A 57,671-nucleotide genomic window follows, 5' to 3' on the forward strand; every position below is an offset into this window, starting at 1 on the left:
TGATTTGATCATCGATGGTCCGCTGCAATATGACGCAGCCGTGATGCCAAACGTGGCACGTTCTAAAGCCCCGAACAGCCCAGTCGCAGGTAAAGCGACGGTGTTTGTGTTCCCAGATTTGAACACAGGTAACACCACTTATAAGGCAGTTCAGCGAAGTGCGGATCTGATCAGTATCGGCCCAATGCTGCAAGGTATGCGTAAGCCAGTGAACGACTTGTCACGTGGCGCGTTGGTGGATGACATTGTCTATACCATCGCCCTGACAGCCATTCAGGCAACGCAAAACTAAACTCTTGAAAAAGGCGCCGCTCGGCGCCTTTTCTTTTATCTGTGCAGTGTCGTTAAAACAGGCACTTTTTGAGCACTCTTGATTTAACCTTAAATTCAAGCTGTTAGCGATTCTAGTGTAAGTATTCAACAAAGTTTTCCACAGTTTTTGTGGATAACCTGCTAACTTATCAAAAGCTGAGCTATCTCAATCTTTGCTACCGCGTTCAACTTGCGTCATCCCAATAAAAACCAGATACTTTAGAGCATCATTCTTAACGCTCCCGATTATGAAACAATTTTTTATCCTGATACTCATGGCCTGCTCACTGCTTGTGGGCTGCGATAAAGTCGAAGATGGTGTATTAAAGCCCGAAGATGTTGCTATGGGATTTATGCGCGCAATCTATGTAGACCGTGACGTTCAGAAAGCAATGCCGTTTGTTAATCCTCAACTGCAGAAAGTGATGAAAAGCTATTACATCGCAGCCTCAGTACAACGCTACATGCTCGGCTTGTCGATGGACAACGTGTCGCTGTCCGTTGAAGATATCGACATTGACTTCTTTCGAAAATTTGCCAACGAAACCACGGTCGTGATCAAGATTGTGGGGCAAAAAGGTGGTCGCGATTGGGCAGATGACCGCACCTTTAGATTAAAGAAAACCACCACAGGCTGGATTATCACTGAAATTATGTCAGAGACCGGCAAAATCAACGTAGGCGCATACTAGCGCTCGAGTTAAAGGCATTTCATGAAGCAACTCCTCGATTTTTTACCGCTGATTATCTTTTTTGCTGTCTATAAGCTGTTCGATATCTACATCGCCACCGGCGTGCTCGTGGCCGCCACCACGCTGCAACTGCTGCTCACCTACATTATTTACCGTAAAGTTGAAAAGATGCTGCTGTTTACTTTTGCCATGGTAGTGGTATTCGGCACGCTGACACTGGTGTTCCATAACGATGCCTTTATCAAATGGAAAGTGACCATCATCAACTGGCTGTTTGCGGCTGCATTGGCCATCAGCCACTTTATGAATAAGCCACTGATCAAAGTCATGCTCGGTAAAGAGATCAGTGTGAAAGATGAAATTTGGACCCGAGTCACGTGGTTTTGGGTCAGTTTTTTTATGATTTGCAGTCTAGCTAATCTGTATATTGCATTTCAAATGAGTCAAGAAGCTTGGGTTAACTTTAAAGTTTTCGGGCTCACCGGCGCGACACTGATATGCACCATCTTCACGGTGTTTTATTTGTTTAAACATATTCCAGAAGAACAACGGAAGGAACTTAAATAATGTGGTACATGATTTCGTCTCAAGATATTGAAAACTCATTAGAACAACGTATGTCCGTTCGCCCTGCTCACCTTGCACGCTTGCAAGTGTTAGCCGATGAAGGCCGTTTGAAGCTTGCTGGTCCGCATCCTGCGATTGATAGCGAAAACCCAGGTGAAGCAGGTTTCACCGGTTCATTGGTGGTCGCTGAGTTCGATTCGTTGCAAGCCGCGCAAGCATGGGCTGATGCCGATCCATATGTCGCTGCGGGTGTTTACGCATCCGTTGTAGTTAAACCATTCAAATACGTACTGCCTTAATGAAGATTGTTTCTTTTAATATCAATGGGCTACGCGCTAGATTGCATCAACTGCAAGCGTTAATCGATAGTCACGCTCCTGACGTTATTGGCCTGCAAGAAACCAAAGTGCACGATGAGGCATTTCCACTCGCTGAAGTGGAAGCCATGGGATATCAAGTCCATTACCATGGGGGCAAAGCCCACTACGGGGTGGCCTTGCTGTCAAAACTGCCGATCATTGACGTGCAAAAAGGTTTCCCAACCGATGCTGAAGATGCACAACGCCGTTTGATTGTGGGCAAGTTTCAACAAGCCAATGGCCGAACACTGACCGTGATTAATGGCTATTTTCCGCAAGGCGAAAATATTGAGCATGAAGTGAAATATCCCGCCAAACGTAAGTTTTATGCGGATTTGATGCAGTATTTGGCGAGCGATTTTTCAGTAGATGATGATATTGCCATCATAGGGGATATCAACATCTCCCCTATCGATTTGGATATCGGTATTGGCGATGTTAACGCAAAACGTTGGTTAAAAACCGGCAAATGTAGTTTCCAACCGGAAGAACGCCAATGGCTTGCGACACTGCTGAATTGGGGCTTAGTTGATACCTTTAGAGCGCTGCATCCATCGCGTGAGCAACGCTATTCATGGTTTGATTATCGCAGCAAAGGCTTTGAAGATAACCGTGGTCTACGGATTGATGTGATTCTGGCAACACCATCGCTGGCAAGTCGATTAATCGAAGCAGACGTCGATTATGAGCTACGGGCGATGGAAAAGCCGTCTGATCACGCACCGATCTGGAGTCGTTTTAACGACTAACTTGCAGCTCAAGATAGAAAAAGCCCAGTCACTCGAAAATGACTGGGCTTTTTTGTTTCTAACGCCGCTTAGTTAGAACAGCTTTGCACTACTGCAGGATTAGTCACTACAATCATCGGCGCACCCGCAGACGCACTCGCCGCAAAAGTGGCTACCTGTGCTTGCATCTCTGCCGTGGCCTGCGCTGCCATGCCATCCGTCACGCCAGCAACTTCAGACGGGCTAACAATCGAGCTGTGATGGCCTTTAGTGAAGCGCACTACACCACTGCCGCTTGCCATGCTATCAACACAACTTAGACCCAAAGCACTGATCAACGGCTCAGTACCTGACAGTGGGAAGCCAGATACACTGTTCGGCAAGGTTTGGTCACCTAAGTTACCAGCACCATCACCCACCACTTCAATCAACTGTACCGGTAAGCCAGATTCTGCCAGCTTAGCCGCTTGGTTGATAGGGTCGCCCGCTTCAATCGACGTTTGAATTGCAAAGGCAAAGGTTGGAATAAACTGCTGATAAACTGCTTGCACCAATGCATTGTATTCAGCAGAGCCTACTGCATATCCTGCAGTGTTTGCTTGAGTCACCAACGCTTGGAAGGTTTCCGACGCTGTCACATTGCTAAACAGCACTGGACTAAAGGCTGCAGAACCTGCAAATGCGCCCGCTAAGCCTCCCGCTGGCACCACTAACGACACCCCTTGCAAGGCAAAGGCATTCGGTAAGCTATTGCCGCTGCTTGGGTCAACCAAACCGGTGCTGGCATATGTGGCAAAATCAGTGCCCACAATGCCACCTAAGCTCATCCCTTGCGCTGTCACTTTGCTGGCATCTAACAGCGGTGATGCTGTATCGGCAGCAAGCAGGTTAAGTGATTGGCGCAGCGCTAACTCATCAGCGGTTGCTTGACGGAAATTGTCACGCACACTCAGCGGACTACCAATGTTGACGAAGACCAACGGCGAGCCGTTAGTAAAGGCTGTTGGCGTACCGATGACAGGGCCGAAAGAGACATCTGTTGCTGAAACTTCATAAACGCCATCAGCATTAGCATCAAACGAGCGCGCACCGTGCAATGGCATATCAATCGCCACAACGGCTTGCCCAGCGGCAGCATAAGCGCCAGCATAAGCCAGTGCCATCTCTTTACCTCCACCAAGGCCATGCATGGCTATAGTGGTTGGCCAGCCATTGGTGGGGGCGGTAAAGCTACGCCCTTGCATCGCATTAAATGCCGCAAGTTTAGTGGCATTCGGAATGCTCATCATCACCGGCACCACTTCATAGCCTTGCACCGCTGGCAATGGATTGAAGTGCGTTAAATGACGAGTGCTATCCACTGGCGCACCGTTATTCAGTTGCCATTGATAACCGGCCATCAATGCTGGATTAGCAAGCGCTGCAGCAGGATCAATACCGTGATTTTGCGCTTGCAGCGTATAACCTTCCATACTCAGTTGGCCGGTTTGCAATGCTTGCAATACTGCAACAGGGCTATCACCGGCGGCTTTCCAGAACCCATTGATACCACTGGCACAGCCAGCAGATGAGCAACTGCCGTAGATAGGTAACCGCAGTGCACCCACATAAAGATCTGCTAGGTCAGCTAATACATAGGCGGTACCGCTGGCCGCAGTTAATCCTGCTGCTTGTGCGACGGTCATCCCCGTTGCGGTCGGCTGCTGCACCCAAACAGGCTGGTACGCTTCATCGGACAACATCGCCAATTTCACCGCTTCGTACACGTCACCAATCGCTTGAGTGGTGAATAAACCTGAATAGGTGACAGAATCCAGATCCACGCCATGTGCACTCGCCATGCCGTGTTCATAACTGTTGATTAAGGTTTGGATCCACAGGGTTGACGCACTACCGATAGGAGAAGTGGTCACATCTTGGCGATAAACACTGTAGCTTTCAGATGGCATCACTGGCTGACCAGCGCTATCCATAATCAATGAGGTGGTAGCATAAACATAAGAGGTATTCGGTTTTAATGGCTTCAACGGCACAATAGCGATACTGCTGCCCGACGCCATAGAGATGAAATCCACCCCCCACGTGAGTTCAGCGCCCACTGAGCACGCACTGCCGTTATCCAGCGCTTGGCAATCACTGTCACTGGAGAGTGGGCCACCCACAACGGCTTCAAACAGGCGAACGGCGCCCGGCTGATAGACAGAAGATGCCAGCAAGGTACGTGGCGTGCCGTCATCGCTGGCAAGCGAAACGTCAATGCTTATTGGTTGGGTTGTTGACCAACCATCCAGCGCACCAATAGCGATACTTGGATTGGTATAATCACCAGAGGCTTCGCCCGGCATCACCAAGGTGCCATCAAAGGTGCCATTGCGCAGTAACGCGTTTGGCACAGGCACTTCTGAAGCGGTCGGATTAAAGACCAAGTGTGAATAACTGGTTACCTGAGAATTGTCGCTGCTTTCCTTGTGATCGTCACTGCCGCCACAGCCGGTAATTGCGATTACTGACGCAGCGATAACGCTCAAATAGAGTCTTTTCATGTTGTACCCTTTGGCTCGTTGTAATAGTGTTGTTCCCGCGAAATTTTGCCTCAGTACCCCAATACCAAGACATTCGTTGGGTAGGAACCGTCATTTGTTCATGTTCAAAGTTAATCCATGAACTGTGATTTAGCTACTGTACAATAACAAATGAATATCAATTAGAATATCGAAATTTATACAAGTGTTTGAAACGTATTCAACACTCACATTTACTTATTGATAAATATTGATTTAGTGGGTGTAAGGAATGGAACACCATGTTGGAATATCACGCTAAAAAAGATCTGCTGCAAGACAAGATTATCCTAGTCACCGGTGCCGGCGATGGTATCGGTAAACAAGCAGCGCTGAGTTATGCGGCCCACGGCGCAAGCGTCATTTTATTAGGACGCACACAACAAAAGCTGGTTGACGTGTATGACGAAATCATCGCCAATGGTGGCCCAACGCCGGCAATAGGATGTCTTAATCTGCAAACGGCAACCGCTGGACAGTATCATGAACTCGCCACACGATTAACCGCCGAATTCGGTCAGTTAGATGGTCTATTACACAATGCCAGCTTACTTGGCTCATTGGGACCGTTGGAGCAACTGCCCATTGATACCTTAGAAACCGTGCTTAAAGTGAATGTCATTGCCCAAGCCGCACTGACACAACCGCTCATGCCGCTGCTGCGCAAAGCACCACACGCATCGATAATCTTCACCTCCAGTAGCGTTGGCCGTAAAGGCAGAGCCTTTTGGGGCGCATATGCAATCTCAAAGTTCGCCACTGAAGGGATGATGCAAACCCTCGCCGATGAATTAGACGGCAGCACCCTGCGCTGCAATAGCATTAATCCGGGCGCAACCCGTACTAAAATGCGTGCAAGTGCCTATCCAGCGGAAGATCCTCTCACTTTGAAAACAGCGGCAGACCTCATGCCGCTATATCTGTATTTAATGGGCGATGATAGCCTTCACGAAAATGGACAAGCCTTTAACGCGCAGTAAACAGCCATCAAGCAGCGTCCATCGATAAACTAGGAATTTTTATGCAACATTATCCAATTGGTACCCCAGGTGTAGCTTGGGGTGAGCAAGAAAAACAACAATGGCGTGCGAGCCAAACGGTTAAACGTAGCTATCAAACGCAAGTCGTCGATAAAATCGCTGCGCTCAGTGATAGCTTCGAATTAGTCCGCTATGGCGCGTTAAGTTATGATGTTGCCCGTTACCCACTGCTGGCATTGAAATCACCGAACTGGCAAGCCGATAAACCGACTGTTTTGATTACCGGTGGCGTGCATGGTTATGAAACCAGTGGTGTCCAAGGTGCATTACTCTTCGCCAGTACCATTGCCCAAGACTACTTCGAGCAATTTAACTTATTGATTGCACCTTGCGTCAGTCCGTGGGGCTATGAAGTGATTAATCGCTGGAACCCATTGGCGCTCGATCCTAACCGTAACTTTGTGGCGAACTCGCCAGCCGAAGAATCAGCAGCGCTGATGAAATTGGTCGCCGCACAAAACCTGCCATTTTTAGCGCATGTTGATCTTCACGAAACCACCGACACCGATGAAACTGAGTTTCGCCCAGCACTAGCGGCACGGGATGGCAAACAGATAGCACCGGGAGAAATTCCTGATGGCTTTTACAATGTCGATGACAGTGTCAGCCCACAACCTGAATTTCATAAAGCCATTATTAATGCGGTTGCCAAGGTCACCCATATCGCACCAGCGGACAAAGATGGCAACATCATCGGTTCACCCGTGGTGCAACCCGGCGTTATCGAATATCCACTGAAAGAATTAGGCTTGTGCGCATCCATCACCGGCGCTGCCTATACCTGCACGACCGAAGTCTACCCTGACAGCCCCAAAGCGACTGACGAGATCTGCAACCAAGCCCAAGTGGCCGCCGTCAAAGGCGCATTGGATTACCTGTTAGCCCATGCGGTTTGATTGTTCAGTTTAAAAATATAAGCGTTTAAACAGCAAGGCCGTACTGAAAACTCAGCACGGCCTTGTTATTTTTACGAATTAAATGAATTCGTTAGCTACGAGTACGGGTTGGCGCTTTACGGCCATTACTCGCAGTACCAGGCGTTTTATGCTTGCGCACAGCGCGACGAACTTTGGCACTGCGCACTTTCGCACGTGCCACACTGTGTTTGTCCATTCCTAGCAAGGAACGTTCTTCAGCATCCAACCCTGCAATGTGACGTAAGTAGTTCACCTGATCTAACGGTAACTCCATCCAGCCACCACGCGGCAAGGTTTTTGGCAATTCAATCATGCCGTAACGCACGCGGATCAATCGGCTAACTTGCACCTCAACCGCTTCCCACAGACGGCGTACTTCACGGTTACGACCTTCACACAGCACCACGTGCCACCACTGGTTGATGCCCTCACCGCCAGCAGATTTAATTGCGTCAAACTGTGCAGGACCATCTTCCAATGTAACACCCGTACGCAACTGCTGAACTTTTGCATCCGTTACTTCACCAAAGGTACGAACTGCGTATTCACGCTCGACTTCTCTGGATGGGTGCATTAATCGGTTCGCCAATTCACCATCAGAGGTAAACAGCAACAAACCGGAGGTGTTGATATCCAGACGACCAACCGCTACCCAGCGGCTATCTTTGGTGCGTGGTAAACGGTCAAATACCGTTGGACGCCCTTCAGGGTCTTTACGAGAGCAGATCTCGCCTTCTGGTTTGTGATAAGCCAGCACGCGACAAATAACGTCCTCGGCTGACTTGAGCGATACCGGACGACCATCGATACGCACTTTGGCGTCAGCTTCGATGCGATCACCTAAGGTCGCAATCTCACCTTCGACACTCACCCGGCCTGCAGCAATCCATGCCTCCATCTCACGACGGGAGCCATGGCCTGCGCGGGCCAAGACTTTCTGCAATTTTTCACTCATGTAGAATTCACTTATAAATAGAAAATAATTTCAATGGGTTACTGCTTCCATCAACGATGATTGGCACGATGTGAAGCCAAACAGCAGTAAGGCAGCCGACTATTGTACATGACTAACGTCACAGCGCACACAAATTCGCACCGTTGTAGCGGATTATCTTTATTTGAAGTGGTTGGCTGGCTGCATTTACCTGTATTTAGCGAGAGTTAATGTTCGATACTCACATCAGGTTCAGGCACAGATTTCAAGCCAGAAAAGACCGCCTGCAACGACTCAGCGTCTGTCAGTGGCGGTAAGTCACGCAACGCATCTAAGCCGAAATACGACAAAAATTCACTGGTTGTGGCATACAATTCCGGACGGCCCGGCACCTCTTTATGACCAATCGCTTTGATCCAGCCACGATCCGCAAGGTTTTTAATGATTTGACTACTAACGGCCACACCACGCACCGCTTCAATTTCACCACGCGTTACAGGTTGCTGATAGGCGATAACCGCTAAGGTTTCTAAGGTAGCGCGGCTGTAGCGCGGTGCCTGCTCTTGCCACAAACTTTGCAGTGGCACACTCAAACTGTCACGGGTTTGAAAACGATAACCACCGGCCACTTTCACCAATTGCACGCCGCGTTCTTGATATTCAATGGTTAATTCATCAATCACGGCCTTAATCCGTTCACGAGACACACTGTAATCGGCCAATACTGTCTCGCGCAGCGCACTGATGGTCACGGCTTTGCTCTGTACAAAAATGGCTGCTTCAATAAGCTGTTTCAATTGCAGATCGTTAATCTGAGCCACCGAGAAAACTCCTTAGTATGCCTTGAGATAGATGGGCGCAAATGGTTCGGTCTGAACCAACTCGACCAATAACTCTTTGACCAGCTCCATCAGCGCCAAAAAGCTAACCACTACCCCCGCGCGCCCCTCTTCAACATCGAACAAAGATTCAAATGGAGTAAATTGTTCACTCGAAAGCTTCATCAAAATTTGACTCATGCGTTCGCGGGTAGATAGCTGCTCTTTTCTTACTTGATGGTCACCACACGCCTCAACCCGTTTTAACACGTCACCAAAGGCACGCGCCAATTCAAATAAGCTCACCGCTGGCGGGATCTGTTTCGGCCGAATATCTGGCGCAGGGGTAGCAGTAGCACGGAAAATGTCACGTTCTAATCGCGGCAAATCATCAAGATTGACGGCCGCATCTTTAATGGTTTCGTAGGCTTTTAACTGACGGATCAACACTGCCCGAGGATCTTCTTCCTCATCCAGCTCAATCTCGGGTTTTGGCAGTAACAAACGGGATTTGATTTCGGCAAGGGTCGCGGCCATCACCAGATAGTCAGCCGCCAGTTCCACTTTTGCCCCCTGCAACATCTCAATATATTCCAAATATTGCGATGTAATTTGCTGCAGCGGTAAGTCGACCACATCAAGTTTTTGCTTACGGATCAGATACAACAGCAGGTCAAGCGGCCCTTCAAAGGCTTCAAGGAATACCGCCAAGGCTTCGGGTGGAATAAAGAGATCGGTGGGAAACTCTCGCAACACTTCGCCCTGCACTACGGCTAGGGGCAAACTTTGTTGTACGCCTTCCATCGCTACTGTTTCTCCACCAATAAATTGAGATAAATGCGCCAGTTTACGTAATGACTAACGTTCGCCGAGTGATCAGATAAACGGGGTAACGTCACCTGTACCTTCACGCAAAATGGTCATCTCACCTTCTGACATATCAATCACTGTGGTTGGCTTTTCACCTAAATAACCACCATGCAGAATTGCATCCACTTGATGCTCTAATACATCACGAATATGTTCCGGATCTGACTCAGTAAAATCGTTACCCGGCAAGATTAAACTGGTCGACATCAAGGGTTCACCCAAGGCTTCCAACAGCGCTAGAGCGATGACGTTATCGGGAACACGAATCCCGATGGTGCGCTTTTTCTCATTTTGTAAGCGGCGGGGTACATCTTTGGTCGCTTTAAAAATGAAGGTGTAAGCACCGGGCGTATTATTTTTCAACACTCGAAACGCTTGGTTATCCACCCGCGCATAGTTCGATAGTTCTGACAAATCGCGACACATTAACGAGTATTCGTGGTTTTCACCTAATTGACGAATACGGGCAATGCGCGTCATGGCGTCTTTATCACCCATCATGCAACCCAGCGCGTAGCCTGAGTCGGTAGGATAAACAATCACCCCACCGCTTTTGAGAATATTGACCGCTTGGTTAATCAATCGCGCTTGCGGATTGACTTCATGTACATAGAAAAACTGACTCATAAACTAACCTTCCATTGCTCAGATTGCCACACCCACTGCAATCCGTTTGGCCGATGCAGATTTCTGCCTAACTCCAGCCACCTACCTGGGAAATGAAAATCGCTGCCGACAGAGGCAAACAGCTCACGTTGATTGGCCAACGCCGCCAACTGAACCAAATCATCTGTCGATTGCTGCCCAAGTACCACCTCCATTGCGGTGCCACCTGCGGCTTTAAAATCATTCACTAATCGTTTTAGCCACTTACCACTGAGTTGGTAGCCACTGGGATGCGCTAACACCGCAATCCCACCCGCTGCGTGGATCAGGCTGATTGCCGCCGCCATATCCCCCCAGTTATTTGGCACATAACCGGTTTTGCCGCGCGCTAAATACTTTTTAAACACTTTGGCCATATCAGCCACTATGCCCTGCTCCACCATGTAGCGTGCATAGTGTCCGCGGCTAATCGCCGCATCGCCGGCAAGCGCTTTGGCCCCCTCATATGCGCCCGCAATACCCGCCTTTTCTAGCCGTAAGCCAATTTCTTGCGCGCGTTCTTCACGCAAACGGCGCTGATTATCCATAAATGCCAGTAGCGCAGGCTGATGCCGATCAACCCCCAAGCCGACAATATGGATGTCGTATGCATGCCAACGTGTTGAAATCTCCACACCATCAATCAAAGTTAATGGTGTTGCATGCGCGGCATTAAACGCATGGGCTTCTGCCAAACCTGCAACCGTATCGTGATCGGTAATCGCCAGCAGGTTTACCCCCATATCAATGGCACGAGCAACCAATTGTGAAGGCGTGAGCTGACCGTCGGAAGCAGTCGAGTGGCAGTGGAGATCTATTGAAGTGTGTTCTGTGATCATGACCCTATTGTACTGGCTTTTGTTGTAGAAAAGCGATGAATCTGTAATAGACCTAAGATTAATTTCCAAAAATTAAACAATTAGCCGTTGACTTTGCAGGCAGAGTGCGGTTTTCTATTAGTCACTAACACAAGGAAACATGATTTATGCAACTCAACATCGCTTCATTACACACTGTTTGGTGGTGGCACTCCCCTTAACGCGGGTGGTGTGAAGCGCTGTATATATAAATCAGCCGAATTCAACGAGAAGCCCGCATCATGCGGGCTTCTTTGTTTTGGCAGTGAAAGTATCCGCAGGCAGGCAAAAGCAAATTAGTATCAACAGGATAGTGAAATGAAAATCTCCCCAATAGCGAGAGTTAAGTACCAGCGACAACCGATGGTCTATCACGACGATCCACTCAAGTTGTACCAGCTACTTACCGAAAATAGCCCTAATACCATGCTGCTTGAGTCTGCCGAAATTGACAGTAAAAACAGCCTTAAAAGTATCATTCTCAGCCACGCGGCATTGTCGGTTTCCTGCCTTGGACAAACCATCACCTTCACCGCCATGAGTAAAAATGGCACCTCGTTGCTGGGCGGCATTGCCGATTACTTCCAACCGATTGCCAAAGTGATTCGCCAGCTACGCGAAATCACCGTGACCTTCAAACATCCCAACAATATGTTAGATGAAGATTCGCGGCTCAAAGCGCTATCGCCGTTAGAAGGCTTACGCTTATTGCAAAACGGGATTCAGATGGACGGTCAACCCTGCTTTGACGGCCTGTTTCTCGGTGGTGTCTTAGGTTATGACCTAATCGCTGCGGTAGAGCCGCTACCTAAAGTACAAGATGCGGAAAATAACTGCCCAGACTACTTGTTCTATCTCGCTGAGACCTTAGTGGTGGTCGATCACCAGAAGAAAACTGCTGAAGTCATTACCCATGCCTTTACTCAAAATGTAGAAGTGATAGATACCCTAAGTAAGCGCCGCGCTGAGATTATTAAACGCTGCAAAACATTGCCAAAAACATCGGGGTTAATTGGGGTGCATCAGGAGCCAGAAGCCAGCGTCAGTGATGCTGAATATGCTGCCCAAGTAGAAACCTTAAAAGAGCACATTCGCGCAGGTGATATTTTCCAAGTGGTGCCATCGCGCTGCTTTAAAATGCCCTGCCCAAATCCTATTGGCGCCTATCGTGCGCTGCGCATGACCAACCCAAGCCCTTATATGTTTTACATGCGAACAGACGATTTCACCCTGTTTGGTGCCTCGCCTGAGAGCGCAATCAAGTATGAAGCCTCTACCAATCAAGTCGAGATGTACCCCATTGCAGGCACCCGCAAGCGTGGCCGTGATAATGATGGCAACATTGATGCTGATCTGGACGGACGCATTGAGCTAGAACTGCGTTTGGATAAAAAAGAGTTGTCTGAACACATCATGCTGGTCGACCTCGCCCGCAACGACATCGCTCGCATTTGTGAAAGCGGCACGCGCAAAGTGGCCGAATTGCTTAAAGTAGATCGCTACTCGCATGTAATGCACTTGGTAAGCCGAGTCACTGGGCAATTACGCAAAGATTTAGACACCCTACACGCCTACCAAGCTTGTATGAACATGGGCACTTTAGTTGGCGCCCCTAAAGTCCGCGCAGCGCAGCTCATTCGTGAAGTCGAGCAAAAGCGCCGTGGTAGCTACGGTGGTGCCGTGGGATATATCAACGGTTTGGGCGATATGGACACTTGTATTGTGATTCGCTCAGCCTTTGTTAGCGATGGCCAAGCTTACATTCAAGCTGGTGCTGGTGTGGTGTACGATTCAGAGCCATTGTTGGAAGCACAAGAGACGCGCCAGAAAGCGCAAGCCGTAATTAGCGCAATCAAAATGGGGGGCGGCAAATGAAAATCTATCTATTAGATAACTTTGACTCTTTTACGTATAACTTGGTCGATCAGTTCCGCAGCCTCGGCTTTGAAGTGGTGGTTTACCGGCACAATATCAACGCGCAATATCTGGCAGATCTGATGTTAAACGAGCCTAGTAAGACCGCATTAGTATTGTCACCTGGCCCAGGTGAGCCGAAAGATGCCGGTTCCATGATGGAATTGATTGCTAAAGTCGCGGGCAAACTGCCAATTTTAGGCATTTGCCTCGGACACCAAGCGTTAGTCGAACACTACGGCGGTAAAGTGGGTCGTGCAGGGCAAATCGTCCATGGCAAATCCAGCCCTGTAGAGCACAACGGTCAAGGCGTATTTTCTGGCTTGCCATCGCCGCTGCCGGTAGCGCGTTATCACTCGTTAGTGGCTACCAAAGTGCCTGAGTGCCTAGATGTGATTGCCAATTTTGAAGGGATGGCCATGGCGATTGAACATCGTCAAGATCGCGCCGTAGGATTCCAGTTTCACCCAGAGTCAATTTTGACCACCATGGGCAGCAAGCTACTGGTGCAAACACTGCAATATTTAACGCTACAGCAAGGAGGTAAAGCACGTGTCTGATATCCAACCTCTACTCGAGCAGCTGTATCGTGGTGAATCACTCAGTCGTGAACAAAGCCAAAGCCTATTTCAGCCACTCGTGGCCGGTGAGCTCAGTGAAATCACCATCAGCGCCCTGCTCACCGCACTGAAAATAAAAGGTGAGGCCATCGAAGAGATCAGTGGTGCAGCTGATGCTCTGCTGGCGGCGGCAAAGCCATTTCCGGCCTCAGGCGTTGGCGTAATCGATATTGTTGGCACCGGCGGTGATGGCTTTAATACCATTAATATTTCAACCACCTCTTGCTTTGTTGCTGCAGCTGCTGGCGCCAAAGTTGCCAAACATGGCAATCGCGGGGTATCGAGTAAATCAGGCGCATCGGATCTATTATCGGCGCTGGGCATTAATCTAACCATGGCACCAGAGACCGCGGCGAAATGTTTAGAATCACTCAACATCAGTTTTCTGTTTGCGCCGCATTATCATGGTGGCGTACGCCACGCTGTGCCTGTCAGACAAGCATTGAAAACTCGTACTATTTTTAACGTGTTGGGCCCGTTGATTAATCCATCACGCCCGGAGTTCATGCTGCTCGGTGTTTATAGCCCTGAGTTGGTGACACCGATTGCCGGGGTGCTCAAAGCCCTTGGGGTTAAACGGGCGATTGTGGCGCATGGCAGCGGCTTAGATGAAATTGCCGTGCACGGCGAATCGCTGATTGCCGAGTTGAAGGACGGCGAAATCCGCCAATATTCGCTGCAGCCAGAAGATTTTGGTGTTGAACGCGCAGATATTGACGCCCTCGTTGGCGGCACACCGGAAGATAACGCCGCCATCACCAAACAGATTCTGGCGGGCAGCGCCACTGAAGCACAAACCAATGCGGTCGCAGTAAATGCTGGAACTGCGTTGTACGTGGCAGGCGTGGCTGAAACCATTCCAGCAGGCGTGGCACTGGCCAAAGAGGTCATGGCCTCAGGTAAAGCGCTCGCATTAGTAGATCAGTTGGCGCAAGCGTCAAACCAAGGATAAGCGTCAATGAGTAACGTATTAACCAAAATTGTCGAAACCAAAGCAGCTCACATTGAAAGTTTAAAGGCACGTTTTCCTGAAGAAAGCCTGCACCCAAAAATCTCTACCCGCAGTCTGTATGACGCCCTGAACGGCGATAAAGCGGGCTTTATTTTGGAATGTAAAAAAGCCAGTCCATCGAAAGGCCTTATTCGCGAAGATTTCGATCCCGTGGCCATTGCCGCTGTATATAGCCATTATGCCAGCGCTGTATCAGTGCTGACTGACGAAGAGTTCTTCCAAGGCGATATGGCATTCATCCCAATGGTACGCACTAAGGTCGATCAACCGATTTTATGCAAAGACTTTTTCGTCTCACCGTATCAAATCAAATTGGCCGCCCACCAAGGCGCAGATGCTATTTTGCTGATGTTGTCAGTGCTTGATGATGCCCAGTATCAACTGCTCGCCGCCGAAGCCGCTAAATACCAGTTAGACACCTTAACCGAAGTGTCCAACGAAGAAGAACTTGCTCGCGCCATTGCCTTGAAAGCGCCCATTGTCGGCATCAACAACCGTAACCTGCGCGATTTAAGCACTGACATCGCCACCACGGAACGGCTTGCGCCGCAATTGCCTCAAGGCATGCTAGTGATCAGCGAATCCGGTATCTACACTCACCAAGATGTGCGCCGCTTAAGCCCGCTAGTAAACGGTTTCTTGGTCGGCAGTTCGTTGATGAGCGAAGATGACTTAGATTTAGCCTGTCGCAAATTGCTGTTCGGTCATAACAAAGTCTGTGGCTTAACCCGCGCCGAAGATCTGGCTACCGCGGCGGATGCAGGTGCGATATACGGCGGGCTGATTTTCGCTGAAAAATCACCACGCAAAGTCAGCATCGAGCAAGCGAAAGCACTGGCTAACGCGAATAGCCGGCACCCACGTAAACTGCAACTGGTGGGCGTATTTGTTAACGAACAAGCTGACGTCATTGCCGAGTTAGCCGCCAGTCTAGATCTCGCTGCCGTACAACTGCACGGCAATGAAACCGAACACGATATTACCGCGGTTAAGCAAGCGCTGAGCAAAGCCCGCTGCTTTAACACCCAAGTGTGGAAAGCAATTGCCGTAGCGACTGATAGTAGCGATTCGACGCCGAAAGCCATTCCAGCCAATGCGGACCGCGTGTTGTACGACAGCAAAAATGCGGCAGGTTTTGGTGGCACTGGTGCCAGTTTTGATTGGTCACAAGCCTTGCCAAATAAAGCTCAAGCGCTGCTGGCCGGCGGCCTATCTGCCGCCAATGCACAAGATGCCGCCAATGCTGGATTTTACGGTTTAGACTTTAATTCCGGCGTAGAGAGTGCCCCCGGGATCAAAGACGCGCAACAGATTATCGCCGCGCTGACTGCGGTCAGAGCGTAAAAAATTAGGCCGACTATAGTGGCCGCAAAGGAAGTAACCATGAGTAAAATGCAACTTGATCCGTTTTTTGGCGAATTTGGTGGCGCCTATGCACCGCAAATTTTGATGCCTGCGTTAAAGCAACTGGAAGCGGCGTTTATCGAAGCACGCCAAGATCCTGAATTCATCAAAGAGTTTAGCGATCTTTTGAGCAACTACGCTGGCCGTCCAACACCGTTAACGCTGACCCGCAATCTGTCACCGAATCCTAAGGTAAAAATCTACCTCAAACGCGAAGACTTGCTGCATGGCGGCGCCCACAAAACCAACCAAGTGATTGGTCAGGCATTGTTGGCACAACGTATGGGCAAAACCGAGATCATCGCCGAAACCGGCGCCGGTCAGCACGGTGTAGCCACCGCATTGGTATGTGCGCTGCTGGGTTTGAAATGTCGCATCTACATGGGCGCCAAAGACGTTGAACGTCAAAGCCCAAACGTGTTCCGTATGCGCTTGATGGGCGCAGAAGTCATCCCCGTCACCTCAGGTTCATCCACGCTGAAAGACGCTTGTAACGAAGCAATGCGCGATTGGTCAGGCAGCTACGAACGGGCGCACTACCTGCTCGGCACCGCCGCGGGCCCACACCCGTTCCCGACGATTGTGCGTGAATTCCAAAAGATGATTGGTGAAGAAGCCAAACAACAAGTGCTGGAAAAAGAAGGCCGTCTGCCGGATGCGGTAATCGCTTGTGTCGGCGGCGGCTCTAACGCCATCGGGATGTTTGCTGATTTCATCAAAGAGGAAAGCGTCAAGCTCATTGGGGTCGAACCTGCGGGTAAAGGCATTGAAACTGGTCACCACGGTGCACCGCTGCGCCACGGCAAACTCGGGATTTATCTCGGTATGCGTGCCCCATTGATGCAAGATCCAGATGGCCAGATCGAAGAGTCTTACTCGATTTCTGCTGGGTTGGACTTCCCATCGGTTGGGCCGCAACACGCTTATTTACACAGCATCGGCCGCGCCCAATATGAATCTGCAACTGACGATGAAGCGTTAGCCGCGTTTGAAAAACTGGCGCATTGCGAAGGGATTATTCCTGCATTGGAATCCTCTCATGCCCTCGCCTATGCACTGAAATATGCCGCTGAATGCACCGAAGACACCATTTTGGTGGTCAACCTTTCTGGTCGTGGCGACAAAGATATTTTCACTGTGTCTGATATTTTGCAGCAGCGTCAACAGGAGGCCAAATGAGCCGTTATCAGCAGTGTTTTGCCCGTTTAGCTGAACAAAAACGTGGCGCATTTGTTCCTTTCGTCACTATTGGCGATCCAGATTTAGAGCAATCGCTAGCAATTATCGAAACCTTGATTGCTAACGGTGCTGATTGCTTAGAGCTGGGGTTTCCGTTCTCTGATCCTTTAGCCGACGGCCCAGTGATTCAAGGCGCTAACTTGCGTTCGTTGCACGCAGGCACTACCCCAAGCAAATGCTTTGAAATTATCGAAACCATTCGAGCCAAATACCCAGACACACCAATTGGCTTGCTGCTGTACGCCAACTTAGTATTTGCTAACGGCATCGATAACTTCTACCAACGTGCTAAAGCCGCGGGCGTGGATTCAGTCTTAGTGGCCGATGTGCCAGTAGAGATGTCAGCACCATTTGTTGCCGCCGCTAAAGCCGCTGGCATTGCGCCAATTTTTATCGCACCGCCTAATGCCGATCACGACACACTGGAGCAAGTGGCCAAAACCGCTGAAGGATACACTTATCTGCTGTCCCGCGCAGGTGTCACCGGCGCCGACAATGCTGCAGGAATGCCAGTTGACGAAGTGCTGAAAACCTTGAAAGAGTTTGATGCGCCACCGCCGCTGCTGGGTTTTGGTATCGCCAAACCTGAGCAAGTTAAAGCCGCGATTGATGCGGGTGCTGCCGGCGCGATTTCAGGCTCTGCGGTAGTGAAAATCATCGAAGCGAACTTGGATGACAAGCCAGCGATGCTGGAACAATTAGCCAGTTTTGTACGTGATATGAAAGCCGCCAGCTAAAATCTAACCATTCAGCATTGCCATTAAACCCAGTACACTCAACAAAACGTACTGGGTTTTTATTTGGCACACTTTCATTGATTTTGACTCACTTGGGTAACCTAAAGCACGGAGGCGCGATGCAAGGTAAACACTGGCAAGTGATTAAAATTACCGCTTTGGCACTGCTACTGATAGCCCTAATGGTCTACGGTTTTCTTGCCAATGAAGCACGCAAAGAGGTGCGTTTTCTCTGTGGTAATTTCAGCACAGGCGTCAGTCACACCAGCGTGATACGCCAACTCAATACCGCCAATTTTGCGGACTATCGCGAAACAGCCAGTGAGCAAGGCTCGCGCATCATGTTTTCTAGCCCAATCAATTTCCGCTATTTCCGCTGTTATATCGAATTAGATCAATATGGTGATGTCACTCACGCCGATTACGAATAAACACCCAAAGGTTACGAGTAAGAAATAGCCAAATCATCACCGTTCTGGTTAACTAAGAGAATGATGAATAAAGGATTATCTGCAGTACGAATATGCAGTTGTTAAAAGGAGTTAGCCGATGTTTTGGCAGATATGGTTTTGGTTGTTAGTTGCACTTTTCGTGTTGCCCTTCCCCTTTAAAATCTATGAATATGCTACCGGCAAAGACGACAGCCCGCTCGAAGTCAAAGTTGAAGAGATGGCGAACCTGCTGTTCAGTGCGATAGGCCTCATCGGCTACTACGGCTATATTCAACAACAGTCATATCTGTCACCGACGTTTTGGGAAGTTTGGTTAGTGGTTGGTATCCTCTGGAGCCTGCTGTCGCTATTCTGGTCACCCAAATTAGCGTATGGCACTCAAATTCATGGTGCCCGCCGCATGAGATGGTTAATGGCTATCAGTACTCTCATCGTGTTACCTCTGTATATTGCGGTGTATCGCTATGCCTTCTAACCCGCAGTATGGTTATACTGAGTAGGACTTGATAACCGGATGAAAAGTCAAAGACTGTCAACTTTCGATAAGTCAACCCATTGATTTTATCGCTGTTGCTGAATAAGCAGTTGTAGCATGAGGGAGAATATCTATGACGGACGTTATTCAAACGGCCAGAGCCACCATTCAACGCGGCGCAGCTCACGCCGATGGTCAGTTAACCCTGACCGCAACCGAGCTTTGTTTTGCGCCATACAATCAACAATTCGGCTTAGGCCCCTACCGCATTGCACGCAACACTATCGACAGAATTGAAGCATCCAGCGCCAAAGCGGCTGGTATTCTGCCAATTTCTACGGATGCGATAAGAATTCGCCTACAAGATGGCCAAGTGTACGAGCTGATTCTGGCAAATACAGCGCAATGGATTAATGCGCTGCGCCATTAATCCCGCGTTTTCCTCCAGTCTATGAGGTACTAAATGACCAAGCTTGCCGATGAGATGCAATCGACAGAACTCGCCCCGTGGCGAAAAAAGGGGCTAGTAGTGCTCCTGCTATTGCTGAGTATTACGCCCTTCTATCTTACCTACTCAGCACTTACCCCAGAGGCTAACTTGGGTTGGTGGGAACTGCGCCATTTTGTTGCCATGGCAGGCATGCAAGCCGGAGCGCAATTCGCTTTAGCTTGGTTTATATGGCGCAATTCAGTGCCTAACTACGTCATGTTTGCCATTCTATTGATGGCGATGTCTTTTCAAGCCAGTTATGGCATTTGCGTTGTGCTATTGGCCAACGGCTAGCACGTGCAACATCAATACATGCAACATCAGCAGCTGCAGATCCGCCGTTATCATCCAGCTGATGCAGCAGAAATTGCTCAGCTGTTTTACGCAGCGGTTCATGCCATTTCTTCCGCGGTCTACAACGAACAACAAAAACAAGCGTGGGCGCCCGCCATAATGGAGGCTCGCTGGGCATCTAGGCTAAGTTCAGCAACAACGCTCGTTGCCGTAATTGAATCGCAGATTGGCGGATTTATGACCCTGCAAGCCAATGGCTATATCGAATTCAGTTTTACACGCCCGGATATGCAAGGTCGGGGCATCGCCACCGCGCTTTTTATCGAATTACAACAACGCGCACATCGACAAGGGATCGAGCGGCTCAGCGTTGCAGCATCACATGTCGCAAAGCCGTTTTTTGAACGACAAGGATTTCGCTGTACTGGTGAAAATAAGTTGCTGCGTAACGGCGTTCTCCTCTGTAACACGTCGATGGAGAAAATAATGAATATCGATGAAGCGACGTAAAGGTTGAGCCGCCACCCACTGCAGCGGCATATAAAAGCTAACGAGGCTTAGCCAAGCAGTTAGTGACTGGCAAAAACGGTAAACGATAACAACTGCTTAGAGAGAAACTCCCGGGTGTCGGCATCCACCAATTGCAACTCTTCAACCTTAGTGTGAACTTGGCCAATCATCGCTTCCGGCTTGTTTAGTACTTTGGCGTCAAAAAACACCAAAATTTGTCGCAGATGATACTGCATACGCGCGCCACCAAAATTACCGGGCGAACCACTGACAATCATCACCGGCTTCCCTGCAATCGGCTGTGGATTGCAACGTGACAGCCAATCGAGCGCATTTTTTAAAACGCCCGGCACTGAGTAGTTATATTCCGGCGAGACAATGATTAAACCATCAGCCGCTGCAATCGCATTTGCCATCGTGGTGACCGCTTCGGGCATGCCTTGCTCTTGAATATCGGCGTTATACAGCGGAAATTCGCCGATTGAACCGAGCTGAGACACTTGTACGTTAGCAGGGGCTAACTCAGGTAAGGCGCGGGTAATTGCCGCATGATAAGACCCTTGACGCAAACTGCCGGTTAACACCACAAACTGCTGCTTTTGTTGACTCATGATAACTCCCTATCTTAAATCCCTATCGTTAGTTCCTGGTCTTTAGTTTGCTAAAGACGCAAACGAGATAAATAGCACTCTCACACCACTATCCCGCGCAACCAGCTATTCAGCAAGCGGTTTATTGGGCGCTGGCGGTTGTGGAATTGGAGGCTCGAATGAAACTGGCACCGGCGCTTCCAGGTAGAGCGAACGCGTTGGATAAGCAAACACAATATTGTGCTCTGCAAACTGCCTTACCAGCGCTAAATTAATCTGCTGCTGAGCATCCATATAAACGTTGTAGTCGGCACTTTTTACGTAATACACCACTTCAAAATCGAGCGATGAATTACCAAATTTAAAGAAGTGCGCTCGGTCAAACTGGGTGGTTTCCAGACCGTCGATAATACTGCGCACTATTTCTGGGATCTGCGCCAGTTGATCGGCGGAGGTTTGGTAGAGCACCCCGAAGGAAAACACGACCCGCCGCTGCTCCATGCGCTTGTAATTTCGCACTCTGGCGGACAACAAATCACTGTTTGAAAACACAATCTGCTCGCCGCCTAAACTGCTAATACGGGTAGTTTTCAGGCCGATATTGGCAACCACGCCCATGTAATCGCCCACCACGATAAAGTCGCCAATTTCAAACGGCTTATCGATGATGATGGATAAACTGGCAAACAGATCGCCCAAAATATTCTGCACTGCCAACGCAACCGCGACACCGCCGACACCGAGTCCTGCCACCAATGCGGTCACATCAATCCCGATATTATCGAGGGTTAATAGCAGGATAATCGCCCAAATCACCAACCGACTTAAAAACGACACAGCAGCCAGACTGGTCGCGGCGGCAGCGTTAGTTTCTAACGCATGCTGGCGTGAATGTTGAATCACTTTAGCGGCGGCAGCAGAAAACCAAATCCCCAATTGCAGAAAAAACGCGATAGTCGCGAACACGTACAATCCTTTTGCAGCCCCTTTAGGAAGCTCCAACCAGTTCGCCGCAAACAGGGTTAAAGGAAAAAAGAGAATAACAATGTAGGTTTGTTGCAGCGCCGCGTTGATGGCATCAACAAAAGTCAGCTTAAGCCGTCGAGCGATTGCATCGAGCCGATTGAGTACCAACCACTTCAGCAACACAGTAACCACCATGCCCACCAGCAGAATGCCGATAGCCACTATCCACTCAGACAATTCATTACCGAGAATGGGAAATCCTAATTGGTTGGCAACGTTATCGATATATTCGGTATCCATAAGCCCTCGCTCCTATCCTTAGCCAATCTCAGTGATTTATGCTGGCATAGATCGACGGCAAAGATCAAAAAAGCACCTGTTAGCTGTTAAATGTGATTTACAAATGATTAACATGTGAGGATAACGGCAGATGCAAATTCATGATGCAAACTGCCATGCGCCTATCTGAGTTTCACGCAGCAACTTTCAGGGCAATTTTTTAGAGATAGTGACTTAAGTTGGCCACCGAAAAACGAGCAGTTAACGGAGCGATTGTGCAACTAATCATCAGCTAACACTAAACCGCACTCCCGTTAAACTTCACTTCAGATTCAATTAATTAGTAACTGAGATACTTGCTCTCGGTTAGTTACCAGCCTCTGTTTTATTTTCTTTTTCACAGTCGCTTCTTAGAGCCTGCTTGCAGGCTCTTTTTTTATGCCTAAAACCACCTACATCAGTGCAATCGACTATGCTTAAATGATTACCGCCAAGGAGGTGATCATGGAGAAATTATCTGAGTTGCCACCGGAAATATTACTCGGCATCGTCAATGAAAAACTGCGTTTGTTATGTGGTGATCGTAACGAGTTATTCTACGAACTGGACATTACACCACAGCTGTTAGAACGTAAATTGGCGCAGTTTGGTTATGAATACGACATGATAACCAACCAATATAAACGCCATTAATCGGCAAATTAGCGCGCCCTATTTGCACCCAAAGTACTGCGCCAGCTTAATTTGATTGAGCACGACTTTTACGACCTGTAGTTTTACTTGTCGACGCCTTGGTTGTTCCTGTTTTAGTACTTCCAGTTTTGGTTGCACTGGTTCGTGCCGTTCTCGCTTTTGCTGCTCCCGCCTTGGATGCCATTCCCGCTTTACTGCGATAACTTTTCTTTCTGAATGCCGGTTTTTGCGCTTTCACGCCCGCCAACGCTGTGGGTAATTGCTGACAAGCCTCTGATACCAATTGGGTAATAGATTGCAGTAACGGCTGCATAAACGCCTGATAGTTGAGTTCTTTCTGACAGATGGCATCTAGTCGGCTTTCCCATTGCGCCGTCATATCCGGTAAGGTCGCCGACAGCGGCAAACTGTGGATCAGACCTTTACCAGCATCAGTCGCCAAAATCGCTTTGCCTTGCCGTTGTAGAAAGCCCCGCTTAAACAGCAATTCGATAATGCCTGCGCGCGTTGCTTCTGTGCCCAACCCATCAGTATCTTTGAGAATTTTACGGATCTCTTTATCTGTCACGTAACGGCTGATACCGGTCATTGCGGCAAGCAGGGTTGCATCGGTAAAGTGCTTTGGCGGTTGCGTTGTTTTTTCAACCACTTCTCCGCGTAAACAGCGCAGCAGTTGCCCAACGGTTAGCTTAGGTAATAAGCCGCAAGCCTCATCATCATCTTGCTCATTGTCCTGCTCTTTGGTGCGGAATAACTGCTTCCAACCGGCTTGCTGCTCGCGTTTGCTACTGGCTTTAAAGTGGCCACCCGCAATGTCGATAGTGACCCGCGTGTCCCAATAAAGATATGAAGGGTAAAACTGCGCCAAATATTGCCGTGCCGCTTGCAAATACACTTGCCGCTCGCGGTTTGAAAGTACCGCTAAATTGGCGACCTTTTCGGTAGGAATAATCGCATGGTGGGCGTCAACTTTACTGTCATCCCAAGCTTTGGATTTGAGGCTTGGATTCGGTGCTTCAGCGCCCGCAAGCAACTCCACGGCACCTTGGCTAATCGCAGCTAACACCTTGGGGGCATCGCTAAATTGCGCCAGCGGCAGATGACGGCTATCAGAACGCGGATACGTCAGCAATTTGTGTCGTTCATAAAGCGATTGGGCGGTATCAAGCACCTCTTTGGCACTCATCCCAAAGCGTTTATTGCAGTCAATCTGCAGCGCTGACAAGTTGTAAGGCAATGGCGCAGCTTGCCGTTTTTGCTGCTCATCGACACTCAGCACTTTGGCTGGCTGGTTGCTGATACGGCGGGCAACATTTTCCGCCAAGCCCTTGGCCAGCACCCGGCCTTCATCATCTTGCCATTGCTGACACGCCTCACTGGGTTGCCACTTCGCGCTAAATAGGGTTTCCGCATCGCTGGCGTTATCCGCTAGGTGCGCCAACACCTCATAAAAAGGTTTTGCTTGAAACGCGGCGATCTCTTCATCGCGACGCACCACCAGTCCTAACACCGGCGTTTGCACCCGGCCAACCGACAACACCCCTTGATAACCCACTTTGCGGCCCTGCAGCGTAAAGGCGCGCGTCATGTTCATGCCATACAGCCAATCTGCTCGGCTGCGGGCTAAAGCAGAGGTGGACAGAGGAATAAATTCACGATTACTGCGCAGTTGACTTAATGCCTTTTTAACCGCGCTAGGGTTTAAGTCATTGATTAATAATCGTTGTGCATTAGCCAACTTGGCAGAACTGACCTTAAGATAAGACAGCACCTCATCCACCAGCAGTTGCCCTTCTCGGTCAGGATCGCCCGCATGAACCAACTGTTGCGCTTGCCCGAGCAGCTTTTTTAGTACCGATAATTGGCTACGGGTATTCGCCTTGGGTTTTAGTTGCCACTGTTCGGGCACAATCGGCAGATGCTCAAGCTTCCACGATTTATAGGCCGCATCGTAAGCGTCAGGCTCCGCTTGCTCAAGCAGATGCCCAACACACCATGAGACACAGTCACCATTGGCGGCCTCTAAATAACCATCATGCTTTTTCAACGGTTTAGGCAACACATCGGCAATGGCGCGCCCGAGACTCGGCTTTTCGGCGATATATAGAATCATGGTGACAAATACTGTATGAAATTACAGTAACGTTAGCGAATCGCGCGCAAAAGTTCAAACATTCTGTCGATGATCGACTTGGACAAGCCCCATCTCGCCGAAAAATAACCCAGTCGAAATGTAAATTGTCACGCTTCCAGCAAACCACGCTGCAATTTGTCATGCCGTTGTGGCTATACTGCTGCCAGCCTCAAATTTCGCATTTGCTGTTTTAGCAAATCAACAAGGACTCGAAAATAAAGGTGAAAGCTATGCCATATAAACTAAAAAAATCTCTCATTACTGCAGCATTACTCTCTGCAGGATTGGCATCAACCGCGTATGCAGCAGTACCCGCGCTAACCGTCGAAAACGGTCAGATACTCAGTGGTGGTGAACAGAAAAGTTTTGCGGGTAACAGTTTCTTTTGGAGTAACAGCGGCTGGGGCCAAGAGAAGATGTACAACGCCGATGTGGTGGCGTGGCTCAAAAACGATTGGCAAACCAGCATAGTGCGAGTTGCACTTGGCGCCGATGAAGGCGGCTCTTATCTCGATGATCCGGCGGGTAACCTCGCCAGAATTACCACAGTGGTCGATGCTGCTATCGCCAACGATCTTTATGTGATTATCGACTTTCACTCCCACCATGCCGAAGACAAAAAGGCCGCCGCGATTAAATTTTTTACGGAGATGGCACAGCGTTACGGCAGTTATAACAACGTTATTTACGAAATCTATAACGAGCCGTTGCCCACCAGTTGGTCGAATGTAATCAAGCCTTACGCAGTTGACGTGATTAATGCCATTCGCAGCATAGATCCCGATAACCTGATTGTGGTCGGCACGCCAACATGGTCGCAAGATGTTGATGTGGCCTCTCAAGATCCAATTAATGCCACCAACATCGCCTATGCATTCCACTTCTACGCTGGCACGCACGGGCAATCACTGCGCAACAAGGCACTGACTGCAATGAACAATGGTATTGCCTTGATGGTTACCGAATGGGGTGCAGTCAATGCAGACGGCAACGGTAACGTGGCCGAAGCCAGTGTGAATGAGTGGATGAACTTTCTTGCCAGCAACAACCTGACTCATTTGAACTGGGCTGTCAGCGATAAAAATGAAGGTGCTTCAATCATCAAACCCGGCGTCAATCCGCGTGGCAACTGGCGCGATGAAGATTTAACGGCATCCGGCACGCTGGTGAAACAGATCATCGCCAACTGGGGAACGGCTATTGATAGCACTGATGACGGTGAAGACTCACCAACGCCGACACCATCTGAGCCAACCACTCCGCCAACGGGCGAGCCGCAACCAGCAACTGACGTCACAGCCAACTGTGAGCATGTTATCACCAATCGTTGGAGTGGCGGTTTTCAGGGGGCGATTCGCATCAGCAACAACAGCGACAATCCGCTCAATGGCTGGCAAGTACATTGGAACTACAGCGATGGCACGGTTATCAGCCAAAGTTGGGGAGCAAATCTCAGCGGTAATTACAGCGCCAGCAACGTGGATTGGAACGGCACGATCGCACCACATACCACGGTTGAGATGGGCTTTATCGCCAATGGCGAAGGCAACGCCAGCGCAGTAACCGGCGATGTTTGTCAGTTGGCGGCAGCGGGCAACAATAATGCCGACGATACCGGTTCTGATGGTACCGAACCGGGCGATGCTGGCACTGGCGATGATTCTTCCGACAACGGTAACGGCAATAGCGGGGGCACAGGCGGCGCCGATAATAACGGCGGTGGTAATGAAGCCGAACCAACTGAGCCAGAACCAACTGAGCCAGAAGTGACTGAGCCCGAAATTACCGCGCCAGAAGCACCGCAAAACCCGAGTGGAGTAGCCAGCTGCCAATACCAAGTGACCAATCGTTGGCAAGGTGGCTTTCAAGCGGCGGTGAAAATCACCAACCTGTCTGCTAGTCCGATTAACGGCTGGCAAGTGAGTTGGCATTACGACAATGGATCAACAGTTACCAACCTGTGGAATGCGGCCTTGTCCGATAACTATTCCGCCAGCAACTTAGGTTGGAATGCCACCATTGCTCCGAATCAAACGGTCGAATTTGGCTTTACTGGCACAGGTTCAGGTGACACCGAAAGCCTTAGCGGAGAAATCTGCCAATAAGCGGTGGTTAGACATTCTTATGCTGAACACAAGAAAGGCGCCAAATGGCGCCTTTCTTATTTCACCGGCAGAGAGTTAACGCTCTAAGATTTAACCCACTAAGAACTCAATCTAAAGAGATTAGCAATAGAACCGGCTGTTTTCAGCGGCCATCTTTTCCAATAACGCCGCAGGTGCAAAACGGTCACCATAGCGTTGCTGATAACTCTTAAGTATTGCCACTAACTTCGCGACACCAATACGGTCGATATAACGGAACGGCCCACCCAAGAACGGCGGAAAACCGATGCCGAAAATCGCGCCAATATCGCCATCGCGGGCGTTGGCGATAATGCCCTCTTCCAAGCAGCGAACCGCTTCGTTGAGCATCTGCACCACACAACGTTCTGACAAATTCACGTTCTCGGCACTAGTGCCTGGAGTAATCCCCAACACTTTATAGACAGAGCCATCCACCTGCTTTTTATTGCCTTGGCGTTTGATGTGGTCAATGAGTTTCGTCTTACGATAACTGTAGAATCCTTTACCGTTTTTACGGCCTTTGCGTTCATCAGCCAGTAAGCGTTCAAAGGCGGCAGGGGCTTGGAAACGCTCACCGAGTTCACTTTCGAGGATAGGGCCAATTTTCGCGCCAACATCAATGCCAACTTCATCGAGCAGCGTTATCGGCCCGACGGGGAAGCCAAACTTCACCAAAGCACTGTCCAACTGCTCAATGGCATGGCCTTCCAGCAGCAATTGCGCCGCTTCATTCATATACAAGGCCAAAATACGGTTAACGTAAAAGCCGGCACCGTCTTTCACCACAATCGGGGTTTTACCCTGCTTGCGCGCAAAAGCCACCGTAGTAGCAATGGTTTCCGCCGAGGTTTGTTCATGGGCAATTACTTCAACCAGCGGCATTTTCTCAACCGGTGAGAAATAATGCAGACCAATCACATTTTCTGGGCGACTCGCCACTGCCGCAATTTGGCCAATCGGTAATGATGAAGTATTCGAGGCAAACACCGTTTGTTCACTGCATTCGCGCTCAATGTCTTGCACCATCTGATGCTTGAGTTTGAGATCTTCATATACGGCTTCCACTACGATGTCGGCATCTTTCACCCCCAAGTAATCCACCGTGGTGCTCATTAATGACATCTGTTTATCGCGTTGTTGCGCGCTGATATGACGCCGTTGCACGCCTTTACTGAGCAACTTATAGGCATAAGACAAAGCATTCGATAAGCCTTGCTGGCTAATGTCTTTGACTCGAACAGGGATTTTGGCTTTCGATACTGTCACAGACGCGATACCGCCGCCCATCAAACCGCCACCGAGCACAACGGCTTTGTTCACAGTTTTTGGCTGAGCATCCGCAGCCCCGGTTTCCTTTTTCATCTCTGTGGTGGCGAAGAAGATCGATCTGAGCGCTGCGGATTCTGGCGTCATTACCAGCTCACCAAAATAGCGTGCTTCAGTGGCTAAACCTGCAGCCATGCCTTCATCTGCGCCAATGCGAATTGCTTCAATGATTCGTAAGGGGGCCGGATAGTTACCTTTGGTTTTATGCTCTACCTGCTTGCGTGCTTGGTCGAACAGAATATTGCGACCAAAGTGGCTGGTTTCTAGGGCGATTTCCATTGCTGAGCGCTTGCGTTTCTGGCGACTTTTCCCCGATTGAACCAATTTAATTGCTGCTTCGAGCAAAATCGTATTGGGCACCACATCATCGACCAACCCCAGTTTCAGCGCTTGTTTGGCGCGTAACTGTTTGCCGGTCAGCATCATATCCAGCGCTTTTGCGATGCCTACTAACCGTGGCAACCGCTGAGTACCGCCGCTGCCGGGCAATAAGCCAAGTTGCACTTCAGGCAAGCCCAGCACTGTTTTCGCATCATCACTACACACCCGCTTATGGCAGGCCAGTGCCAGCTCTAAACCGCCCCCCAAACAGGCGCCGTGAATCGCCGCAACCACCGGCATAGCAAGGTTTTCAAGTTCGGCAAATAGCTTGTGCCCAGCTAACGACAAGGCACTGGCTTTGTCGCTGGTATCGCAAGCGTCCAACATGGAGATATCAGCGCCCGCGACAAATGAATCCTTTTTGCCGGAGATCAGCACCAGCCCTTTGATGCTGCTGTCACTGCGGATCTGCTGCAGCAGTTCGCTCATTTCCGGCACAAATTCCGCTTTCAGAGTATTCATGCTGTCACCCACCACATCCATGGTCAGCAACGCGATTCCGTCTTCACGACGACTGAGTGAAAAGGTGTTCGTTGAGGTCGTCATCTTATTCCACCTCCAAAATCATCGCAGTACCTAAGCCACCGGCGGCACATGCTGTAGTCAGTGCGGTGCCACCGCCACGACGTTTAAGTTCGTTACACACTTGGGTGATGAGTCGAGTACCGGTGGCGGCAAATGGATGGCCGTAAGCCAACGAGCCACCCAGTACGTTAAATTTATCCATATCGATTTCACCAATAGCGCGTGCTTGCCCGAGTTGTTCTGCAGCAAATTTTTTCGAACCGAACATCTTAATATTGGCCAAAGTCTGCGCCGCAAAGGCTTCATGCATCTCGATTAAATCTAAATCTTCCAGCTGCATCCCCGCACGTTTGAGCGCCAACGGCGTCGCGTACGAAGGGCCCATCAACATGTCTTGCCAGACGTCAATTGCGGTAAAGGCGTAACTCTTAATGTAACCAATCGGCTCATAGCCCAGCGCTTTTGCCTTACCTTCACTCATCAACAACACAGCCGAGGCGCCGTCGGTAAGCGGTGTACTGGTAGCTGCGGTCACTGTGCCATGCTTTCGATCAAACACTGGCTTAAGTTTGGCGTAGGATTCCAGCGACGAGTTATCGCGAATATTGTTGTCGCGTTCAATAAACCCTTTATAAGGCGGCACATGGGCAACCATCACCTCTTGCGCCAGCTTGCCTTCATTCCAACTTTGGTTGGCCAGCGTATGAGAGCGATGCGCAAGTGCATCTTGATCGGCACGGCTGATGCCATGGGTTTTAGCCATCTGCTCCGCGGTTTGCCCCATCGATAGCCCCGTCGAGTATTCCGCCACCGCTGGCGGTACTGGCAAAAGATCTTTCGGGCGAATACTGGCAATGATTTTCAAGCGCTGGCTAAGACTGCGGGCTTTGCTTAAATCTAACAGCGCAATCGCTAATTTTTTACTGACGCCAACTGGCAACAAAGAGGAGGAATCCGCGCCACCGGCAATACCGATATCAATATTGCCGCACAAAATGGACTCGGCCACATTCACCGTTGATTGGAAACTGGTGGCACAAGCTCGGGTCACACTGTAGGCATCGGTGCTAACGTGCATGCCAGTGCCCAGCACAATTTCACGGGCAATATTAGGTGCGGCTGGCATCTGCACCACTTGGCCATAGACCAGCTGTTCAACCAATTTGGCATCAATTTCAGTGCGTTGCAGCAACTCAGCGACTACCATTTTGCCTAAATCAAGCGCAGACATGCCATGAAACGCAGTAGCTTGACGCGCAAACGGCGTTCTCAACCCTGCGACAATGGCAATACGTTCACCACGAGCATTCGTTAGCTGTTGTTTGTCACTCATTTGTCGTCCTTTTGCACAGAAGATCTGTCCCAGCCGTGTAGGCGATAGGCAGGTTAATCTTTCGGTTTTTGCCTTGTTCTGCCATAGCACAACAACAGGTCTGACCATCAAAATGTGATCTGATTCTAGCTTTTTATTCTTTGGTTTTAAACAGTCGTTTAGATTTTTTCATGCGCAATTATTGGCCGACTAAGCTAACCCAATGAAATTAAAAATGAGTTAAGCTGTCGAACACTACAATAACGCCACTAAAGTCGCATCCTACGCTGGCAAAACAAACCTGAAAAAAGTTTAACTTTTAATTTAGGGTGATTTGTACTTCAATCGGCGTAAGCCAAGGCTTAGTCACCTGATTTCGAGCATGATCGCTCACCTCAAGTAAGAGAAAAATGGATATGCCACTCAACAATTTTCATGCGTTAAGAAGCTACCTCGATAAAATTATTTTGGGGCAACCCACACTGACCGAAAACCTGTTGATTGCTCTGATTGCCGATGGTCACTTACTGGTTGAAGGCCCGCCGGGACTGGCAAAAACCCGCGCAGTGAAAGCGCTGTGTGATGGTGTTGAAGGTGATTTTCACCGTATCCAATTTACCCCGGATTTGCTGCCCGCAGATTTGACTGGGACTGACATCTACCGCGCCCAAACTGGCACTTTTGAATTTGAAGCTGGCCCAATATTTCATAACTTGATTCTGGCTGACGAAATCAACCGCGCCCCGGCCAAAGTGCAATCGGCTTTACTTGAGGCGATGGCAGAAGGCCAAGTGACGGTGGGCAAGCATTCTTATAAATTGCCCAAGCTGTTTTTGGTGATGGCAACCCAAAACCCGTTGGAAAACGAAGGGACTTATCCGCTGCCAGAAGCGCAGCTCGACCGTTTTCTAATGCATCTGAACTTGGATTATCCATCGGCCGAAACCGAGTTAGAAATCATGCGCCTGTCGCGCAATGAGGCCAAAACTCAGCAGATTGAGCGCATTACACCGATCCCACAAGAGCAAGTGTTTGCGGCGCGAAAACAGGCATTAGAGATCTATTTAGCTGAACCGCTGGAGCGCTACATCGTCGACATTATCACCGCCACCCGTCAGCCACAGCGCTTTAGCGACCAGTTGGCCAAATGGTTGGAATACGGCGTAAGCCCACGGGCAACCCAATCAATTGAACGTTGTGCCCGCGCCCGCGCTTGGTTAAAACAGCGAGATTTTGTCTCACCAGAAGATATTCAAGCCGTGGTGCCTAACGTGCTACGCCACCGTTTGCTGCTGAGCTATCAAGCGCAAGCGGAAGGCGTCAGCCGTGATGAAGTGATCAACCACATTTTGAGTCAGGTAGCGGTTCCCTAATGCAAGCATCCATCAATGAACTCTTGCCGCCGTTTGCTGATGGTGTTCATCTGACCGAGGCGGAGTTACTGGCGTGCCGCAATTTGGCGCGCGCCCTGCCCGACCGCAAAGCCCGTGCCCGCGCCGCCATGTCTGGGCATCGCAGCAGCCTGATTAAAGGCCGCGGCATGGAATTCGCCGAAGTACGTCACTATCAGCAAGGCGATGATATTCGTACCATCGACTGGCGTGTCACCGCTCGAACTGGTAAAGCCCATACCAAGCTGTTTGTGGAAGAACGAGAACGGCCAGTGCTGCTGTTGGTCGACTTAAAACACAGCTTGTACTTCGGTTCGACTTTGCTGTTGCAAGCGGTGCAAGCCGCCCATCTAGCCGCAACACTTGGTTGGAATGCAATCCAACAAGGTGACCGGTTGGGCGCGCTAATTGTGTCAGACAATCAGCAACGTGAGCTTAAGCCTCGGGCGCGCGACCAAGGCATCTTGGCACTGATTTCAGCCTTGAATCAGGTGCATAGCACGCAGCTGCAGCAAACCGCCTCGTTATCACCAAGCGAATTGATGGCGCACAGCTGTCGGCAACTGGCGCGGATTGTAAAGCCCGGTTCGATGGTGTGGATCATCACTGATGGCCTAGGCTTTAGCGATGATTGTTTGCAAGCACTGACCAGTATCAAACGTCATAGCGAAATTGCGGCATTTGTGGTGTCTGATCCGCTGCGTAGTGGCACGCTGACCTTACCTAAGCGTTTTGCCCTGCCGGTAAAAGATAACGGCCAAACCCTGTTGTTAGATCGCCACAGCTATGAGGCGTGGTTGTCGCGGCAGCAGCAAGAGATGCTGCAATTTGAACAAATGATGCAATCACTGAAAGCCAATGTTCGTCGTATCGACGCTGGTATCAACCTTAATCAACAACTGAATTTGTTACGATGAGTGTGAATTCTCCCGCCACCAATCCGGCGTTAGCCAGTATGCAGGATATTCAGCTACCCGCCGATATCGGTTGGTGGCCGTTAGCGCCTGGCGTTTGGCTAGTATTAATCGCCCTAGTGTTCTTGTTGCTCTGGGCCTGCTTTTGGCTAGTCAAAACCCTACGTCAACGTAAGCAACAAGCGGCAGCGGCTAAAGACGCTCTGTCGCTACTCGGCGAACTCGACCAAGATGATCCACAGTTAGCCGTGACCATTAGCGCACTGCTGAAACGTACCGCCATCAGCTATGGTCAACGCCAACAAGTGGCCGGTTTGGTCGGTGACGACTGGTATCGCTATTTAGATCAGGTATTGCCCGAGTCAGACCGCGGTCAGTTTGCGGGGTTACTCGATGGCCGTTATCGTCGCTCAGGCAGTGAGATTGATGCTCAGCAATTGTGCAACCTCACTCGCCGTTGGTTACAACAGGCACCGCACTATTTTAACGCACAGCCGAAAAACACCCACTCGACCAAGGAGGCCGCATGTTAAGTCTCGCTTGGCCTTGGCTGCTTATTTTATTGCCGTTGCCGTTTATCATTCGCCGTCAACCCAAACCGGTCAGTGGCGGCGAGCTCAATTTACCCGGCGTGGCCGGTTATGCCGCCAGCCTTGATGCTGAAGGTGCCAGTAAACGGCCTTGGTTGCTGTGGTGTCTCTGGTGTTTAGTGGTCGTTGCTGTGGCACGGCCACAATGGCTTGGCGACCCGATAGAACTGCCCACCAAAGGCCGCGATCTTATGGTGGCGGTCGATCTCTCCGGCAGTATGCAACTGGAAGATATGGTGCTCGATGGTCAAACCGTGAATCGATTTGAGGTGATTCAAAAAGTTGTGAGCGAGTTTATTGAACGCCGCGCGGGCGATCGTATCGGTTTAATTCTGTTTGCCGATGCCGCTTATTTGCAGGCACCGCTCACCCAAGACCGTCGATCAGTGGCGCAATATCTTAAAGAAGCTGAAATCGGCTTAGTGGGTAAGCAAACCGCGATTGGCGATGCCATTGCTCTCGCCACCAAACGCTTTGATCAGATAGATAAAAGCAATCGGGTGCTGATTCTGCTCACCGATGGTTCCAACAACACGGGCACTATTATGCCCGACCAAGCCACAGATATTGCGGCCAAGCGTGGTGTAACCATTTACACCATAGGTCTTGGTGCCGATGTGATGGAACGCCGTACCCTCTTTGGCATTGAACGGGTCAATCCTTCTGCTGACTTAGATGAAGCGCAGCTAAAACGGATTGCCGATTCCACCCATGGCCGCTATTTCCGTGCACGCAATCCGCAAGACTTGGATGCCATCTATCAAGAGATTGATAAGCTCGAGCCCATCAGTCGAGACGCCTTGAGCTATCGGCCACAGTCCGAGCTATTTTACTGGCCGTTAGGATTGGCGCTGCTGCTATTGATGCTGCAAGCCCTCTTTAATCAGTTACCTGCCAATCGTCGTTATGGGAGGAACGCATGAGTTTGCATTTTATTCGTCCCGAATGGTTTCTTGCGCTCATTCCACTGGGGTTGTGGCTGTTGTGGTTCGCCAAACGAAACCCTGCGCAATCCAACTGGAACCGTTACATCGCACCACATCTGGCCGCGACCTTAATTAACACCGGTGACAGAGAGAAAAAGTCACAGTTGCCTTGGTTGGCGCTCAGTTTGGCCATTGCCGTAGTGGCGCTCAGCGGCCCCGCGCTCTACCAAAAGCCGGTGCCGGTTTTTGCCAGCAGCGAAGGCCGCGTGCTGCTGATGGATATGTCGCTGTCGATGTACGCTACCGACATTACCCCAAACCGCTTAACCCAAAGTCGCTTTCGCGCCACCGATCTGCTCAATGGCTTAAAAGAAGGTGAAACGGGCTTAATTGCCTACGCAGGCGATGCGTTTGTGATCAGTCCGCTGACGCGCGATCACAACACCCTATTAAATCTTTTGCCAACGCTCAGCCCGGAAATCATGCCGGTGCTCGGCTCTAATTTGCCCAATGCGATTGAGAAAGCCAAAGATCTGCTAACCCAAGGCGGCCATATCAAAGGCGATATTGTGCTCATCACCGATGGCGTGAATGTTGAGCAGCTCAACGCAGTAAAACAAGCGTTGGCAGACAGTCATTATCGGCTTGATATTCTGGCTATCGGCAGTGCCCAAGGTGCGCCGATTAAGCTGTCTAGCGGCCAGTTAATGCGTGATAACAAGCAAGATCTCGTGGTGCCAACCACTGACTTTAACCAACTCTATGAGTTAGCCCTTAGCAGCGGTGGCAAACTGTTCCCATACGCCAATGACGGTAGCGATTTAACCAAACTGCGCGATTGGCTCAATGCCGAAGACAATGTTACCGGCGCAGCCGCCACCCAACTGGCGGGCGACACTTGGTATGATTTAGGCCCCTATATCGCACTGCTGCTGTTAGTTCCTGTGTTATTGGCGTTTCGGGTTGGCCTGCCATTATTGGCGCTAGTGCTCCTGCCGATGAGTTTAGCGATAACGCCACAGCCAGCCGTCGCCAGTACGTGGGATAATCTGTGGCAAACGGCAGATCAACAAGGGATGCAAGCCTTTAAGCAAGGCGACTTTAACAACGCCGCCGCGCAATTTGAAACCCCAGCGTGGCAAGGTGCGGCGAAGTATAAAGCAGGCGATTACCAAGGCGCACTTAAAGCATTCGAGCAAGACAATTCTGCCGCAGGTTATTACAACCAAGGTAATGCGCTGATGCAGTTGGGCAATTATGAGGAAGCCATCAAACGCTATAACCAAAGTTTGTTGCAAGATCCGAATATGCCCGAGGCAAAAGCCAATAAAGCCTTAGCGGAACAGTTGCTAAAACAGCAGCAAAATCAGCAGAACCAACAAGACCAGAAAGACCAGAAAGACCAGAAAGACCAGCAGGACCAACAGAACCAGCAGGACAAGTCGAAACAGCAGCAAGACAATCAGGACACGAACAAAGACGGCGACCAAGGCTCTGACAAGTCACAACAAGGTGACCAACAGCAAGACCAAAATGGTCAGCAAGGTCAGCAAGGTCAGCAAGGTCAGCAAGGTCAGCAAGGTCAGCAAGGTCAGCAAGGTCAGCAAGGTCAGGATAAAAGTGCTGCTGGCCACAACGATAGCGGCGAGCAACAGGATGACCCGCAAGCTCAAGCGGATAACGCGCAAGCAAATGATGCTAACGCCGAGCAGAAACAATCAGAAAGTGGTCAAGCGGCAAGCGGCGATGAAGCTAACAAGGCGCAAGCACCACAAGCCGAGATGCAAGCACAAGTCGGCAATGATGGCGAATCAGCGAACGCCGAACCAGCAGCGCAAAACGCTGAACAGCAAGCCGCGGCAACAGCACAAGCCGGTGACGGAGAGCAAAGCGATCAATCTGCGCCACAAACCGGAACAGTGAAAGCACGCGAAGCCAACCCGGATGAGTTGCCCGCCGATATGAGCCGTGCACTCAAAGCCGTGATTGACGATCCGTCAGCACTATTGCGCAACAAGATGAAATTGGAATATCAAAAACGCCGCCAACGTGGCGAGTTACCCAAGGAACAACAGAAGTGGTAAAAGCCAGACAATCTCTTTTACTCATGGCAGTCATTTTGTTACTGCCGCTTAACGCCTTTGCACTCAGTCAATTGCAAGCATCGGTTGACCGCAATCCGGTGATGGAGAACGAGTATCTCGCGCTAACCGTCAGCGCTGATGACGAATTGGCCAGCAATGCACTCGACACCTCGGCATTACTCAAAGACTTTGTGGTCGGCCGCACCAGCGTTAGCCGCAGCACCCAGATCGTCAACTTTGATACCCACAAAGAAACCAATTGGCAAATTCTGCTTAAACCCAAACACCAAGGTGTAGTCACCATTCCTGCGCTAGTGATTAACGGTGTCAGTTCGCAACCTATCGCCATTCAAGTGATAGACGGTAGCAGTCAGCCACAGCAAGCCAAAAATCTGTTTTTGACAGCCTCAGTGTCTGACAAAGATGCCTATGTCGGCCAGATGCTAACCTATAGAGTAAAGCTGTATCTGGCGGTTGATCTGCAACGTGGCGTGTTATCTGCCCCAAATACAGGCGGTGCGCAAGTTAAACAAGTGGGTGACGACAAAGACGGCAGCGAAATCATCAACGGCCGCCGTTACCGAGTGATTGAACGCACCTACAGTATTGTGGCGGACACGCCTGGCCAATTGGTGATTGCCGGTCCCAGCTTTAACGGCGATGTGCTGGTTGATACCCCATCACGCAGCATGTTCTCCTTTCAAGAGAGCCGCCCGGTTGAAGCGCAAGGCGATAGCGTCATGGTCAACATTAATCCTAAGCCTGACAGTTACCACGGCGATTGGTTAGTGGCCGACTTAGTTAACCTCAGCGAAGATTGGCAAGACAACCAGAGCTTTGAAGTTGGCCAGCCGATCACCCGTAATATCACGCTGCTGGCATCCAATGCAGATGATACCAGCCTGCCAGATATTAAGTTGCCGCTGCCCGCCAGTATGAAAAGTTATCCAGAAAAGCCAAAGCGCAACACCATGGCTCGTGATGGCCGAACCATTGCACAGTTAAGCCAAACTGTGGCGATTGTACCGTCCCAAGCGGGGGACTTTACCCTGCCAGAGATCAAAGTCGCATGGTGGAATCCGCACCTTAAGCAGCAACAATTTGCCACATTGCCCGCGCGTAAAATTCAAGTGAAACCGGCAGCGAATACCCCTGCTCCACAAATCGATGCACCACAAACGCAAACGAGTAACGATAGCGGAATCTGGCCGTGGACAACTGCACTGTTTGCCCTGCTGTGGTTAGTGACCTTGTATCTGTGGTGGCAGGCTCGGCAACAATCCGCGAAACCACTTGAACAAACTGCTGCGTCGAAAACAGCGCACCAACCAAGTTCTGTTGATGCCGCAATAGCTGCACAAAATGCAGGAGAAGTGCTTAATGCGCTGTTGCGTGAGGTATCAACGCTGTTTAAGCGCCCTATCACCCTGAAAGAATTAGCCGAGGTTGCACCAGAACTGGCGCAAACGGCCAGTGACATTCAAGCTGCGCAATATGGCCCCAATCCAACTGATAGCAATGCGTTATATCAGCATCTCAAAAGCCAACTGGCCAGCTTAAAAGGGCAAAAAACGCAACCGCGAACCAATAAGGCATTGCAATCACTGAACCCTTAAAGCAATAAACCGGATAAAAACTAAGGTTTAGCCTATAACATCAAGTAATTAGCGATGGGTCATGTTTATACATGACCTTTTGTGTTATAAAATGTCCACAATATTTATGATATTTTTCTAACATATTATATTTTATAATATTTTCTCTTCCATCACGGCATACATTGCTTATACTATGTAGCCGACACCCAGGCCGTATTGGATAACACACATGGAAAGAGCAATGTTGTCTGCATTAAAAGTAGCGACCATTTACGCTGCTTTTGCGACCTTGTGGATTTTATTTTCCGATATGGCGGTGCAAGTGATGGTAGAAAGCCCACATCTACGCACGCTGGCGCAAACCTACAAAGGCATTGCCTTTGTTATCATCACCGCCTTGATGCTGTTGGGATTGGTATTTCGCAGCAACCGCGTGATAGAAAAAGCCAATGACATGGATCATCTCACTAGCTTGCACAGCATGAGTATGTTTATCCGCACACTAAGCCTCAACATTCAACAGCTTAAACCCAATGAACAGTTGGTGTTGGGATATTTAGATATCGATGATTTCAAAACAATTAATGAGACGCTCGGTTATGAGAAGGCCGATATCTTTCTGCAACACTTCGCTCATGACTTAGCAGCCGTGTCGTTGCCCGGTGCCTGCTTATCTCGGCTGCATGCAGATCAATTTGCTAGCTTTATTAAATATGACCATTCGTTTGATATTGGCGATCATGCCCAACACTTACAGCGTGTATTTAATCACTGCGCCAAACAACATGGTTTAGACAGCACCTGTTCTATCGGCGTTGCGCTGTATCCAATGGATGGCTCTAACGTTAAAGAGTTAATGAGTTCAGCGCAAGGCGCGCTCAACGTGGCGAAACAGAAAAAAGACGCGATTCAGTTTCATGATAAAAGCATGACTGAAAAAGCGATGCAGCGCAGAGAGTTAGTGGCAGAGCTACGCCAAGCAATCGCACAAGACAAACTCACCGTAGTTTACCAACCAAAATATGAACTGGGCTCGCTCAACGTCAGTGGCGTTGAAGTGTTGGTTCGCTGGAACCACCCTACTCGCGGCTATATTTCACCCGATGTATTTATTCCATTAGCGGAAGACCACGGCTTAACCAATGCCATATCTAAACTCGTGGTCGACAAAGCCACCACTGAACTCAGCCATGCCAATCTACTCGGCCAACCGCTACAACATATCGCCATTAACGTGTCTGCGGCTGAGTTTAATAACCCAGAAGAAATGGCCTCGCTGACCGATTTTATTATTAACGGTCATCAGCAACTGGCACCTTTTGCGCGAATCGAAATCACCGAAACTGCCACGCTGATCGATATGGGTAACAGTATGGATATCATCGCCAAACTGCAGGCCAGCGGGATTACTTTTTCAATTGATGATTTCGGCACGGGCTATACCTCTCTAGCCATGCTGAAAGATCTCACCGTCGATGAAATCAAAATTGATCGTAGCTTTGTAGCAGAATTAGAACGTGATCCCCGTTCGCGCACCATTGTGAGTGCGATTATTGCCATGGCAAAAAGTTTCGATATTCACGTCGTTGCCGAAGGTGTAGAAACCGAACATCAGCTAACGATATTGCAGCAACTTGGCTGTCATCAAGCACAAGGTTTTTTCCTCGCCCGACCAATGCCGATTGAAGATTTGCAGCATCATCTTGTGCAAGCGAACACCATTACAGCGCCATAAGCGCTGCCCACAAAACCAGTATTCTCTTGAACATCTGCCCAGCCTTGCTCACACGGCTCAGAATACTGTGCGCAAATAACCCACGATATCGGTTTCCTTGATTCACATGCCCAAGGTCTGAACGCACCGATTTATGGCTATAGCTGATGGTGGTCGTATCTTCTAAAGCCAACAATGGCTGATGTGCTCTGGCGTTCAAGACCGCTACTTCAAATCCTGCTTCGGCAATAGAAGATGCTTTGATGCGTTCATTACGAATAAAGCGATATGCGCCTTCCATATCTGTGGAGGACTGCGTGGTATTCACGATGGGCTTTCCTAGTGAGTTGGCTAACGATGCAGCTAACTTTACCAGACGAGCCGTGCGGCGGTGGTCACCTAAATTGGCGTGTCCGAAGGTGTAATCAGATCACTGTATGTTATCCATCATCATTTACTCTCAATATCAAATCTCAAGTTCTAATCGACGGTAAACGATGAAGTTCAAAAAAATCCCCGCTAATTCCTTAGCGGGATTTGTGTATAAGAGACAGACTTCGGTGGCCTTGTTTGTACGCAAGCGAAATTGCTTCGCGGTTAAAAACGAAATCGATTCAACGCGCGGTGCAGTCTGTCTGACAGCTCACCAAGTTGCTCGGCAGAGGACTTAATTTCGTTGGCCGTGCCACGGGTTTCTTCACTGATAACATTGATTTGTTCGACGCTTTCCGCTGCTGAACGAGCCGCCTCATTTTGGGATTGAGTGGTGGAGGCGATGTGTTCATTGAGATCGCGGATCGATAACACGCTACTGTTGATGCGGCTAAAGGCTTGCGCGACTTCATCGGAGCTACTGACACTTTCGTGCACTTGGTTGCGGCCTTCATCCATCACTTTAAGGGTATTTTGCGCGTCTTGATTGAACACCTCTAAAATTTCGGTGATCTGTTTCGCCGACGCTTGGGTTCGGCCTGCTAGCTGGCGAACTTCATCTGCGACGACCGCAAAACCACGACCATGATCGCCAGCGCGCGCCGCTTCAATGGCGGCATTTAACGCCAGCAAATTGGTTTGCTCAGTAATGTCACTGATAACCGTCAGTACACTCATCACTTGGCGGCTGGTGGCCGTTAACCGTTCCATCGCTTCAACGCCGCGTTCAATTCTGTCTGCCAGTTGCGCCACTGTTTTGGCGGAGCTGGTTACCGTATTTTGGCCGGAGTTGGCTTCATCATAAGCTTGTTGGGTTGCCGCCAAGGCTTGCGTCGCAGCTGATGCTGAATCGGCAAAACTCTGTGATAACTCTTCTACTGCAGCTGCGACGGAGGTGGTTTCACTGCTTTGGCGCTGAATGTTTTGGTGACTACGCTCAGCAATCACTTTGGTGGCGGCGACGGTGTTCCCAAGCTGCCGCTCAACTTCCGCTACCGACAAAATTGTTTCCTGTAAGCGGCTAATAAATTTGTTGAAGTATTCCGACATACTCAACGCTTCAGACACCCCAGTAACTTGCAGTCGTCGGGTGAGATCGCCTTCACCTTGGGCAATATCAGCTAACGCACTGGTGATTTTGTCGAGTGGCTTAGTGACAAATCGGGTAATGGCAAAAGACGCCAATGCCAGCAGCACAATCACTATAATGCAGACAATTACACTGCTGCTATTAAGACGTTTGATAGTGTTATTGGCCGCGGTAAATACTTGGTTATTGTTGGCCAGCGCTTGGCTCACCTGTTGTTGCGATAGTTGCCGAAGCTCATCTGCCAGCAGGCTAATTGCAATGCTGTCGGCGTGCACTTGATGCTGTAAGGCGATGTTGCTGCTACGCAATGATTTGATGGAGTTGCTGCCAAAAAGTTGCTCAGTCAGTTTGGCTTTGTCGTTGGTGATGGTTTGGACTAACGCTGCTAGCTCTTCATCACTGTTGGCATATTCTCCTAGTGAGGTGAGCTGGTCATCTATCAACTGAAGTAGCGGTGCTGCGGTGTTTTTTTCGAGGTTGATAATCGCCGAGTCGTTATCCGCACTTTGCAACGCGTAAGTCAGTGCGTTTAGGCGGGCGACACCTTCGTTGAGCTTGCGCGCCGCACTGGTGATTTTATCAAAGTCGCCTTCGATATAACTCATCATGTCCGCCGTTACGCTGCGCCATTGAGCATTGTCTGGCGCCGCTGGTAACTGTTGATAGACGCGGCGAATGGCGCGTTTTTGCCGCTTTTCTTGCAACGATACTTTGCCGAGCAGACTGTTTGCCGTCGTCTGAATCGTTGACACTTGGTTTTCAGCTTGGGTTGATAATTTGGCGATGGCCTGTCTGTTGTTGAGCAAAGCTTGCTTAGCTTGATACAGTTTAATTTCGTTATCGTTAAACTGCCCCAGCAACTCATTCAGTTGCGGTTGCAGGCTGCTGTCAGCGTTGCTTTCTTTCGAGGGTTGAGCCCCCAACGACTGTTCATTATTGGCTGCGGTGATCTGCAGCGTTTGGCCGAGCATCTTAGATGCATCCTGCCCTAAGTCGATCAGTTGCTCGGATTCTTTGGCAAAACTGGTCATAGAATCACTCAGCGAATTGGCCACATTACTCATCCAAAACATCATGCCAGCCACTACAAGTACCGAGATGAGAGCGGTAGCAGACAGCATCATAAGTAAGCGTCGAATCGACAATTTGAACATGGTGGGCTCCAGTGTTGATAACGATATCTTAGTATTAAATCAAAGGACTATTTCATCGAGGCCCAATCTAAGACTTCATATTTACCGCTATGGATAACCGTAGGCCATACCTTATGGCTGGCTTGGTGGTCGGTGGCGCTATAAGATATCGGGACACCAATGCCCACATCCAGATTGCTTAAGCTTTCCAGCCCTTTAATGATGCCTTCACGATCAGGTGCCGGGGCTTTTTTCAGACCTTCGACAAAGATTTTCGCCAGAATATAACCTTCAAGGGAGACAAAGTCTGGCTCTGCTCCCGGTTTGTAGGCTTGCAGATCTTTGCGGTAGTCCGCTACACCAGGCAGGTCGTCGTTATAGTGCGGCACCACTTGCGTCACGATGACGCCTTCGGCTTTATCACCTAAAGCCTTCAATAGTGGAATGCTGCCCACAAACGATACGTTGAGGAACTTGGTATCCGGCAGATCTTGTTTGGCTTGGCGAATGAACTCTGCGCATGGTGCATAGGCACCCACCATGATGATGGCTTTAGGTTCGACGCTGGCATCCAAAATGGTGCCCAGTGCTTGTTCAACGTTGGTGGTATTACGGGTGTAACGGCCATGCGCTAACTGCTCCGCATTGGCAAAGCCTTCGGCTTTTAGCGCTGCGACTGCACCGTTATAACCGGCATCGCCGTAACCATCGTTTTGGGTAAAGAAGGCAATTTCTTCCGGCTTAATACCGCTGGCTAATAACCCTTTTACCATCGCGCCAGTTTCTTCCGCGTAACTTGCTCGATAGTTGATGATGTAGTGGTCTGGCGGACTTTTACGCAGTACGCCCGCGCCCGTGTAAGCACCGAATAATAAGGTTTTTTTAGCATTAGCGATTGGCACTGTCACGATGGCGGTTGGAGTGCCCACATTACCGAGCACGGCGATAACGCCGTCTTGGTCAATCAGTTGATTCATATTGGGCGCGGCTTTATCGGGCTCATAGCCATCATCAAGCGCGGTCAAAGCAATCATATTGCCATTAACACCGCCTGCTGCGTTGACGCGTTTAAAATAGCTCTCCATACCATTGCGCACGCCATTACCTAAGGCGGAAGCGGGACCTGTAAGGGCAGCAGACATGCCGACCTTAACTGTTTCTGCAAACGACGTGGCACTCAACGAAAGTGAGGCCACGACTACTACCGAAGACAACATGGTGTTAATGCGAAGCATAATGATTACCTTGAGTTGATAGTTAACTAGGACGGTCAGAAGTCAGTATAGAAGAGATTTCAGTCTTGCAAGTTTTGCTCAACATCAGAGATTTGTGTTGTAGGAGCAGCGTTGAATCGTCTGACTTTGCTAAGATTTAGCTAATTTGCCGCATAAAAGATCAAAGCAGCTAACAAAACTTTAGTGACGAAAAACTCTTAACTATACGAATATATAAGTCATTTTATTTTGTGTTTGCCCCTGCGATAGAGGGGGCGACGTACCATGGTCTAAGTGATATTTACTTGAATTATTAAGATGTTGCCAAGCGCGGCGCCATCCATGACTCACTATCACTGCTCGATATCCATATCTTGATTGCTCAATGTCTGCCCAACGCACCTGCGCTGCGCCAAAGGGGAATTAGTGTTGTCTGTTCCTTGGGTGTTTTAAAGTTTCACCATTCGTGAGTGATAAGATTTAATGGCTGCGCCATCCCGAGCTACGCTTGGCAAAGTCGTGAGATTTCGCACTCACACCAAGAGACAAGGGGATTGGACGGCCTCATCCCCTTGTCAAACCCCATGCCGCCCCACGGCGCTGAAAAACCCGTAAGCTTATGCTGAAAATCTGGCTATGCTCAGGACTCGCTCCCTGCTCGACCTTTGCGCCTCGATGTCCATGTCTCGGCAACGCCATTTTCAGCAACGCTTACGGCAGCGCCGAAGGGGGATTAAAACTGTCCGATGTCGCTTTTTATGCAGCTGCGCAGTCAAAGAGTCGTTTTGTACACAGTTACCCCGATCAACTTTTGTTAATTTTTCTATTGTGTTCAGTGAGATATGCGCTTAATTTGAGTGATAAGGACGCGTGGAATGCGACACTATGTCGTGATCAATACCGACATGATGTCCTCTAATACACTGTTATGAAGTCAAAGGCATCTGATGAACCTAGAGTCTCTTTTCGAAGAATATGTTCAAGCCAAATCGGTGAAAGATAAAAATGCCGGGCATCAGGCAATTCAAAAAGTTTTGGGTAAGATTGTTTGTAATTTTCCGAAGGATAATCCTGAGGCTTTAGCGTGGTTTACAATGGCTTTAACTCATGACCATAAAAAATGGTTTGTCGCAATGCTGCTTGAAAAAGTAAATCCCGTACCTAAAGCACTGTTTGATGATTTGGTTTTTGCATCACTTATTGAGAATGATCCGAGTTTTAATAAATCGTTTATCGCACCATGCGTAAGAACATTTGGTGTCGAAGCAGTTAAATCGAGAATAATGAATTTTTCGGCACATCCTCAAGTAATTGAAAATGATGGTGTAACCAAAGTAATGTACTGGGTTCCGAGGGTAGCTTCATAACCAGTTGCTCAAGTTTACTCCGCCAGCTAAACCTAGCTCCGTGGGACCGGTGCGTGGCACCAGCCCCTTAGCAAAGCGTTATGGCTAAACAAGTATGAAGTTTCTTACTTTGATTTTAAGCATTTTAGTTTCTAGTGCCGCCTATGCTGGAAGCGCTTCTGATTGGCTCAAGGCGAATAATCCCAGAGGCTACTTTCCGCAAGAAGGGGAATATAGGAGCTTTCCAAACATATGTAACGAAAACACATGTTTCAATTTGGTTGCCGTCTCATATGTGACTGAAACTAATAAAGGCATGAGGCGGCTGGCTGTTTTTTCGGAGTCTGGGGAGTATCTTGGTGTTTATTCAGGCTTTCAAGAAATGCCGGTAAAAGTCGTTGGCTCATCTCTGTTATTTCCGGCGTCCGAATATGGTTACTTTATTAATTTTAGTGGTGGTGAGCCACCTGCAACGGCTTATTTAGATGGTGAAAACTTTGAGTTTGAGTCAAAGCCATAACAAGGTGGTGTTGTCGCCTGCGGCAGGGATCTCCGTTTCGCTGGCGCTACACTCCGGCCCCAAACCACGGCGTTATGTGGCAGAACTATTCTAAACCGCCTAATTAAATTTCATAAATAGGTCTCATGAAAAATCCAATGAAAGTTCACTACCTTGAAATAGTAACCCCTGACGTCCAAAAAATTTGCGTATCCTACACGCAAGCTTTAGGAGTGTCTTTTAGTGGACCCATTACTGAACTAGGCGGGGCTTGCATGGCTACCCTTGGCGATGGTTTAACGCTGGGGATTCGAGCACCTATGCACACAGCAGAAGAACCTACAATTCGGCCTTATTACCTTGTTTCTGATATTGAAAAAGCAGTGAAAGATGCGGAGGAATCTGGCGCCGAAGTTGCTGTTTCTCCAATGGAAATACCTGGTCGAGGCAAATGCGCAATATTATTTTATGGAACTATTCAAAGCGGGTTGTGGCAGGTTTAAATAGATGCCACATAACCAGTTACTCAAGTACTTTCCGCCAACTAGGCTAGCTCCGCGGGAGCGTTATATCTATTTAGCATGAGTAGAAATTTATCTAAATCTGTGGCAATCGGGCTATTCATGGGATTATCGATTGCCATACTAGGGACGATAAACTGTGAATATGAGCTATTTATCGCGGGTTTGATTTGCTTGCTTTCAGGTGTTCTTGCAGCACAAATTGAAGAAAATGCTCGGTTCTATGCGCTATTAAGTGGTTCGGTTAGTCTTCCATTTTTTCTCATAACACACGGCGCTGACGATGGTTTCTTTTATTTTTTAGGTGCCTTTTTTGTGTACGCTATCGTAGGTTTCTCGATAACTCTCGGTATTCAAAACACATTTTATAATGGTAAAGTTTTGTTCAACTACCTGTTTCAAAAGCGATAGTACACATAACAAGCCAATATAAATACGGGACGACTTAAGCTTGACTCAGGTTCGCTTGGCTACAAAAGTTCAGCTCAGCTAAGGTTTGCCCGTTAGTCCATGGTTTGAGTCACTCGAGCCAGTAACCGCTACGCACTCAACTACCGACCCAATGGTCACTTTTATCAACAACAAACGTCCCAATGAATCGCCGCATCCTTCCCCGCCTGTGAGCCTTTTGTTTAATTGACCTAAAGGGCAACCAAGGGTACCAATAACAAAAAATAAGTTTTTACTCACATAAAGGCGGAGCCTTGGTCTTATGGACAGTTTAAAAATCATGATGATTAGTGGTGCATTCTTTTTAGCCGCATGTAACTCCACACCGCAAAGTACAATGACCAACGATGAATCATCGGGCAATCTTCAAACAACAAAATCAGTGAGTTGTGTATCAATTGCAGAGATTAACAACAACTATACGCCGGTTGATATGTTCAATAATCTGCGCCAATGTTTAACTGAACAAAATTATCAAAATGCAGCTGAGCTCTACATCGCCGCCTTGAGCTATGGTTACTTTGATATTGAACGAGTCGCAGATAAAACTGCCCATCAAGCGATCAGTGTACTGCGAATGAATGCCCTCTCCGAACGGCCGCAATCGGTTACCAGCCAATTAAAATCAGCCATCAACGCCATGAGTGGCAATAATCACCTACTGTGCCAAAAGCTCGAACAGTTAGGAGCGCCCGCGTACATGCCCAGCTACATGCTTCAACATGGCGTAGCTGCGTTTACTGGGCAAAGATCAAAAGATGGCTTAGTGGACAGTTTTAGCCCAAGTGCAGTGTGGCAAGATGCATTAGAGAAAGTCGCAAAATGTGACTGATGGGGCGAACGCGGCAACTAAGCAAGCATGACATTCAAGCCGGTGCTTGGTAGCTGTTAAATTTGCGTCAGTTAACTCCCGTTCGTGCAACATTCCCGATAAATCAGTATTGGCGCTAAGGCTATTACTCCGTAAACTAGCAAGTTATTCCCCTCAAACTGTTTACGGCTGGCAGACAACTATGGTGCTTCGCAGATTCTTCATCCTGCTTTTGCTGCTCGCCGTACCGCTATGGCCGAGTGCAGCAGCACCACTTGCCGACTCGCTCATTACCACCATCGAACATCTTGAAGAAGACACCAGTACACCATTGTCATTGCTGCAAGCCCAGCAGCAGTTTGCTCAAGGCAACGCCACCACAGCTGATTACCAGTTCCTCACCTTTGGCATTAAAGAACACGCCACCTGGGTGAAAATAAGCACCCATAATCCCAGCACTCGCGCACTGCGCAAACGCCTTACGGCGGCGCAAACTTGGGTCGAATCCGTGGATGTGTATTTAGTTAAAGAGCAGCAGATCCTCTATCACTGGCATAGCGGCGACGGCCAAATGGCTGACAATCATCTCGTACCAACCCTTGGTTATGTGTTTGATATGGAGCTGCCGTCAGGTGACAGCGACATCTATATTCGGGCAGCCTCGCTCGACCCACTAGTGATGCCAATATCCCTCACCAATGTTTATGAAGCGCGCGCGCTGCAAACGAAAGTTCATGTGTCAATGGGCGTGCTGTATGGCATTTTGATGGCGCTGGTTGGCTTTAATTTGTTGTTGTATGCCACCTTAAAACACTCGGTAGCACTGCATTATTCGCTTTATATCGGCTGTTTTTTGGTGATGAATTTTGGCTACGAAGGCTTCGCTTTTAGCTGGCTATATCCGCATTCGTCGAGTTTTCAAAACTACAGTACCTTATTTTTTATGGTGCTACATGGCGCGAGTGGTTTGCTGTTTGTCTGCAGTTATCTGCAAATTCCACTCAATAAATCGCGCTTTCGCCAGTGGGTCACCAGCTATTCCATACTTGGCTTAATCGCCAGCGCAACAACCGTTGTACTGCAGTTGCATATTCTCACCGCGTGGATTGCCTTTGGTTTCATTTCACTGACCACACTGATCATGATTGTGGTGGCGTTATTAAATGTCGCGAAGTCGGTTGATGCTCGTTATCTGCTGCTGGCGGTAAGTTTTAGTATGTTGGGCTTGCTCGCCAGTTCGCTGTCAGTGCTTGGCGTGATTCCGTACAGCTTTTATGCCTATCACGGCGCCGAGTTCGGCGTGGTATCAGAGGCAATTATTCTGGCGATTGTGGTGGCGTTCCGCTTGCGTAATATCGAGCAAGAGCGTATCTCAGCGCAGTATTTAGCCACACATGATCCGCTCACGCGGCTCAGTAATCGTCGCGCGTTTGAAGCAGCTGCACGGGAGTTTTTGCAACAGCCGGCCAATATCAATAAGCCGGTGAGCTTTATTATGATGGACATTGACCATTTTAAAGCGATTAATGACAGTTACGGGCATCATGTGGGTGACCAAGCGCTGTACCATATCGCGACCTTAATGGGCTATCAGTATCGCAAAGGCGATACTATGGCGCGATGGGGCGGTGAGGAAGTGGCAATCTTGCTGCCGAACACCCAATTAGCCGCGGCAGTGCGTTATGCCGAACAACTTAGATTGTCGGTACAAAATTCGCCATTAATAGCCGAATCGCAGCGGATCCACATTACCGCGAGTTTTGGTGTGTCGTTCTGCGTCAATCACGGTCAGACGGAAATTTTGCATGATCTGTATATTCGAGCGGATAAATGGCTCTACCGCGCGAAAAACAAAGGCCGCAATCGAGTAGAACCGAGCGTCGATGAAGTCAATGCATCGGTGCCGCTCGCCATTCTCTGAACGGGATTTAAGCAGCCGTCCTTTGTCATCGGCCGGCTGCAGCAAACCATCTTCACTCACATCCGCTTGTATCAGGTCGCGTCTTCGGCGCTTATCTGCTCAGCCCTTTCAATCACAATATGGGTTTGATAATAGTACTTGCCAGTCGGTCGCCCATCTCGGGTAAAGTCAATCTGAGTGCGCTTGGCAATTCCCGACACCTTTATGCGTTTATTCAAAAAATAACGTTCAACCGACGGCGAATCGTTGATTCCCAACTGCTTTAACACCGGCACCGACATCACAATGCTGATGCAACGCTGGTCGCGATAATCGGTTTCGGTATTGAGATAGAATCGGTGCGCATCATGGCCAACAGCTTTGACCAAAAAGGTGTAGTTGCCTGCTACCCCAGTGGGAGTGGCAGCAGCGGCGCCGATAACATCAAGCGTATTGGTATAGGTCGGATTCGTAGTGGTGGCAGCGCAGCCACTTAACAGTAAAACTATAGCGAGTAGTGATTTTTTCATTTTTTCTGGGTTTGAATTGATTACATCCTGTCATTCATCAGGCATTTACTGAGCGAACTCAATAACATGCCAAATGATCTCCTGAGCAGGCAATCTAGCCAAGCCATGCCGTCAACACAATGAATTTTCGGTAAATTTACATTTTAGCACGCTTTACTGAGAATAAGTGTTGAGGCACACACGCTGTTAATTAGGGTTAAACATCACTTTTTCATAACATTCATTTCGAATAGCCTGCAAATATTGTGACCCAGTTCAACTCTCTGCTAGGATGAAGCCCTAAAAAATAACAACGACATTACATTTAGTTATGACAATTGAAACTCCTATCGCGGTCACCTTTGTGATCTATTTGTTGGCCATGATGGCCATCGGCTTTTGGGCATATCGCAGCACCGATTCTATCGACGACTATATTTTGGGTGGCCGCCAAATGGGCCCCGCAGTCACAGCTCTGAGTGTGGGTGCATCGGACATGTCAGGCTGGTTGTTATTAGGCTTACCCGGCGCAGTATATTTAGGCGGCTTGGGCGAAGCGTGGATTGGCATTGGCCTGCTTTTAGGTGCGTGGATTAACTGGTTGTTTGTCGCCAAACGGCTGCGGATTTATACCGAACTGGCAGATAACGCGCTGACATTGCCTGATTTTTTTGAAAAACGCTTTAACGACACTAGCGGCATGTTAAAGCTGGTATCGGCACTCACTACCCTGCTGTTTTTCACCTTTTATACCTCATCGGGCATGGTCGGCGGCGCGATTTTGTTTGAGAAAGTCTTTGGTTTGGATTATGAAATTGCCCTCGCAGCAGGCTCCATCATCATTGTGGCCTACACCTTTATCGGTGGCTTTTTTGCGGTCAGTTGGACGGACTTTTTCCAAGGCTGCTTAATGTTGTTGGCGTTGCTGATTGTGCCTGTCAGTATTTTTATTCATCCAGAGAGCCACAAGAGTTTGGATGCGCTCGATCCTGCAGTGCTGTCGCTGTTCAGCGACAACCTCACCCTGATTGGTCTTTGCTCTGCAGTCGCGTGGGGCTTGGGCTATTTTGGTCAACCACATATTCTGACGCGCTTTATGGCGATCCGCTCCGGTGACGATATTAAAATCTCGCGCCGCATCGCCATGAGTTGGATGACATTATCCCTCCTCGGAGCCTTAGCCACAGGCATTGCTGGCATGCTGTATTTTAGCGATACGCCATTAGATAACCCTGAAACTGTGTTTATTCACTTAACGCAAATCGCCTTTAATCCATGGATTGGCGGGATTTTAATTGCGGCAATTCTGTCGGCCATTATGAGCACTATTGATTCGCAACTGTTGGTTTGCTCTAGCGTGGTGACCGAAGATTTTTACCGCCGCTGGTTACGCAAAGACGCGAACGATAAAGAACTGATGTTGGTTGGTCGCATCGCGGTATTGGCCGTAGCGGTCATTGCAGGGGTTATCGCGCTCGATCCGCAAAACAGCGTGCTGGGCTTAGTCAGTTATGCCTGGGCCGGCTTTGGTGCCGCCTTTGGACCTGTGGTATTACTCAGCCTGTTTTGGCAGGGGTACAGCCGTATGGGCGCAATCGCCAGCATCGTGGTTGGGGCGGCAACCGTCGTATTATGGAAATTTGGCGAAGGCGAAATCTTCAAATTGTACGAAATCGTGCCGGGTGTTCTGCTCTCCTGCATTGCTGGAGTGGTGATCAGTAAAATATTTCCTGCTGCAGCTACAACGCAAAAACGGTTCGCGTTGTTTAAAACATTGCTGTAACCCTATTGTTTATGCAGGCGGACAAATGTTCGCCTGCTTCACACTTCTGTGATTCCCCCTATGCGCTATATCTGCTTGCAACTTTAGTCCTATTCCTTTTCTTTAGTTCGACTAACATTATTGAGATCAACATGTTGAGGGGTTCGTTAAGCTGAGCATGCAGATAAGCTGTGATCTGCACCTCAGACTTCTCTCTGAAAGTAGTAGTACTGGTTTACTGGTCGGACTTGCTGAGGGTTTATCCACTCCATAACATGGCGAGCTATTAAAAAATGGGGCTGTTGGTCTTTGCCAACAAGCACTTGCGATAAAGCTAAATCAGAGACTCAATTACATGCATAATTTTAACAAGACTCTTCTTGCACTGGCAGTAACATGTGGCAGCTTTCAAGCCGCTGCGGCGGGCTTCCAGCTAAATAGCCAATCAGCAACGGGTATCGGTCGTGCCTTTGCTGGTGACGCAGTCATTGCAGACAATGCGTCTGTTATGTCGCGTAATCCAAGTGCAATGGCAATGTTTGACTCCAGCGCGCTTTCTGTGGGGATGACCGTTGGCGATATTCAGATCGACGTTAAAGATGTGAACTTTGCCGGCGGCGCTGTTGATTTGGGCGGCATCGACGATGCTGGCAGCGTCAAAGTCATTCCGAACATCTTCTACATTCAACCACTGAACGATAAGTGGGCTGTGGGTGTGGCAGCATTCTCTAACTTCGGTACAGGTACTGAAACCAACTCGCTGGCTGAAGGTGTAGCAGTTGCACCATTCGATCTGATTGGTAAAACCGAAGTGACAACAGTCGATTTCAACGTGAGCTTGTCTTACCGTATCAACAAACAATGGAGCGTGGGCATTGGCTTAGACACCATTTATGGTAAAGGTAAGCTTACCCGTTACGCAGGTGCTACACCACTGCTCGATGTTGACGCTGATGGCGTTGGCTTCGGTGGCATTGTGGGCGTGACCTTTGAAATGGATAACAACAACCGTTTCGCGTTGAGCTATCGCAAGAGCCCAACGGTGACAGTTGAAGGTGATATCTCTGTACTGACCAGCCAAGAAATTACGGGGTTGAGTACTCAGCAAGTGGGCATCGACTTTGAAGAGTTGGATGTCCCGTTAGCGGATATCGCCCAGTTTGCCGGTTTCCACCAGTTAACCCCAAGCTTTGCTGTGCACTACACTGCCCAGTTTACTCGCTGGGGTGCATTTGATCAGATCACCGCTAAAGATGGTACTGCCACCATCGCGACTGGCAGCTTTGCGGGGCTGGAAATCGCCACCGGAGTTGAAACTGCATTGAAAGAGTACCAATGGCAAGACTCATGGTTGGGTAGCATTGGTATGACTTACTCTGTCAGCCCTGATTTGGATCTGCGTGCAGGTTATATGTATGACCGCGGTGTAGTAGACAAACTGAGTTCACTGTCTATTCCTGACTCTAACCGTCACTGGTACACCGTAGGTTTGGGCTATCAATGGAGCAAGAACAGCACCATCGATTTAGGTATCGCCTTGGTAAAAGGTACTGAAGTAGACCTCGTTGAACAGAGTCGTTTAGTCGGTCCTGTAAATGCGACCACTAAATCTTCTGCAACTTACTACTCAGTGCAGTACAGCTATCGCTTCTAATCGCGTTCAGCAGACGAAAAAGCCAGCTTTTTAGCTGGCTTTTTTACATTATTTTCGCGTTGATATCATCTTTCGCCACAATTCAGACCTAACCTTAAAGATAAGGGACAGTGAGGCGTTAGATTAGTCCTCACTTAACTACATAAAATTTTTCTAATAGATGATTGCTTATACCAAATATATCCATTAGAATTTTCTCATAAATGTAGTATTGCGTGGAATTAGTTGATATGCGAACAGTTTTCATTTCTGCCCTCAGCGTTTTTTGGTTGATGGCTGCACTACCAAGCCAAGCCGAACAGGTCTCAACCTACCGTGTAGCCACCACCATTGCCCCCTCTTATCTGGTGTTAGATGGCACTATTGAGGCGGTAAAATCTGCCACAGTATCTGCCCAAACCTCAGGCCGAATTGTTAAACTTAATTTCGATGTAAACGACTTGGTTCCTGCCGGTGCCTCGCTATTGGAAATCACCAGTAAAGAGCAAGGCGCCGAGCTGGCAGCGGCTGAAGCCAGTTATGCCCGAGCCAAAGCGTTAGATGTTGAGGCGCAGCAAACCCTCGAACGCTATCAAGCACTGTTTCCACAAGGTGCAATCTCTAAAGGGGCTATGGATCAAGCCATTGCCAACGCCAAATCATCCCAACAGGCGGCCACAGCTGCTTTGGCGCAAGTGACGAAAGCGCGTGAAAACCTCAAATACACGGTAGTAACCTCACCGTATGCTGGGGTGATGACTGCTCGCCATGTCGAAGAAGGTGAAACCGTCAGCGTGGGTCAACCGCTACTTTCTGGTTATGCCACCAACAAGATGCGCATTGTGATGCAGGTGCCACAGCAATATCGCCAAGCATTAGTGGATGCTGGCACTGTGGATGTCACTCTTGCTGATGGCCGCAAGTTTGCCATTGATAAACCACAGATTTTTGGTTTTACCGACACCCAAAGCCATGCCTACAAGGTGCGCTTACCACTTCCTGAAAACACCCCAGCATTATTGCCTGGCAGTTGGGTCAAAGCCCGTTTTGCCATTAGCCAGCGGCCGCTGGTACAAATTCCCACCAGCGCGTTGTACAGCGTGAACGAGCTGACCGGAGTTTATCTCAAAGTTGATAACAGTTTTGTGCTGCAGCAAGTGCGCATTGGGGAAAACCTCAACGGCCACGTAGAAGTGATTGCCGGATTGCAGGATGGTGATGTGATTGCCAACAACGCCTATCAAGTGTTGATGCAACACTCAGCCAAGTAGGTAGGACATTACGATGACTGCAGAAAATAATCATATGGGGATTTCAGGCAAAATTGCGGCGAAATTCCAAAATAGCGCGATCACACCACTGTTGGCTCTGCTAGGTTTATTACTGGGCTTGTTCGCCATTTTAATTACGCCCAAAGAGGAAGAACCGCAGATTGATGTCACTTTTGCCGACGTCTACATTCCATTCCCGGGCGCAAAACCCTCCGAAGTGGAACAGCTGGTCACTCTGCCCGCTGAAGAAGTGATCTCGCAAATCAAAGGTATCGACACCCTCTATTCGTTTTCACAACCCGATGGTGCCTTGATCATTGTGATCTTCAAAGTGGGGGTACCCCGCAATGAAGCGATTGTAAAACTCTACAACCAGATCTATTCCAATCTAGATCGCTTGCCAAGCGCCGCTGGTATTGGTCAACCCTCCATCAAGCCGATGGGGATTGATGATGTACCGATCGTCAGCCTGACCCTATGGTCAGAAGATCAAACCGTGTCAGCGCAGCAGTTGACCCACGTCGCCAACGGCTTAGAAACTGAACTAAAACGGATTGCCGGTACCCGAGAAGTCACCACAGTTGCGCCGCACGAACTGGTATTAAATGTGCGTATCGACCCACAACGGATGAATCACTACGGCGTCAGTTACGACAAAATCCGTAACGCCTTAAGTGCCAATAACGCGGTGTCAATGCCAGTATCTCTGGTGCAAAATAACCAAGAGATTAAGGTGCAAGCGGGGCAATTTTTGCAATCGATTGATGATGTCAAAAACCTCGTGGTAGCCGTTAACAATGACAGCAATGGTGTACCCGCACCTGTGTATCTGTCTGATATCGCTGATATCAGCTTAAAGGCCGATCTGCCAAGCGCCAGCGCATGGCACTATCAAACCAACAAAGAAACCGCGGGTACGACTGACCACACAGCTGAAGGCATCTTCCCTGCAGTGACCATTTCAATCGGTAAAAAACCGGGCGAAAACGCGGTGGATGTGGCTGATGCGGTACTTGCTAAAGTTGAGCAAGTACGCAACGTGATTATTCCTGAGAAGGTCAATATCAGCGTTTCACGAAACTATGGCGTGACGGCAGCAGACAAGTCTAATACACTGATTTTTAAACTGATTTTTGCTACCACTGCGGTGGTGATTCTGGTATTGCTGACAATGGGGCTGCGCGAAGCCATTGTAGTCGGTGTTGCTATTGGCATTACGCTCGCCATAACCCTGTTCGCCTCTTGGGCTTACGGCTTTACCCTGAACCGCGTCAGCTTGTTCGCGTTGATTTTCTCCATCGGTATTCTGGTGGATGACGCCATTGTGGTGGTGGAGAACATTCACCGGCATATGGCGATGGGCAAGCGCTCCTTTAGCGAACTGATCCCGGTGGCGGTTGATGAAGTGGGTGGTCCAACAATTTTGGCCACCTTTACCGTGATTGCTGCGCTGCTGCCGATGGCGTTTGTCAGCGGCTTGATGGGGCCCTACATGAGCCCTATTCCTATCAATGCCAGTATGGGGATGGTGATTTCGCTGGCAGTGGCCTTTGTGGTCACGCCTTGGCTTAGCCGTAAGCTGCTCAAACATCACAAACCAGCTCAAGATAATGCCGACCACCAAGTTGAGTCCGCCTCGCCTGTCATGCTCAAACTGTTTAATCGCTTGATTAAGCCGTTTCTAGAGAGCCGTAAGGCGCGCATTGGCCTTGCGGGCGGCGTAGCGCTGTTGATCGCCATGGCGGTCGCGCTTCCTGTGGGGCAATTGGTGGTGCTAAAAATGCTGCCATTTGACAACAAATCTGAGTTTCAGGTGATTGTCGATATGCCGGAAGGTACGCCTGTCGAGCAAACCGAGAAAGTGCTCAAGGCGCTTTCAAGCTACCTCGCCACCGTGCCAGAAGTGCGCAACATGCAGCTGTATGCGGGCACGCATGCACCGATTAACTTCAATGGGTTAGTGCGCCACTACTTTATGCGCAGCACCCAAGAAGCGGGCGATATTCAAGTGAACTTAGTGGATAAGCACCACAGAGATCGCGACAGCCACTCCATTTCACTCGCAGTGCGTGGCCCACTGCAACAGATTGCCGCGCAATATCAGGCAAACGTTAAAGTGGTTGAAGTGCCACCCGGCCCACCGGTGTGGTCGCCTATTGTGGCGGAAGTGTATGGCCCTAGTGAATCGATTCGTGAACAAGCCGCAAACGATCTGATGCAGCTGTTCCACAACACTGCCGACGTGGTGGATATCGATATCTACCTACCCGCCGCGCAACAAAAATGGCAGATTAACATCGACCGCAGCAAAGCCAGTTTACTTGGTGTGCCTTATGCCAACATCGTTGATTTGATTGCCACCTCAGTAGGCGGCAATGATGTCAACGTGTTGCATAAACCGATGCAAAAATACCCAGTGCCAATCAGACTCGAACTGGACGAAGCCAATAAGCTCGAATTAACCCAACTGATGACCATGAAGCTCGACAGTCAGTTTGGTGGCACAGTGCCGTTATCTGAGCTGATTAAGGTGCAAAAAGGCAGTATCGATAAACCTATCATCCACAAAAACATGATCCCGATGATTATGGTCGTGGCCGATATGGCTGGACCACTAGATAGCCCGCTGTATGGCATGTTTGAAATGGCGGCCGACATCGATGCCACGGGCGGACTGGGCTTTGAGCAACACTATATTCAGCAACCCGATGGCTTAAATGCCGTCAGCGTTTTGTGGGATGGCGAGTGGAAAATCACTTACGAAACCTTCCGCGATATGGGCATCGCTTACGGTGTCGGCATGATTGCTATCTACCTGTTGGTAGTCGCGCACTTCCGATCTTATCTGGTACCGCTGATCATTATGGCGCCGATCCCACTGACCATTATTGGCGTCATGCCAGGTCATGCACTGCTCGGCGCACAGTTCACTGCGACCTCGATGATTGGGATGATCGCCCTCGCCGGGATTATCGTGCGTAACTCAATACTATTGGTCGACTTTATTAACCAAGAGACCGCGGCCGGATTACCGTTTGAACAAGCGGTGATTCACTCAGGGGCGGTAAGGGCAAAACCGATTATGTTGACTGCTCTAGCGGCGA

Annotated in this window: 51 protein-coding genes and 1 pseudogene (2 of these 52 only partly in view); 37 read left to right on the top strand and 15 right to left on the bottom strand. The window is 49.3% G+C overall.

What is annotated here, in order from left to right; translation table 11 throughout:
* The 5 genes from pta to xthA form a co-directional block, all read left to right on the top strand.
* Positions 1–292 carry the 3' portion of a phosphate acetyltransferase gene (pta, locus tag JYB87_RS10915; protein ID WP_207353530.1) on the top strand. It extends 1,847 nt beyond the left edge of the window, so the window shows 292 of its 2,139 coding nt (coding positions 1,848–2,139); its start codon lies beyond the left edge, outside the window; its stop codon occupies positions 290–292.
* 268 nt (positions 293–560) lie between these two features.
* On the top strand, positions 561–1,004 hold the full coding sequence (locus JYB87_RS10920; protein ID WP_207353531.1) for a hypothetical protein: 444 nt from the start codon (positions 561–563) through the stop codon (positions 1,002–1,004).
* 21 nt (positions 1,005–1,025) lie between these two features.
* Positions 1,026–1,571 carry a septation protein A gene (locus JYB87_RS10925; protein ID WP_207353532.1) on the top strand — a complete coding sequence of 182 codons (546 nt, stop codon included), beginning with the start codon at positions 1,026–1,028 and terminating at the stop codon, positions 1,569–1,571.
* Entirely contained in the window at positions 1,571–1,870 is a 300-nt protein-coding gene (locus JYB87_RS10930; RefSeq protein ID WP_207353533.1) for a YciI family protein, read from the top strand. The genes JYB87_RS10925 and JYB87_RS10930 overlap by 1 nt, the downstream gene beginning before the upstream one ends.
* Positions 1,870–2,679 (top strand): exodeoxyribonuclease III, encoded by an 810-nt coding sequence (gene xthA / locus JYB87_RS10935; protein WP_207353534.1) that lies wholly within the window; start codon positions 1,870–1,872, stop codon positions 2,677–2,679. Before JYB87_RS10930 ends, xthA begins: the two co-directional genes overlap by 1 nt.
* A 68-nt stretch (positions 2,680–2,747) precedes the next feature.
* Here xthA and JYB87_RS10940 read toward each other — a convergent pair whose 3' ends face one another.
* Positions 2,748–5,201, bottom strand: a complete 2,454-nt coding sequence (locus tag JYB87_RS10940) for a VolA/Pla-1 family phospholipase (RefSeq protein WP_207353535.1) — start codon at positions 5,199–5,201, stop codon at positions 2,748–2,750.
* 260 nt (positions 5,202–5,461) lie between these two features.
* Between JYB87_RS10940 and JYB87_RS10945 the strand changes: the two genes are divergently transcribed.
* Entirely contained in the window at positions 5,462–6,199 is a 738-nt protein-coding gene (locus tag JYB87_RS10945; RefSeq protein WP_207353536.1) for a YciK family oxidoreductase, read from the top strand.
* A 41-nt stretch (positions 6,200–6,240) separates the two neighbouring features.
* Positions 6,241–7,155, top strand: coding sequence for a M14 family metallopeptidase (locus tag JYB87_RS10950; RefSeq protein WP_207353537.1), 915 nt, complete (start codon positions 6,241–6,243; stop codon positions 7,153–7,155).
* Positions 7,156–7,246: 91 nt separating this feature from the next.
* On the opposite strand, the gene rluB is transcribed toward JYB87_RS10950, so the two are convergent.
* From rluB to rnm, 5 genes are all read right to left on the bottom strand, one after another.
* Positions 7,247–8,131, bottom strand: coding sequence for a 23S rRNA pseudouridine(2605) synthase RluB (gene rluB / locus JYB87_RS10955; RefSeq protein ID WP_207353538.1), 885 nt, complete (start codon positions 8,129–8,131; stop codon positions 7,247–7,249).
* 206 nt (positions 8,132–8,337) lie between these two features.
* Positions 8,338–8,931 carry an SMC-Scp complex subunit ScpB gene (gene scpB, locus JYB87_RS10960; protein WP_207353539.1) on the bottom strand — a complete coding sequence of 198 codons (594 nt, stop codon included), beginning with the start codon at positions 8,929–8,931 and terminating at the stop codon, positions 8,338–8,340.
* Positions 8,932–8,943: 12 nt separating this feature from the next.
* Positions 8,944–9,732: a segregation and condensation protein A gene (locus tag JYB87_RS10965; RefSeq protein WP_207353540.1), complete on the bottom strand. Its 789-nt coding sequence runs from the start codon at positions 9,730–9,732 to the stop codon at positions 8,944–8,946.
* 72 nt (positions 9,733–9,804) lie between these two features.
* A complete protein-coding gene (locus tag JYB87_RS10970; RefSeq protein ID WP_207353541.1) occupies positions 9,805–10,425 on the bottom strand; it encodes an L-threonylcarbamoyladenylate synthase in 621 nt (206 codons plus the stop codon).
* On the bottom strand, positions 10,422–11,282 hold the full coding sequence (rnm, locus tag JYB87_RS10975) for an RNase RNM (protein WP_207353542.1): 861 nt from the start codon (positions 11,280–11,282) through the stop codon (positions 10,422–10,424). Before rnm ends, JYB87_RS10970 begins: the two co-directional genes overlap by 4 nt.
* 336 nt (positions 11,283–11,618) lie before the next feature.
* Here rnm and JYB87_RS10980 point away from each other — a divergent pair, with 336 nt between their 5' ends.
* The 11 genes from JYB87_RS10980 to JYB87_RS11030 all read left to right on the top strand — a co-directional run bounded on the left by JYB87_RS10980 (position 11,619) and on the right by JYB87_RS11030 (position 20,447).
* Positions 11,619–13,175, top strand: coding sequence for an anthranilate synthase component 1 (locus JYB87_RS10980; RefSeq protein ID WP_207353543.1), 1,557 nt, complete (start codon positions 11,619–11,621; stop codon positions 13,173–13,175).
* Positions 13,172–13,774 carry an aminodeoxychorismate/anthranilate synthase component II gene (locus tag JYB87_RS10985; protein WP_207353544.1) on the top strand — a complete coding sequence of 201 codons (603 nt, stop codon included), beginning with the start codon at positions 13,172–13,174 and terminating at the stop codon, positions 13,772–13,774. The genes JYB87_RS10980 and JYB87_RS10985 overlap by 4 nt, the downstream gene beginning before the upstream one ends.
* Positions 13,767–14,786 (top strand): anthranilate phosphoribosyltransferase, encoded by a 1,020-nt coding sequence (gene trpD, locus JYB87_RS10990; RefSeq protein ID WP_207353545.1) that lies wholly within the window; start codon positions 13,767–13,769, stop codon positions 14,784–14,786. Before JYB87_RS10985 ends, trpD begins: the two co-directional genes overlap by 8 nt.
* A gap of 6 nt (positions 14,787–14,792) precedes the next feature.
* Positions 14,793–16,190 (top strand): bifunctional indole-3-glycerol-phosphate synthase TrpC/phosphoribosylanthranilate isomerase TrpF, encoded by a 1,398-nt coding sequence (gene trpCF / locus JYB87_RS10995; protein ID WP_207353546.1) that lies wholly within the window; start codon positions 14,793–14,795, stop codon positions 16,188–16,190.
* A gap of 39 nt (positions 16,191–16,229) precedes the next feature.
* Complete coding sequence (gene trpB / locus JYB87_RS11000) at positions 16,230–17,429, top strand: tryptophan synthase subunit beta (protein ID WP_207353547.1); 1,200 nt, start codon at positions 16,230–16,232, stop codon at positions 17,427–17,429.
* A complete protein-coding gene (gene trpA, locus JYB87_RS11005) occupies positions 17,426–18,226 on the top strand; it encodes a tryptophan synthase subunit alpha (RefSeq protein ID WP_207353548.1) in 801 nt (266 codons plus the stop codon). Before trpB ends, trpA begins: the two co-directional genes overlap by 4 nt.
* A gap of 119 nt (positions 18,227–18,345) precedes the next feature.
* Complete coding sequence (locus tag JYB87_RS11010; protein WP_207353549.1) at positions 18,346–18,657, top strand: hypothetical protein; 312 nt, start codon at positions 18,346–18,348, stop codon at positions 18,655–18,657.
* A 118-nt stretch (positions 18,658–18,775) separates the two neighbouring features.
* Positions 18,776–19,153: a hypothetical protein gene (locus tag JYB87_RS11015; RefSeq protein ID WP_207353550.1), complete on the top strand. Its 378-nt coding sequence runs from the start codon at positions 18,776–18,778 to the stop codon at positions 19,151–19,153.
* A 133-nt stretch (positions 19,154–19,286) separates the two neighbouring features.
* Complete coding sequence (locus JYB87_RS11020) at positions 19,287–19,583, top strand: hypothetical protein (protein ID WP_207353551.1); 297 nt, start codon at positions 19,287–19,289, stop codon at positions 19,581–19,583.
* Positions 19,584–19,616: 33 nt separating this feature from the next.
* Entirely contained in the window at positions 19,617–19,937 is a 321-nt protein-coding gene (locus JYB87_RS11025) for a hypothetical protein (RefSeq protein WP_207353552.1), read from the top strand.
* Between the two features lie 3 nt (positions 19,938–19,940).
* A complete protein-coding gene (locus tag JYB87_RS11030; protein ID WP_207353553.1) occupies positions 19,941–20,447 on the top strand; it encodes a GNAT family N-acetyltransferase in 507 nt (168 codons plus the stop codon).
* A 59-nt stretch (positions 20,448–20,506) separates the two neighbouring features.
* On the opposite strand, the gene JYB87_RS11035 is transcribed toward JYB87_RS11030, so the two are convergent.
* Both JYB87_RS11035 and JYB87_RS11040 read right to left on the bottom strand, forming a co-directional pair.
* Positions 20,507–21,058, bottom strand: coding sequence for an NADPH-dependent FMN reductase (locus JYB87_RS11035; protein WP_207353554.1), 552 nt, complete (start codon positions 21,056–21,058; stop codon positions 20,507–20,509).
* A gap of 105 nt (positions 21,059–21,163) precedes the next feature.
* Positions 21,164–22,303, bottom strand: a complete 1,140-nt coding sequence (locus JYB87_RS11040) for a mechanosensitive ion channel family protein (protein ID WP_207353555.1) — start codon at positions 22,301–22,303, stop codon at positions 21,164–21,166.
* 483 nt (positions 22,304–22,786) lie between these two features.
* On the opposite strand from JYB87_RS11040, the gene JYB87_RS11045 reads away from it, so the two are divergent.
* On the top strand, positions 22,787–22,975 hold the full coding sequence (locus JYB87_RS11045; protein WP_228729843.1) for a DUF4250 domain-containing protein: 189 nt from the start codon (positions 22,787–22,789) through the stop codon (positions 22,973–22,975).
* A gap of 46 nt (positions 22,976–23,021) precedes the next feature.
* On the opposite strand, the gene JYB87_RS11050 is transcribed toward JYB87_RS11045, so the two are convergent.
* A complete protein-coding gene (locus JYB87_RS11050; RefSeq protein WP_207353557.1) occupies positions 23,022–25,088 on the bottom strand; it encodes a DNA topoisomerase III in 2,067 nt (688 codons plus the stop codon).
* 251 nt (positions 25,089–25,339) lie between these two features.
* Here JYB87_RS11050 and JYB87_RS11055 point away from each other — a divergent pair, with 251 nt between their 5' ends.
* Entirely contained in the window at positions 25,340–27,214 is a 1,875-nt protein-coding gene (locus JYB87_RS11055; protein WP_207353558.1) for a cellulase family glycosylhydrolase, read from the top strand.
* A gap of 120 nt (positions 27,215–27,334) precedes the next feature.
* Here JYB87_RS11055 and fadJ read toward each other — a convergent pair whose 3' ends face one another.
* Both fadJ and fadI read right to left on the bottom strand, forming a co-directional pair.
* Positions 27,335–29,488, bottom strand: coding sequence for a fatty acid oxidation complex subunit alpha FadJ (fadJ, locus tag JYB87_RS11060; RefSeq protein ID WP_207353559.1), 2,154 nt, complete (start codon positions 29,486–29,488; stop codon positions 27,335–27,337).
* A 1-nt stretch (position 29,489) separates the two neighbouring features.
* On the bottom strand, positions 29,490–30,800 hold the full coding sequence (gene fadI, locus JYB87_RS11065) for an acetyl-CoA C-acyltransferase FadI (RefSeq protein WP_207353560.1): 1,311 nt from the start codon (positions 30,798–30,800) through the stop codon (positions 29,490–29,492).
* Between the two features lie 395 nt (positions 30,801–31,195).
* On the opposite strand from fadI, the gene JYB87_RS11070 reads away from it, so the two are divergent.
* The 7 genes from JYB87_RS11070 (at position 31,196) to JYB87_RS11100 (ending at position 40,017) form a co-directional block, all read left to right on the top strand.
* On the top strand, positions 31,196–32,152 hold the full coding sequence (locus JYB87_RS11070; RefSeq protein WP_207353561.1) for an AAA family ATPase: 957 nt from the start codon (positions 31,196–31,198) through the stop codon (positions 32,150–32,152).
* A complete protein-coding gene (locus tag JYB87_RS11075) occupies positions 32,152–33,087 on the top strand; it encodes a DUF58 domain-containing protein (protein WP_207353562.1) in 936 nt (311 codons plus the stop codon). Before JYB87_RS11070 ends, JYB87_RS11075 begins: the two co-directional genes overlap by 1 nt.
* The gene (locus JYB87_RS11080) at positions 33,084–33,617 is read left to right on the top strand and encodes a DUF4381 domain-containing protein (RefSeq protein ID WP_207353563.1); all 534 of its coding nucleotides are present in this window, start codon (positions 33,084–33,086) and stop codon (positions 33,615–33,617) included. The genes JYB87_RS11075 and JYB87_RS11080 overlap by 4 nt, the downstream gene beginning before the upstream one ends.
* Entirely contained in the window at positions 33,611–34,597 is a 987-nt protein-coding gene (locus JYB87_RS11085) for a vWA domain-containing protein (RefSeq protein ID WP_207353564.1), read from the top strand. Before JYB87_RS11080 ends, JYB87_RS11085 begins: the two co-directional genes overlap by 7 nt.
* Positions 34,594–36,684, top strand: a complete 2,091-nt coding sequence (locus JYB87_RS11090; RefSeq protein WP_207353565.1) for a vWA domain-containing protein — start codon at positions 34,594–34,596, stop codon at positions 36,682–36,684. The genes JYB87_RS11085 and JYB87_RS11090 overlap by 4 nt, the downstream gene beginning before the upstream one ends.
* Positions 36,678–38,300 (top strand): BatD family protein, encoded by a 1,623-nt coding sequence (locus tag JYB87_RS11095; protein WP_228729844.1) that lies wholly within the window; start codon positions 36,678–36,680, stop codon positions 38,298–38,300. Before JYB87_RS11090 ends, JYB87_RS11095 begins: the two co-directional genes overlap by 7 nt.
* 211 nt (positions 38,301–38,511) lie before the next feature.
* Positions 38,512–40,017, top strand: a complete 1,506-nt coding sequence (locus tag JYB87_RS11100) for a putative bifunctional diguanylate cyclase/phosphodiesterase (RefSeq protein WP_207353566.1) — start codon at positions 38,512–38,514, stop codon at positions 40,015–40,017.
* 58 nt (positions 40,018–40,075) lie between these two features.
* Here the strand turns inward: JYB87_RS11100 and JYB87_RS11105 are convergent.
* The 3 genes and pseudogenes from JYB87_RS11105 to JYB87_RS11115 all read right to left on the bottom strand — a co-directional run.
* A pseudogene (locus JYB87_RS11105) lies at positions 40,076–40,447 on the bottom strand (IS4/Tn5 family transposase DNA-binding protein); the annotation flags it as partial.
* A gap of 146 nt (positions 40,448–40,593) precedes the next feature.
* Positions 40,594–42,672: a methyl-accepting chemotaxis protein gene (locus JYB87_RS11110; protein WP_207353567.1), complete on the bottom strand. Its 2,079-nt coding sequence runs from the start codon at positions 42,670–42,672 to the stop codon at positions 40,594–40,596.
* 47 nt (positions 42,673–42,719) lie between these two features.
* The gene (locus tag JYB87_RS11115; protein ID WP_207353568.1) at positions 42,720–43,886 is read right to left on the bottom strand and encodes an ABC transporter substrate-binding protein; all 1,167 of its coding nucleotides are present in this window, start codon (positions 43,884–43,886) and stop codon (positions 42,720–42,722) included.
* Between the two features lie 926 nt (positions 43,887–44,812).
* On the opposite strand from JYB87_RS11115, the gene JYB87_RS11120 reads away from it, so the two are divergent.
* From JYB87_RS11120 to JYB87_RS11145, 6 genes are all read left to right on the top strand, one after another.
* Complete coding sequence (locus JYB87_RS11120; protein ID WP_207353569.1) at positions 44,813–45,232, top strand: hypothetical protein; 420 nt, start codon at positions 44,813–44,815, stop codon at positions 45,230–45,232.
* Between the two features lie 94 nt (positions 45,233–45,326).
* The gene (locus JYB87_RS11125) at positions 45,327–45,731 is read left to right on the top strand and encodes a hypothetical protein (protein WP_207353570.1); all 405 of its coding nucleotides are present in this window, start codon (positions 45,327–45,329) and stop codon (positions 45,729–45,731) included.
* 125 nt (positions 45,732–45,856) lie between these two features.
* Positions 45,857–46,213 (top strand): VOC family protein, encoded by a 357-nt coding sequence (locus JYB87_RS11130; RefSeq protein WP_228729845.1) that lies wholly within the window; start codon positions 45,857–45,859, stop codon positions 46,211–46,213.
* Between the two features lie 120 nt (positions 46,214–46,333).
* Positions 46,334–46,642, top strand: a complete 309-nt coding sequence (locus JYB87_RS11135; protein WP_207353571.1) for a hypothetical protein — start codon at positions 46,334–46,336, stop codon at positions 46,640–46,642.
* A gap of 301 nt (positions 46,643–46,943) precedes the next feature.
* On the top strand, positions 46,944–47,513 hold the full coding sequence (locus JYB87_RS11140) for a hypothetical protein (RefSeq protein ID WP_207353572.1): 570 nt from the start codon (positions 46,944–46,946) through the stop codon (positions 47,511–47,513).
* Between the two features lie 181 nt (positions 47,514–47,694).
* Positions 47,695–49,413, top strand: a complete 1,719-nt coding sequence (locus tag JYB87_RS11145) for a sensor domain-containing diguanylate cyclase (protein WP_207353573.1) — start codon at positions 47,695–47,697, stop codon at positions 49,411–49,413.
* Between the two features lie 71 nt (positions 49,414–49,484).
* On the opposite strand, the gene JYB87_RS11150 is transcribed toward JYB87_RS11145, so the two are convergent.
* Positions 49,485–49,922, bottom strand: a complete 438-nt coding sequence (locus JYB87_RS11150) for a hypothetical protein (RefSeq protein ID WP_207353574.1) — start codon at positions 49,920–49,922, stop codon at positions 49,485–49,487.
* Between the two features lie 310 nt (positions 49,923–50,232).
* Between JYB87_RS11150 and putP the strand changes: the two genes are divergently transcribed.
* The 4 genes from putP to JYB87_RS11170 all read left to right on the top strand — a co-directional run.
* A complete protein-coding gene (gene putP, locus JYB87_RS11155) occupies positions 50,233–51,684 on the top strand; it encodes a sodium/proline symporter PutP (RefSeq protein WP_207353575.1) in 1,452 nt (483 codons plus the stop codon).
* A 334-nt stretch (positions 51,685–52,018) separates the two neighbouring features.
* Positions 52,019–53,317 carry an OmpP1/FadL family transporter gene (locus tag JYB87_RS11160; protein WP_207353576.1) on the top strand — a complete coding sequence of 433 codons (1,299 nt, stop codon included), beginning with the start codon at positions 52,019–52,021 and terminating at the stop codon, positions 53,315–53,317.
* A 230-nt stretch (positions 53,318–53,547) separates the two neighbouring features.
* A complete protein-coding gene (locus tag JYB87_RS11165) occupies positions 53,548–54,567 on the top strand; it encodes an efflux RND transporter periplasmic adaptor subunit (RefSeq protein WP_228729846.1) in 1,020 nt (339 codons plus the stop codon).
* Between the two features lie 13 nt (positions 54,568–54,580).
* Positions 54,581–57,671, top strand: partial view of an efflux RND transporter permease subunit gene (locus JYB87_RS11170; RefSeq protein WP_207353577.1) — the 5' portion only. Its footprint extends 176 nt past the window's final position; only the first 3,091 of its 3,267 coding nucleotides appear in the window; the start codon lies at positions 54,581–54,583; its stop codon lies beyond the right edge, outside the window.

The organism is Shewanella avicenniae (assembly GCF_017354945.1).
GTDB classification, from domain to species: domain Bacteria; phylum Pseudomonadota; class Gammaproteobacteria; order Enterobacterales; family Shewanellaceae; genus Shewanella; species Shewanella avicenniae.

Coding starts and splice junctions, on each gene's coding strand:
- fadJ (WP_207353559.1), bottom strand. CDS start 29,488: ATGACGACCTCAACGAACACCTTTTCACTCAGTCGTCGTGAAGACGGA.
- JYB87_RS11090 (WP_207353565.1), top strand. CDS start 34,594: ATGAGTTTGCATTTTATTCGTCCCGAATGGTTTCTTGCGCTCATTCCA.
- JYB87_RS11020 (WP_207353551.1), top strand. CDS start 19,287: ATGACGGACGTTATTCAAACGGCCAGAGCCACCATTCAACGCGGCGCA.
- JYB87_RS11080 (WP_207353563.1), top strand. CDS start 33,084: ATGAGTGTGAATTCTCCCGCCACCAATCCGGCGTTAGCCAGTATGCAG.
- trpB (WP_207353547.1), top strand. CDS start 16,230: ATGAGTAAAATGCAACTTGATCCGTTTTTTGGCGAATTTGGTGGCGCC.
- JYB87_RS11140 (WP_207353572.1), top strand. CDS start 46,944: ATGGACAGTTTAAAAATCATGATGATTAGTGGTGCATTCTTTTTAGCC.
- JYB87_RS11115 (WP_207353568.1), bottom strand. CDS start 43,886: ATGCTTCGCATTAACACCATGTTGTCTTCGGTAGTAGTCGTGGCCTCA.
- JYB87_RS11150 (WP_207353574.1), bottom strand. CDS start 49,922: ATGAAAAAATCACTACTCGCTATAGTTTTACTGTTAAGTGGCTGCGCT.
- JYB87_RS10985 (WP_207353544.1), top strand. CDS start 13,172: ATGAAAATCTATCTATTAGATAACTTTGACTCTTTTACGTATAACTTG.
- xthA (WP_207353534.1), top strand. CDS start 1,870: ATGAAGATTGTTTCTTTTAATATCAATGGGCTACGCGCTAGATTGCAT.
- JYB87_RS10930 (WP_207353533.1), top strand. CDS start 1,571: ATGTGGTACATGATTTCGTCTCAAGATATTGAAAACTCATTAGAACAA.
- JYB87_RS11125 (WP_207353570.1), top strand. CDS start 45,327: ATGAAGTTTCTTACTTTGATTTTAAGCATTTTAGTTTCTAGTGCCGCC.
- JYB87_RS11085 (WP_207353564.1), top strand. CDS start 33,611: ATGTTAAGTCTCGCTTGGCCTTGGCTGCTTATTTTATTGCCGTTGCCG.
- JYB87_RS11145 (WP_207353573.1), top strand. CDS start 47,695: ATGGTGCTTCGCAGATTCTTCATCCTGCTTTTGCTGCTCGCCGTACCG.
- JYB87_RS10925 (WP_207353532.1), top strand. CDS start 1,026: ATGAAGCAACTCCTCGATTTTTTACCGCTGATTATCTTTTTTGCTGTC.
- JYB87_RS11070 (WP_207353561.1), top strand. CDS start 31,196: ATGCCACTCAACAATTTTCATGCGTTAAGAAGCTACCTCGATAAAATT.
- JYB87_RS11100 (WP_207353566.1), top strand. CDS start 38,512: ATGGAAAGAGCAATGTTGTCTGCATTAAAAGTAGCGACCATTTACGCT.
- JYB87_RS11025 (WP_207353552.1), top strand. CDS start 19,617: ATGACCAAGCTTGCCGATGAGATGCAATCGACAGAACTCGCCCCGTGG.
- JYB87_RS11160 (WP_207353576.1), top strand. CDS start 52,019: ATGCATAATTTTAACAAGACTCTTCTTGCACTGGCAGTAACATGTGGC.
- JYB87_RS11055 (WP_207353558.1), top strand. CDS start 25,340: ATGCCATATAAACTAAAAAAATCTCTCATTACTGCAGCATTACTCTCT.
- JYB87_RS11130 (WP_228729845.1), top strand. CDS start 45,857: ATGAAAAATCCAATGAAAGTTCACTACCTTGAAATAGTAACCCCTGAC.
- JYB87_RS11040 (WP_207353555.1), bottom strand. CDS start 22,303: ATGGATACCGAATATATCGATAACGTTGCCAACCAATTAGGATTTCCC.
- JYB87_RS11165 (WP_228729846.1), top strand. CDS start 53,548: ATGCGAACAGTTTTCATTTCTGCCCTCAGCGTTTTTTGGTTGATGGCT.
- JYB87_RS10940 (WP_207353535.1), bottom strand. CDS start 5,201: ATGAAAAGACTCTATTTGAGCGTTATCGCTGCGTCAGTAATCGCAATT.
- JYB87_RS11120 (WP_207353569.1), top strand. CDS start 44,813: ATGAACCTAGAGTCTCTTTTCGAAGAATATGTTCAAGCCAAATCGGTG.
- JYB87_RS11050 (WP_207353557.1), bottom strand. CDS start 25,088: ATGATTCTATATATCGCCGAAAAGCCGAGTCTCGGGCGCGCCATTGCC.
- JYB87_RS11015 (WP_207353550.1), top strand. CDS start 18,776: ATGTTTTGGCAGATATGGTTTTGGTTGTTAGTTGCACTTTTCGTGTTG.
- JYB87_RS10980 (WP_207353543.1), top strand. CDS start 11,619: ATGAAAATCTCCCCAATAGCGAGAGTTAAGTACCAGCGACAACCGATG.
- rnm (WP_207353542.1), bottom strand. CDS start 11,282: ATGATCACAGAACACACTTCAATAGATCTCCACTGCCACTCGACTGCT.
- JYB87_RS10945 (WP_207353536.1), top strand. CDS start 5,462: ATGTTGGAATATCACGCTAAAAAAGATCTGCTGCAAGACAAGATTATC.
- rluB (WP_207353538.1), bottom strand. CDS start 8,131: ATGAGTGAAAAATTGCAGAAAGTCTTGGCCCGCGCAGGCCATGGCTCC.
- putP (WP_207353575.1), top strand. CDS start 50,233: ATGACAATTGAAACTCCTATCGCGGTCACCTTTGTGATCTATTTGTTG.
- JYB87_RS11135 (WP_207353571.1), top strand. CDS start 46,334: ATGGGATTATCGATTGCCATACTAGGGACGATAAACTGTGAATATGAG.
- JYB87_RS10950 (WP_207353537.1), top strand. CDS start 6,241: ATGCAACATTATCCAATTGGTACCCCAGGTGTAGCTTGGGGTGAGCAA.
- JYB87_RS10920 (WP_207353531.1), top strand. CDS start 561: ATGAAACAATTTTTTATCCTGATACTCATGGCCTGCTCACTGCTTGTG.
- JYB87_RS10965 (WP_207353540.1), bottom strand. CDS start 9,732: ATGGAAGGCGTACAACAAAGTTTGCCCCTAGCCGTAGTGCAGGGCGAA.
- JYB87_RS11010 (WP_207353549.1), top strand. CDS start 18,346: ATGCAAGGTAAACACTGGCAAGTGATTAAAATTACCGCTTTGGCACTG.
- JYB87_RS11035 (WP_207353554.1), bottom strand. CDS start 21,058: ATGAGTCAACAAAAGCAGCAGTTTGTGGTGTTAACCGGCAGTTTGCGT.
- trpCF (WP_207353546.1), top strand. CDS start 14,793: ATGAGTAACGTATTAACCAAAATTGTCGAAACCAAAGCAGCTCACATT.
- JYB87_RS11110 (WP_207353567.1), bottom strand. CDS start 42,672: ATGTTCAAATTGTCGATTCGACGCTTACTTATGATGCTGTCTGCTACC.
- JYB87_RS11045 (WP_228729843.1), top strand. CDS start 22,787: ATGGAGAAATTATCTGAGTTGCCACCGGAAATATTACTCGGCATCGTC.
- JYB87_RS11075 (WP_207353562.1), top strand. CDS start 32,152: ATGCAAGCATCCATCAATGAACTCTTGCCGCCGTTTGCTGATGGTGTT.
- fadI (WP_207353560.1), bottom strand. CDS start 30,800: ATGAGTGACAAACAACAGCTAACGAATGCTCGTGGTGAACGTATTGCC.
- JYB87_RS10970 (WP_207353541.1), bottom strand. CDS start 10,425: ATGAGTCAGTTTTTCTATGTACATGAAGTCAATCCGCAAGCGCGATTG.
- trpA (WP_207353548.1), top strand. CDS start 17,426: ATGAGCCGTTATCAGCAGTGTTTTGCCCGTTTAGCTGAACAAAAACGT.